The organism is Herbiconiux sp. VKM Ac-2851, from assembly GCF_013205105.1.
GTDB lineage: Bacteria > Actinomycetota > Actinomycetes > Actinomycetales > Microbacteriaceae > Herbiconiux > Herbiconiux flava.
Genome location: NZ_JABMLJ010000001.1, coordinates 790182 through 845718, shown reverse-complemented (window position 1 = coordinate 845718; position 55537 = coordinate 790182). Strand labels below are relative to the sequence as shown.

Genomic DNA, 55537 nt, shown 5'->3' with positions numbered 1-55537 from the left:
CGACGCCCTCGTGGGGCTGCTGCGCTCGGCGCTGGAGGACTAGACCCGGGCGGTCTTTCGCTCGCCCTGCCGCATGTGTACGGTGTTCACATGCGATTCCTGATGTTCGTGATGGGCGACGAGACGCCCGACGTCGAGCCTGACGAGAGCGACGTCGACGTCTGGGTCGACGAGCTCGAGAGCGCCGGGCAGCGGGTGCTGGGCGACATCCTCGACCCGGGCACCGCCCGCGGGGTGCGGGTGCGCGCGGGCGAGACGATCGTCACCGAGGGCCCGCTCGTCGGCGTCACCGACGCGATCTGGGGCTTCGACCTGCTCGAGGCCCGCGACCTCGACGAGGCGACGGCGCTGGCAGCCCGGCATCCGATGGCCAGGAACGGCCGCCTGGAACTGCGGCCGTTCCCCGAAGGCTGACGCGGGCGACCGGCCCGGTCGGCCCGGGCGGCGCTGCTACGCGCGACCGAGCACGTCGAGCATCCACGCGTACTCGTACGACACCTCGCGCCACCGCTCGTACCGGCCCGACACGCCGCCGTGCCCAGCCGACATCTCGGTCTTGAGCAGCACGGGCGCGCCGACGTCGCGGAGCCGCGCCGTCCACTTCGCCGGCTCGACGTAGAGCACGCGGGTGTCGTTCAGGCTGGTCACGGCCAGGATGCGCGGGTACTCCTGCTCGGTCACGTTCTCGTACGGCGAGTACGACTTCATGTACGCGTAGACCTCGGGGTCGTGCAGCGGGTCGCCCCACTCGTCCCACTCGATCACGGTCAGTGGCAGCGAGGGGTCGAGGATCGACGTCAGCGCGTCCACGAACGGCACCTGAGCGAGGATGCCCGCGAACAGCTGCGGCGCCAGGTTCGCCACCGCGCCCATCAGCAGGCCGCCGGCGCTGCCGCCCTGCGCCACGAGCGTCGACGGAGCGGTGAAGCCCAGCTCGATCATCCGCTCGGCCGCGCTGACGAAGTCGGTGAAGGTGTTCTTCTTCGTCAGCGTCTTGCCGTCTTCGTACCAGTGGCGGCCGAGCTCGCCGCCGCCGCGCACGTGCGCGATCGCGAAGGCGACGCCACGGTCGAGCAGCGAGAGTCGGGCGACCGAGAACGACGGGTCGATCGAGGACTCGTAGGAGCCGTAGCCGTAGAGCACCAGCGGCGCCGGAGAACCGGTGCCGAGTACGCCGCGCCGGGCCACCAGCGAGATCGGCACCCGGGTGCCGTCGGTGGCCGTCGCCCATTCGCGGCGCTGCTCGTACACGTCGGGGTCGTAGCCGCCGAGCACCGCCTGCTGCTTCAGCAGCGTCGACGTGCCGGTGGCGATGTCGTGGTCGAACACCGAGGAGGGCGTGACGAACGAGGTGTAGCCGAAGCGGATGGTCGGCTGCTCCCACTCGGGATTGCCCGAGGTGCCCACCGAGAACAGCGGCTCGTCGAACTCGAGCTCGGTGAAGTCGGCTCCCGCGAGGCTCGTCGTGCCGGCGTCGAGGGGCAGCAGCGCGATGCGGGTGAGGCCGTCGCGCCGGTAGTCGATCGTCAGGTGGCCGGCGAAGGCGTCGACGTCCTCCAGGCGCACGGCCTCGTCGTGGGCGATCACGGTCTCCCACGACGAGCGGTCGAGCGGATGCGCGGGGTCGACGGCCACGAGCTCGAAGTTCAGCGCCTGGTCGTTGTGCAGCACCAGCAGCCGGTCGCGGCCGCCGACCACCGCGTGCTCGACGGCGTACTCGACGCCCTCACGCCGCGGCCAGACGACCTGGAAGCCGGCCTCTGGGTGCTCGGTGTCGAGCAGCAGCACCTCGCTGGTGATCTTCGAGCCGACCGCGATCTCGAGGTAGCGGCGGCTGCGGGTGAGGCCCACGCCGACCCAGAAGCGCTCGTCGGGCTCGGTGAAGACGACCTGGTCATCGGTGCCGCTCGTGCCGACGACGTGCTGCCAGATGGTGTCGGGGCGCCAGGCGTCGTCGACCGTGGGGTAGTAGACGCTCGAGCCGTCGCCCGAGAAGACGGCGCCCGGGAAGGTGTCGGCGACCTCGTCGGGCAGGTCCTCGCCGAGTTCGAGGTCGCGGATGCGCAGCGTGTAGCGCTCGTCGCCGACGACGTCGACGGCGTAGGCGAGCATCCGCCCGTCGGGGGAGACGTCGAAGGAGCCGAGCGAGTAGAACTCGTGGCCGGCGGCCTGCTCGTTGTCGTCGAGCACGACCTGCTCGCCGTCGATCGGCACGCCCGGCTCGATCGACGGGGGAGTCCAGTCGTCGGGGCCGGCGATGGGCGCGCGGCAGTGCACGCCGTACTGCGAGCCCTCCGCCGTGCGGGTGTAGTACCAGTGGCCGCCGTCGCGCACGGGCACCGAGAGGTCGGTCTCCCGGGTGCGGCCCTTGATCTCGTCGAAGATCTCCTGGCGGAGCGGTGCGAGGTGCGCGGTCGCCTCGTCGGTGAACGCGTTCTCGGCCTCGAGGTAGGCGAGCACCTCGGGATCCTCCTTGTCGCGCAGCCACTCGTAGGGGTCGGAGACGGTGTCGCCGTGGTGCACACGATCGAACGGGACCTTGCGGGCGCGGGGAGGGAGCGATGCCATGCCTCCAGCGTAGATCGCCCGTGAACATGAACGGCGGGTGAACGAATAGGGTTGCAGGGTGGATCTCACCGTCGTCGTCGTGCTCGTCATCGCGCTGGCCCTGTTCTTCGATTTCACGAACGGCTTCCACGACACGGCGAACGCCATGGCGACGCCGATCGCGACCGGTGCCCTGAAGCCCAAGGTGGCCGTGGCACTGGCCGCCGTGCTGAATCTCGTGGGCGCCTTCCTCAGCACCGAGGTCGCCAAGACCATCTCGGGCGGCCTGATCAAGGAGGGCGACGGGGGCGTCCAGATCCTGCCGGAGATGATCTTCGCCGGCCTGATCGGCGCGATCGTCTGGAATCTGCTGACGTGGCTGTTCGGGCTTCCCTCCAGCTCGTCCCACGCCCTGTTCGGCGGCCTGATCGGCGCGGCCGTGGTGGGAGCCGGGTTCGGGGTCGTCGACTACGGCGTGCTCATCTCCAAGGTCATCCTGCCCGCGCTCGTCGCGCCTCTGGTCGCCGGGCTGGTCGCCTTCGTCGCCACCCGACTGGCGTACGCGATCACCCGGATGCCGAGCGACAGCACGCAGGCCGGCGTCCGCGGCCGGTTCCGCTACGGCCAGATCTTCTCCTCCTCGCTCGTGGCACTCGCGCACGGCACCAACGACGCGCAGAAGACGATGGGCGTCATCACGCTCACACTGATCGCGTCGGGGCTGCAGCCCACGGGCTCGGGGCCCGAGTTCTGGGTGATCATCACCTGCGCGCTCGCGATCGCGCTCGGCACCTACATGGGCGGCTGGCGCATCATCCGCACCCTCGGCGCCGGTCTCACCGAAGTGAAGCCCGCGCAGGGCTTCGCCGCCGAGACCAGCACGGCCGCCACCATCCTGGCGTCGAGCCATCTCGGCTTCGCGCTCAGCACCACCCAGGTCGCCTCGGGCTCGGTGATCGGCTCGGGCCTCGGGCGGAAGGGCGCGTCGGTGCGCTGGCGCACGGCGGGCCGGATCGGCCTCGGCTGGCTGATGACCCTGCCCGCTTCGGCCGTCGTCGGCGCCCTCGCCGCGCTCGTCGTGGGCATCGGGCCGGTGGGCCTCGTGATCGACCTGGTCGCGGGCGTCGCCGTCATCGTCACGATCTTCGTCCTCTCCCGGCGCAACAACGTCGACTCCAAGAACGCGCTGAGCGAGGTCGACGCCGCCACCATCGCGGTGCGCACGCCGAAAGCCACCCGCCGCAAGCGAAAGGCCGTGAAGTGATCGACTGGGGAGCGTTCCTGATCGTGGCGGTGGCCTCGCTGGTGTCGACCGCCGTGGTGGTGAGCCTGTACTCGTTCGGGCTGAGGTTCCAGAGCCTCACCCACCTCGACGCGGCCACGGGTGAGCCGGTGCGTCCCCGGTGGGCCCGGGCGCTGGCCTACTTGTGCTTCGGCCTGAGCGTCTGCGCGGTGCTCTTCGGCATCTATCTGATAGTGCCATTTCTGCACCGCTGAACCTACGATGTCGCCATGACCTCCGATCCGATCATCGCGCCCCTCACCCCCGTGGTCCCCGTGCTGCGCTCGGGCTTCGACGAGGGGGTCACCCGGTCGCTGCGCTGGCGCACCGCCCAGCTGACGGCCATGAAGCGGATGCTCGACGAGAACTCCGCCGCGTTCGAGGACGCCCTCTTCACCGACCTCGGCAAGAACCCCACCGAGGCGGCGCTGACCGAGCTGAACGTCGTGGTCGCCGAGATCCAGCACACGCTGAAGCACCTCCGCGGCTGGCTGCGCCCGCGCCGCGTGCCCGTGCCGCTCGCCCTGGCGCCTGCGAGCGCCTCCACGATGCTGGAGCCCCTCGGCGTCGTGCTCGTCATCTCACCCTGGAACTACCCGCTGCAGCTGCTGCTCGAGCCCGCCGTCGGAGCCCTCGCCGCCGGGAACGCGGTGCTGCTGAAGCCGAGCGAACTCGCTCCGGCCACCTCGGCACTGCTGGCCGAGCTGGTGCCGCGCTATCTCGACGAGCGGGCCGTCGCCGTCGTCGAGGGCGGGGTCGAGGTCACCACGCAGCTGCTCGCCGAGCGGTTCGACCACATCTTCTACACCGGCAACGCCGCGGTCGGCCGCATCGTGATGACGGCCGCCGCGAAGCACCTCACCCCGGTCACACTCGAGCTCGGCGGCAAGTCGCCCGTCTACGTCGACGACACCGTCGACCTGGCGGGCGCCGCCCGGCGGATCGCCTGGGGCAAGTTCCTGAACGCCGGCCAGACCTGCGTGGCCCCCGACTACCTGATGGCGACGCGGGAGGTGGCCGACGCACTCGTGCCGCACCTGGTCGAGGCGATCGCCGAGCTGTACGAGGGCGATCCGCGCTCGAGCTCGAGCTACGGCCGCATCGTGAACGACAAGCAGTACTCGCGGTTGAAGGGCCTGCTCGACGGCCCCACTGTGCTGAGCGGCGGGCGCACCGACGACCGCACCCGGTACATCGCCCCGACCCTGCTCGGCGACGTCGCCCGCGACGCGCCCGTGATGCAGCAGGAGATCTTCGGGCCCCTGCTGCCGATCGTCTCGGTGTCGGGGCTCGACGACGCGATCTCGTTCATCCGTGCCGGCGAGAAGCCTCTGGCGCTCTACGCCTTCACGAGCGACCCGGTCGCGCAGCGGCGCATCCTGACCGAGACCTCCTCGGGTGCCGTCGGCTTCGGCGTGCCCGTCGCGCACCTCACTGTGCCCGGACTGCCTTTCGGCGGCGTGGGCGAGAGCGGCATGGGCGCGTACCACGGGCGGCGCAGCATCGAGACGTTCAGCCACGAGAAGGCGGTGCTCAGGAAGAGCCTCGTGCCCGACACGATGAAGCTCGTCTACCCGCCGTACACCGAGCGTCGGGACGGCTTCGTGCGAGGGCTGCTGCGCCGGTTGAGCTGAGCGCCCGGGGAACGGAGCCCGGAGTAGAGTCGATGCCGTCCCGCCACGAACGGGACGACACGACACGAGCAATGGAGCCCCACCCGTGACCACCACCGTTCCCACCGGAACCGCTTCCCCGACCGCAGCCGACGAAGCGGTCGGCGCCACCCGCACCGAGACCGACAGCCTCGGCAGCGTCGAGATCCCCGCCGAGGCGTACTGGGGCGTGCACACCGCCCGGGCGCTGGAGAACTTCCCGATCAGCCGCCGGCCGATCTCCGTCTACCCCGACCTCGTCAACGCCCTGGCCATCGTGAAGCAGGCCGCCGCCCGTGCCAACGCCGAGATCGGCGTGCTCGACCAGGCCAAGGCCGACGCCATCGAGGCCGCCTGCGAGCGCATCCGCGCCGGGGAGTTCCACGACCAGTTCGTCGTGGGGGTGATCCAGGGCGGGGCCGGCACCTCGACGAACATGAACGCCAACGAGGTGATCGCCAACGTCGCGCTGGCGGCGGGCGGGCATCCGCTCGGCTCGTACGACATCCTGCACCCGCTCGACGACGTCAACCGCAGCCAGAGCACCAACGACGTCTACCCGACGGCGGTCAAGCTCGCGATGGTCTTCTCGCTGCAGCGGCTGATGGTCGAGCACGAGCAGCTGCGCGACGCGTTCGCCGCGAAGGGCGTCGAGTTCGGGCATGTGCTGAAGGTGGGCCGCACCCAGCTGCAGGACGCCGTGCCGATGACGCTCGGGCAGGAGTTCCACGGCTTCGCCACCACCCTCACCGAAGACCTCGAGCGACTGCGGCACACGATGCCGCTGCTCTGGGAGATCAACCTGGGAGCGACCGCGATCGGCACGGGAATCACGGCCGACCCGAACTACGCCGCCACCGTCTGCCGGCACCTCCGCGACCTCACGGGCTTCGAGCACGTCACCGCCGCCGACCTCGTCGAGGCGACGAGCGACGCCGGCGTCTTCATGACCCTCTCGGGCGTGCTGAAGCGCTCGGCCATCAAGCTCTCGAAGATCTGCAACGACCTGCGGCTGCTCTCCAGCGGCCCGCAGGCCGGTTTCGGCGAGATCAACCTGCCGGCGCGCCAGGCCGGCTCGAGCATCATGCCGGGCAAGGTCAACCCGGTCATCCCCGAGGTCGTGAACCAGGTCGCGTTCTCGGTCGCCGGTGCCGACGTCACGATCACCATGGCGGCCGAGGGCGGGCAGCTGCAGCTGAACGCCTTCGAGCCCGTGATCGCGCACTCGCTGCTGCAGAGCCTCGCCTGGATGACGCAGGGCTGGCGCACCCTCCGGGTGAACTGCATCGACGGCATCACGGCGAACCTCGACCGGCTCGACACGATGGTGTCGACCTCGGTGGGCGTGGTCACGGCGCTCACCCCCTACATCGGCTACACGGCGGCCTCGGCGCTCGCGAAGACCGCGCTGCTGACCCACCGCAACATCGCCGACCTCGTCGTCGAGGCCGGGCTGATGAGCCGCGAGCGGGTGATGAAGCTCATCTCGCCGGCGCGCCTGTCGGGCATCGAGGCGATCACGGCGGCGATCGACGTGGTCGAGATGGACGAGCTGGCAGATGCGCCAGGAGAAGGAGAGCGATGAGCACGGTGACGGATGCGCGGGCGGCAGGCCCGGGCGAGACGGGGGCCGGGGCATCCGCTCTGCGTCAGCTGATCGAGCAGCTCGGCGACCGCGTGATCGTCGACCCCGCGGCGCTCGACGCGCTGCGCACCGACCGCTCGGGCTGGTGGTCCGACGGTGGTGCCCTCGCTCTCGTGGAGGCCCGGAGCGTCGAGGACGTGCAGGCCGTGCTGCGGATCGCCAGCGCCCACCGGGTGTCCGTCGTGCCGCGCGGAGCGGGCACGGGCCTGGCCGGGGGCGCGACCGCGACACCCGGTGCGATCGTGCTGAGTGTGCGCGAGATGGACCGGATCCTGGAGATCGCGCTCGACGACGAGATCGCGGTCGTGGAGCCCGGCGTCATCAACGCCGCGCTCGGGGAGGCTCTCGAGCCGCACGGCTACGCGTTCTCGCCCGACCCGGCGTCCAAGGCCATCTCGACGATCGGCGGCAACATCGCCACGAACGCCGGCGGTCTGATGTGCGCCAAGTACGGCGTGACGCGCGAGGCCGTGCTCGGGCTCGACGTGGTGCTCCCCGACGGCAGCCTGCTCTCAACCGGGCGGCGCACCGTGAAAGGCGTCACGGGCTACGACCTCACCGCGCTGTTCACCGGTTCGGAGGGCACGCTCGGCGTGATCGTCGGAGCCACGGTGCGCATCCGGCCCATCCCGCCCGGCCAGCTCGTGACCATCGCGGCCTTCTTCTCCGACCTCACCGCCGCCGCGGCGGCCTGCGCGGCGGTCACCGCCTCGCGCGTGCGGCCCGCGGTGATGGAGCTGATGGATGCCCTGACCGTCGCCGCGGTCACCCGCTACCTCGGCACGACCGAGCGGGCACCCGGTGCGGCCTTCGTGCTCGTGCAGACCGACGGGGCGGGAGCCGCCGAGGAGGGCGACGCCATCGCCCGGGTGCTCCGGGAGGCCGGGGCGTTCAGCGTCGAGCAGTCCGCCGACCCGGTCGTCGCCGCCGAGCTGCTGGCGTTCCGGCGCAGCATGCACCCGGCGCTCGAGGTGCTCGGCGAGGTGCTGATCGAGGACATCTGCGTGCCGCGCTCGGCGCTGCCGGCGATGTTCGCCGAGATCGAGCGGATCGGCGCGGCATACGGGCTCGACATCCCCACCGTGGCGCACGCCGGCGACGGCAACCTGCACCCGAACTTCGTGGTGCCGCCGGCGCTCGTCGACGCGCCGGGCGGCGAGGTCGTCGAGGGAGCGCCCGACATCGTCTGGCAGGCCGCCGACGAGCTGTTCGAGTCGGCCCGCCGGCTCGGGGGCACCCTGACCGGCGAGCACGGTGTCGGTGTGCTCAAGCGGCGCTGGCTCGAGGGGGAGCTGGGGGAGAGCGGCCTCGAGCTGCAGCGTCGCCTCAAGGCCGTGTTCGACCCGCTGGGCATCATGAACCCGGGCAAGGTGTACTGAGCGGCAGGGTGTACTGAGCGGGCACGCCAGGGGAGCATCCGCCCGGGATGCGCAACGGGGTGCTGGGTGTCGCCGGTTCGCGCTACGCTGAGAATCCCCTACCGTGAGGAATGCTCGTGACACTCTTCGACCCCCGCCACCCGGCGTCGGCCGTGTCCGCCCCCGCGCTGGCTCAGGCCCCCGATGCCGGGCCGGCCGCCGCGCTGCCGCCGCTCCCGGCGCTCGGGGCGCCCGCCCGCCGGCAGACCGGCTCGACCGCCTCGCTCGTGCTGCTGATCGTCGGCATCATCGTGCTGGCGTTCGTCTTCCTCGCGGTGATCGGGTACCTCGTGCTGGGCCTCGGCCCCGTGGCCGTGGTCATCTGCGCGATCATCGCGCTCATCCCGCTGGCGGTCGTGATCACGGCGATCACCGTGATCGACCGCTGGGAGCCCGAGCCACGGCCCGCGCTCTGGTTCGCATTCCTCTGGGGCGCGGCCGCGTCGGTGGCGATCGCCCTGATCGTCGACCTAGGCGTGCAGGTGATCGTCGCCACGGCGAGTGACGGGCAGGCGACGACGAGCGATCTGTGGAGCTCGGTCATCCAGGCCCCGGTGGTCGAGGAGAGCGCCAAGGCGGCGGGCGTGCTGCTGCTCGTCATCATCTTCCGACGGCAGTTCGACGGCCCGGTCGACGGCCTCGTCTACGGGGCGACGGTGGCGGCCGGGTTCGCCTTCACCGAGAACATCCTCTACTTCGGCCAGTCGCTGATCGAGTCGGGCGGCGTGGGGCTCGGCTTCACGTTCGTGCTCCGGGGCATCATGTCGCCGTTCGCGCACGTCATGTTCACCGCCTGCACGGGCGTCGCCCTGGGCTTCGCCGTGCGGCAGAAGCACTGGTTCGCGGCGGTGGCCGTGTTCCTGCTGGGCCTCGTGCTCGCCATGGGTCTGCACGCGCTGTGGAACGGGTCGACCTTCCTGGTCGAGGGCCTCGACGGGTACTTCCTGCTCTACTTCGTGGTGCAGGTGCCGCTGTTCGTGCTCGCCATCGTCTTCGTCGTGCTGCTCCGTCGCTCGGAGCGCCGGCTCACCCACGCGCGGCTGAGCGAGTACGCGGCGGCGGGCTGGTTCAGCCCGACCGAGGTGGAGATGCTCTCGACCGGCGCGGGCCGGCGGGCGGCGCGCCGCTGGGCGCGCACGCTGCCGGGCAACGGCGAGCCCGCCATGCGGGCGTTCACCCGCGACGCCACGCGGCTCGCGTTCGTGCGGCAGCGCATGCTCGCGGGGCGCTCCACCGCCGCACCACGCCATGACGAGGCCGCGCTGCTCGAGTCGCTGCTCGCCGATCGTCTCGCCCTCGCCGGGGCGGCGGGCGGGCATCCGCTGACCTGAGCGAGCCGTGTGACGCCGGTCGCTTTTGCCATGCATCGGCAGGTGGGCTTGGATGGAGTCATGACTGATTCCACTGCTTCGAAGCCCGAGATCGACTTCCCCGAGGGCCCCGCGCCCACCACGCTCGTGATCGACGACATCGTCGAGGGCACCGGCAAGGAGGCGACCCCTGGCGCCACCGTCGAGGTGCACTACCTCGGCGTCGAGTACGAGACGGGTGACGAGTTCGACTCCTCCTGGGGCCGCGGCGAGACCATCAGCTTCCCGCTGAACGGCCTGATCGCCGGCTGGCAGGACGGCATCCCCGGCATGAAGGAGGGCGGCCGTCGCAAGCTGACCATCCCGCCGCACCTGGCCTACGGCCCGGCCGGCTCGGGGCACTTCCTCGCGGGCAAGACGCTGATCTTCGTGATTGATTTGATTTCGGTGCCGTAGGCACCTGTGCGCCGCCGCCCCTGCGGCGCACTTGGCGGGTGATATTCCCGCCACCACCTCGAGGCCGCTCCGGCTCGGGAGGAGTGCTGCTCCTTCCGGCCAGATGCGGCCTTCGACGTTCCCGCGACGAGTAGAATTGCTTGCCGGGTTTCGGGAGGTTCTGTGGTCAACGAGGAATTGGCGCGCGAGCGCGAGTACGTGTCAGGGCTGTACCAGCGGCTCGACGGTCTGCGCGCCGACGCCGAGCGCGAGCTGGCCGCCGTGCGCCGCGAGAGCGTCGGCGGCAACCACCAGAGCCGCTCGGAGCGCGACGCCTTCGCCCGCGCGTACGAGGATCGCATCGGGCAGCTCCGCGAGGTGGGCGAGCGCCTGGCCTTCGGCCGGCTGGAGCTGGCCGAGGCCGACGACAACGGCAGCACCCACCACTACATCGGCCGCATCGGCCTGCGTGACGAGAACCTCGAGCCGCTGCTGCTCGACTGGCGTGCGCCCCAGGCCCGGGCCTTCTACCAGGCCACCGCCGCCACCCCGCTCGGCGCCCGTGCCCGGCGCCACCTGACGACCCGGGGTCGCGAGGTCGTGCGCATCGAGGACGAGGTCTTCGACGCCGAGCTGCTCGACGAGGAGGGCACCGCCCTGCAGGGCGAGGGCGCCCTGCTCGCCGCCCTCTCGGCCCAGCGCACCGGCCGCATGCACGACATCGTCTCGACCATCCAGGCCGAGCAGGACAGGGTGATCCGCTCCGAACTGCAGGGCGTGCTCGTCGTGCAGGGCGGCCCCGGCACCGGCAAGACCGCGGTGGCGCTGCACCGCGCCGCCTACCTGCTCTACACGCACCGCGAACGGCTCGGCGCGAGCGGCGTGCTCGTCGTCGGCCCGAGCCGTGCCTTCCTGCAGTACATCAACGCCGTGCTGCCGAGCCTCGGCGAGACCGGCGTCGTGCTGGCGAGCCTCGGACAGCTCTACCCGGGCGTCGAGGCCACCGTCGACGACGAGCCGGCCGTCGCCGCCCTGAAGGGCTCCGCCGAGATGGCGGCCCTGATCCGCCGCGCCGTGCGCTCGCGCCAGCGGGTCCCCGAGGAGCCGCAGACGCTGACGATCAACGGCGAGACCCTGGTGCTCCAGCCCTCCGCCGTCGCCGACGCCATCGCGAAGGCCCGCGAGTCGGGCAAGCCCTACAACGAGGGCCGGGTCTCGTTCGTGAAGAACCTCCTGGGTCAGCTCACCAAGCAGCTCGCCGAGCAGCTGCGCCGTCGCGGTTCGACCGTCGACGACGCCGACCTGGCCTACCTGCGGGAGGACATCCGTACCGCCTACGACGTGCGGGTCGCGCTCAACACCGCGTGGATCCCGCTGACGCCCGAGAAGCTGCTCGACGACCTCTACGCCCGCCCGCAGTGGCTCGCGTCGCTCACCTCGCACTGGTCGAAGGCCAAGCGCGAGCTGCTGCGCCGGGAGCGCGGCTCGGCGCTGACGGTCTCCGACGTGCCGCTGCTCGACGAGGCGGCCGAGCTGCTCGGCGAGTACGACCCGGGTGACGCCGCCCAGAAGCGCGCGGAGAAGCAGCAGCGCAAGCGCGACCTCGAGAACGCCCGCACCGCGATCAGCAACATGGACGTCGACGGCCAGGTCTCGGCCGAGACCGTCGTGGCCGGCTTCGCCGAGCAGGACGCGGTGCTCACCACCGCCGAGCGCGCCGCCTCCGACCGCAGCTGGACCTACGGGCACATCGTGGTCGACGAGGCGCAGGAGCTGTCGCCGATGCAGTGGCGCGTGCTGCTGCGGAAGGCCCCGCTGCGCTCGCTCACCATCGTCGGCGACGTGGCCCAGGCCAGCTCGGCCGCCGCCTCGACCAGCTGGGAGTCGACGCTGTCGCCGCTCGTGGGCGAGAACTGGCGGCTCGAGGAGCTCACGGTCAACTACCGCACACCCTCCCAGATCGTCGACGCCGCCGAGCGGGTGGCCGTGGCGAACGGGCTGCGGGTCACCCGCTCGCGCTCGGTGCGCACCACCGAATGGCCGGTCGACGCGGTCGAGACGGCGGCGGATGCGGCGCTCGGCGAGGCGGTGCGCGACCGCGTCGCCGAGATGGTCGAGCAGGGCGGCACCACCGCGGTGATCGCCCCGGCCTCGCGGCTGGCTGCGCTTTCGTCGACGCTGTCCGATCGGTTCGGCGACGACGTGGGGGTCGGGGTGCGGGGGCTCTCCCGTCCGATCGCGCTGCTGTCGCCGGCCGAGGCGAAGGGCCTCGAGTTCGACTCCGTCGTGGTGGCGTCGCCCCAGGGTGTCGTCGCCGAGAGCACGCGCGGAGCATCCGCTCTGTACGTGGCCATGACGCGGTCGACGCAGCGGCTGAGCCTGGTGCTGGCGCCGGGGGAGCAGGCGCCGGCGGGGCTGTAGCGCGAAGCCGAGCCTGCAGCCACCGCGGCCCTCGGCTTCCGGCAGCTGCGGCTACGGCTTCGGGTCGTGCGCGTCGTACGCGCGGAAGCTGTGCACGAAGCGCAGGATGACGCCGGCCGCCACCACGATCGCGAGGCCGCCCACGAGCGGCGGCAGCCAGAGCGCCGCGACCACCGAGAGGGCGCCCACGTAGAGGTCGCCGATGCGCGGGCCGCCCGTGACCACCACGGTGAACACGCCCTGCAGGCGGCCCCGCATGTTGTCGGGCACGGCCGTCTGCAGCATGGTCGAGCGGAAGATCGCGCTGATCTCGTCGCTCACCCCGGCGCCCATCAGGGCGAGTGAGGCGAGCGCGAGGCCGGTCAGGTCGACCGCGTCCCAGCTCTGGCCGACCGCGCCGCCCGTGACCGACGCGACGAGCAGCACCACGCCGAAGAGCGCCGTGAAGACACCGTAGGACTGCACGGCGCGAGCGATCGCGCGGCCCTGCCAGCGCACCTGGCCGAGCCGGCCCGAGAACACGCTCGCGAGCAGCGAGCCGATCGCGAAGGCCGCCGTCAGCACGCCGACCGTGACGGGGCCGCCGCCGAGCACGAGCACGCCGACGGCCGGGAAGAGCACGCGCGGCTGGCCGAAGGTCATCGCCGCGATGTCGATCAGGAACGAGGCGCGGATGTTCGGCGCGCGCCTGAGGAAGGCGAAGCCGTGACGCAGCGACGCGAGCCCCGGCCGGTGCACCTCGCCCTCGGGCAGGATGCGCGGCAGGCTCGCGATGCCGAGGAACGCCGCGACGAAGAGCACGACTTCGACGGAGTAGGTCCAGCCGAAGCCGACCGACGCCACCAGCACACCGGCGAGGGCCGGACCGACGGTGACCATCACACCGGTGGTGATGCCGCTGAGGGCGGCTGCGGCGGGCAGCAGCTCCCGGGGCAGGATGCGCGGGAAGATCGCCGAACGCGTGGTCTGCACCACCGTCGCCGAGACGGCGTTCACGGTGGCCAGGGCGTAGAGGGCGCCGACGCTGTCGGCACCCGTCCAAGCGAGCACGGCGAGGAGCGCCGTCGATACCCAGGCGATCACCGCGGCGAGCAGGGCGACGCGGCGGCGGTCGAAGGCGTCGGCGAGCATCCCGCCGTACAGGCCCGCGACGATCATGGGCACGAGGGCGAAGAGGGCCACCCCGGCGACGGCGAGGGTCGAGGAGGTGAGCCGGTAGACGTCGAGGCCCACCGCCACGACCGTCATCTGGCTGCCGATGCCCGAGATCGCCTGGCCGGCCCAGAGGCGGGCGAAGGCGGGGCTCGCCCTGAGCGGCGTGATGTCGACGAACGCCGAACGGCGGCGGGCCGGCTGCGGGACGAGATCGTCTCCGGCCGGTCCGCCGCCGCTCGGGCGGGGGTCGCTCACTCCTGGGTGTTCTGCGCGGCGGCGGCCGCGTTCTTCTCCACGAGGTCGGCGTGGTGCTTCGCGGCCACGTCGGGGTGCGCGCGCAGGCGGCTCTTCAGGGCGTTCTCGCCGTAGGTGGTGAAGATCGGGTTGCGCGGGTCGACCGTGATGCCCTTGGCCTCGGCCTTCAGCTCCTCGGGCAGCGGTAGCACCGGGATGGTGGCGTCGAGCGCCGGGCTGTAGAAGAAGGGGATGGAGACGCGGTCGTCACCGATGCGCGGCGAGATCACACGGTGCACGGTGGCCTTGAGGTAGCCGTTGGTGGCGACCTCGAGCAGCTCGCCGATGTTCACCACGAAGGCGTCGTCGATCGGAGGAGCGTCGATCCACGCGCCGTCCTTCTCGACCTGCAGGCCGCCCTTGCCGGGCTCGACGAGCAGCAGCGTGAGCACGCCCGAGTCCTTGTGGGCGCCGACGCCCTGCTTGGGCTCGGGGTCGCTCTTGCCGGGGTAGCGCACGATCTTGATCAGGGTGGAGGGGCGCTCGGCGAAGGCGGCGTCGAAGACGTCCTCCTCGGCCCCGAGCGACACGGCCCAGGCGCGCAGCAGCGTGAGGCTCACGCGGTTGAGCTCCTCGTACCACTCGCCGACGACCTCCTGCAGCTCGGGCAGAGCCGCCGGCCACTGGTTGGGGCCGTCGAGGCGCATGTAGTCGGGGGTCTCGTCGGAGACCGGCACGGGCTCGCGCTCCACGCCGATGTCGATCTGCTCGCGCCAGTCGACCTTGCCCTGCGTGAGCTCGCCGCCCACGCGGGTGTAGCCGCGGAAGTGCGGGCTGTTCAGGTTCTCGATCGCGAGCTTGTCGGCCTCGGGGAGGGCGAAGAAGCGCCTGGCCGTCGCCATCACGCGCTCGATCAGCTCGTGCGGCACGCCGTGCCCGACGAGGTAGAAGAAGCCGTAGTCGTGCGTGGCCTCGCGGAGCTCGAGGCGGAAGGCCTCCGCGTCCGTGGCGTCGCCGTTCAGCCGGCTGAGGTCGAGCACCGGCAGGGTCGCGGTGCTGAGGGGGGCTGTGCCCAGGGTGTCTGTCATGTCGATCCGTCCGTTCCGTGTTCTGCAACGCACCTCTACTATCCTGTGTTCCCGACTCGGGGGCGAACTGGACAGCGAAGTGTTACGGGCGTGTTTCTGGTAAGCTCTTCAGGTTGCCGTGTGAACGGCCGCGGACAAAGAGAGCCACAGCATCAGGCTGACTGGCACCGCGCAACGAGAGAAAGGGGATCCCATCTATGGCACTCGAAGCAGACGTCAAGAAGGCGATCATCGACGAGTACGCTACCCACCCCGGTGACACCGGATCCCCTGAAGTGCAGGTCGCCATGCTGACCCGCCGCATCAAGGACCTCACGGAGCACCTCAAGGAGCACAAGCACGACCACCACTCGCGTCGTGGTCTGCTGCTGCTCGTGGGCCAGCGCCGTCGACTGCTCGGCTACCTGCAGGACATCGACATCGACCGCTACCGTTCGCTCATCGAGCGCCTCGGGCTGCGTCGATAGATTCCTGGGTTCGCCCTTCGGGCGAGACCACGTACCGCTCTGGACGGGCCGTCACCTTCGGGTGGCGGCCCGTTCTGCGTGCGGGAATACGATCCCTGCCCTCGTCGTTGAGACGGTTACATGCAAACGCATGAAGTTCTCGGAGGGATCCCCACATGTCGAACAACCCGGCCATGTCGAAGAAGCTCGTCGTCGTCAGCGCCGGCCTCAGCCAGCCCTCGAGCACCCGGCTGCTCGCCGACCGCCTGAGCGAGGCAGTCCTGGCCGAGCTCGACCTCCGCGGAGCATCCGTCGACCTCGAGGTGATCGAGCTGCGCGACCTCGCCCAGGACATCACGAACAACCTGCTCACCGGCTTCGCCAGCCCCCGGCTGCAGAGCGCCCTCGACGCCGTGAGCCGCGCCGACGGCCTGATCGCCGTGACCCCGATCTTCACCGCGAGCTACAGCGGCCTGTTCAAGTCGTTCTTCGACGTGATCGACAACGCCGCCCTCACCGGGCTGCCCGTGCTGATCGCCGCGACCGGTGGCACCTCGCGCCACTCGCTGGCGCTCGACCACGCCGTGCGGCCGCTGTTCTCCTACCTCCGCGCGATCGTGCTGCCCACCGCCGTCTTCGCCGCGAGCGAGGACTGGGGCGGGGGAGCCGACGTCACCGGAACCGCCTCGCTGCCCGACCGCATCCGCCGCGCCGGGCGCGAGCTCGCCGCCCAGGTCGCGGTCTCGACCCGCTCCGCGGAGGTCGTCGACCCCTTCGCCCTGGACGCCTCGTTCGACCCGTCGGGGATGTTCCCGGCGCGCTGACACGAGCCGCCCGGGGTGTTCCCGGCGCGCTGACGCAACCCCGGGGCGGGGCCCAGCCGTTCGTGCTTGGATGAGCAGATGGCCGCGAGCATCCGATCCATCCAGACGGCCGTGCCCCGAACCAAGCTCGCTCAGGAGCGGGTGCGCGACCTCTTCGCCGCGCAGCCCGGCCTGACGAGGCTCGGGCAGCGACTCGTCGCCACCTCCTTCGACTCGTCGGGCATCCGCACCCGGCACACCGTGCTGGACGAGCTCGCCGCCGACGGCCGGGCCCCCACCGAGCTCTTCGTCGATGCGGAGACCAAGGCCTTCTCGTCGCCGTCGACGGGGGAGCGCAACCGCATCTACGTCGAGCAGGCACCCGGGCTCGCGGTGACCGCGGCGAAGCGGGCCCTCGACGCGCTGGCTCCCGGCATCACCGCGGCCGACGTCACCCACGTCGTCACCGCCTCGTGCACCGGCTTCTTCGCACCCGGCCCCGACTGGGCGCTGCAGCGCGAACTGGGGCTCTCCGACTCGGTGCAGCGCCATCACGTGGGCTTCATGGGCTGCTACGCCGCCTTCCCCGCGCTGCGCATCGCGAAGGCGTTCTGCGAGGCCGACCCCGAAGCCGTCGTGCTCGTCGTCTGCGTCGAGCTCTGCACCCTGCACGTTCGGTCCTCGAACGAGCCCGACCAGATCGTGGCCTCCTCCGTGTTCGCCGACGGGGCGGCCGCGGCGGTCGTCACGGCCCGCGAGACGGGCGCCTCCGCCTACCCGACGCTCGCACTCGACGAGTTCGCCAGCGCCATCGTGCCCGACGGCGAGGCCGACATGGCCTGGACCATCGGCGACCACGGCTTCGAGATGGTGCTCTCCAGCTACGTGCCCAAGATCATCGAGCAGAACATCCGCACCGCCCTGTCGCCGCTGCTCGGGTCGGCAGGGGCGGAGGCCGCGATGCACTGGGCGATCCATCCCGGTGGGCGGAGCATCCTGGACCGGGTCGAGCAGACCCTCGGCCTCACGCCGACCCAGCTCGCGCCCTCCCGAGAGGTGCTGCGCGACTACGGCAACATGTCGAGCGCCACGGTGCTGTTCGTGCTGAAGAGCATCCTCGACCAGGCGCTCGTGACGGGCACGATGGATGCGCGCCCCGCCGCCTCGCGCCCGCTCGAGCGGGTGTGCGCGATGGCCTTCGGCCCGGGGCTCACCGTCGAGTCGGGCCTGTTCACCCTGAGGCCGGCGGGCTGATGGCCCGGCTCGAGCGCAAGCCCCCCGGCGCGCGGCCGCTCAGGAAGCGCGCCGTCGACGCGCGCGAGCTGATGGACCACGACGACGCCGACCCCGAACTGCTCGCCCGCACCTACCGGCAGTTCCGCACCATGAACCGGCTCGTCGCCGGCTGGCGCGGCACCTACACCGAACGCATCAAGCCGCTGCTCTCGGCCACCGAGCCCTCGACCCTGCTCGACGTCGGCTGCGGCGGCGGCGACATCGCCCGGGCCCTCGCGCGCTGGGCGAAGCGCGACGGGCTGCAGCTGACCGTGGTCGGCATCGATCCGGATGCGCGGGCGATCGCCGCGGCCCAGGACGCCCCCAACCCCGACGACGTGCGCTTCGCCCGCGCGAACAGCTCCCAGTTCGTCGACGTCGCCCAGCGCTGGGACTTCGTCATCTCGAACCACGTGCTGCACCACCTGACGCCCGTGGAGCTCGAGGACCTGCTGATCGACTGCGAACTGCTCACCCGCGGGCTCGCGATCCACAGCGACATCCGCCGCAGCCGGGGGGCGTATGCCGCCTACTGGCTTCTGACCGCGCTGCCGGTGCCGGTGTTCCGCAACTCGTTCCTCAGGGAGGACGGGCTCACCTCGATCCGCCGCAGCTACACCGAGGGCGAGCTCGCCGTGGTCGCCCGGCGCGGCTGGAGCGTGGAGTCGCAGTCGCCCTACCGCCTGCTGCTGAGCTACGCCGCGAAACCCGAGGCCGCCGGTACGGCAGAGTAGAGGCATGGAAGCCCGTCGCCGATTCAAGCCGCTCTGGCGCTGGGAGGCGCTGCTGTTCGCCGTCGTGCTCGTGGCGGCCATGGCCGCCAGCCTCGTCGCCCGGCCCTCGCTGCCGGTCGTCGGCCCCATCGCCTCGGTGCTGCTGCTCGCGATCGCCGTCGCGGCCGCGCTGGCGCTGATCGTGCCGCTGCTGCGCAAGAAGGGGCACGACAGCGAGAACTCGCGGCACGACCTGGGCGGCGTCGAGCTCGTGCCCTTCCCGGGGCTCGGGGAGGTGCCGGTGACGACCCGGGTCGTCGAGAGCGAGCGGCGGCAGACCGCGATCGAGGCGGCTCTGGCGAAGTCGCGCGCCGTGCAGGCCGTGCTGACGCCCGACGCGAGCCGGTGGCTCGGCCGCGAGCTGCGGGTCGCCGTCGATCTGGTCGACGACGCCGGGGCCGCGCACCGGGTGGGGTTCGTGCCGCGCGACGTCGACGCCCGGGTCGACGAGGCGCTCCGCACGGTCACGGCGGACTCCGGGCGGGCGGCGACCGTTCCCGTCACCGTCGTCGGCGCCGAGCGTCCGCGGCGCGTCGAGATCGTGCTCTAGCGCGTCACCGCTGCGATCCAGGCCCTGACTGATAGACTCTCAAGGTCGAGAGCAGGCCGATCTTCGTATGATCGAGCGGCTGGTCCTCGGTGGTGGCGTTCCGGAGTGCATCCGGAGTCCTTCTACTGGTGACCAGCTGTGCTGGTGAACAGCAGGTGCTGGTGAAAAGCATGGCTGCTCCGACGCGAGGAGTCGTGGCCCACACGGGGCTGCGACGCTAAACAAAGGAGAAAGACCTCTTGGAAGGTCCTGAGATCAAGTTCGCCGAAGCCGTCATCGACAACGGCAAGTACGGCAAGCGCACCGTCCGCTTCGAGACCGGCCGCCTCGCGCAGCAGGCCCAGGGAGCCGTCGCCGCCTACCTCGACGACGACACCATGCTGCTGAGCGCCACGAGCATCGGCAAGCACCCCAAAGACAACTTCGACTTCTTCCCGCTGACGATCGACGTCGAGGAGCGCAGCTACGCCGCCGGCAAGATCCCCGGCTCGTTCTTCCGTCGTGAGGGCCGCCCCTCCACCGAGGCGATCCTCGTCTGCCGTCTGATCGACCGGCCGCTGCGCCCGTCGTTCATCACCGGCCTCCGCAACGAGGTGCAGGTCGTCATCACCGTGCTGAGCATCGCCCCCGACGAGTTCTACGACTCGCTGGCCATCAACGCGGCCTCCGCGTCGAGCCAGATCTCGGGCGTGCCCTTCTCGGGCCCGATCGGCGGCATCCGCCTCGCGCTCATGCCGGGCTACGGCACCGAGCCCGACCAGTGGGTCGCGTTCCCCAAGTTCTCGCAGCTGCAGGATGCGGTGTTCGACCTGGTCGTCGCCGGCCGCGTGGTCGAGAACAAGGACGGCTCGTCCGACGTCGCCATCATGATGGTCGAGGCCGAGGCCACCGAGAACAGCTGGAACCTGATCAAGGGCGGCGCCACCAAGCCGAACGAGGCCGTCGTGGCCGAGGGCCTCGAGGCCGCCAAGCCCTTCATCAAGCAGCTCGTCGAGGCGCAGAAGTCGCTCGCCGACCAGGCCGCCAAGGAGATCAAGGAATACCCGATCTTCCTGCCGTACACCCAGCAGGCCTACGACGCGGTCGCCGAGCTCGCCTACGACGAGCTGGTGGGCATCTACCAGATCGCCGACAAGACCGAGCGCCAGAACGCCGACGACGCCCTCAAGGAGCGCGTCAAGGCCGCCATCCAGACCAAGGTCGAGGCCGGCGAGCTCGGTGGCGACGTGCCCCCGATGGTCTCCGCCGCGTACAAGTCCGTCACGAAGGTGGTCGTCCGCGGCCGCATCCTCCGCGACGGCGTGCGCATCGACGGGCGCGGCCTGGCCGACATCCGCCCGCTCGACGCCGAGGTCGCGGTCATCCCGCGCGTGCACGGCTCCGCCATCTTCCAGCGCGGCGAGACCCAGATCCTGGGTGTCACCACGCTGAACATGCTGAAGATGGAGCAGCAGATCGACTCGCTGTCGCCGATCACGCACAAGCGCTACCTGCACCACTACAACTTCCCGCCCTACTCGACCGGTGAGACCGGCCGCGTGGGTTCGCCGAAGCGTCGCGAGATCGGGCACGGCTTCCTGGCCGAGCGCGCCCTCGTGCCGGTGCTGCCGTCGCGCGAGGAGTTCCCCTACGCCATCCGTCAGGTGTCCGAGGCCCTCGGGTCCAACGGCTCCACCTCGATGGGCTCCGTCTGCGCGTCGACCCTGTCGCTGCTGAACGCCGGTGTGCCGCTGCGCGCACCCGTCGCCGGCATCGCGATGGGCCTCGTCTCCGACGAGGTCGACGGCGAGACCCGCTACGCGGCGCTCACCGACATCCTCGGCGCCGAAGACGCGCTCGGCGACATGGACTTCAAGGTCGCTGGCACCAGCGAGTTCGTCACCGCGATCCAGCTCGACACCAAGCTCGACGGCATCCCCACCGCCGTGCTCGACGGTGCGCTGAAGCAGGCGAAGGCCGCGCGCGACGCGATCCTCTCCGTGCTGAACGCCGCCATCGACGAGCCCGACGAGCTGGCTCCCACCGCGCCGCGCGTCATCTCGGTGCAGATCCCCGTCGACAAGATCGGCGAGCTGATCGGCCCGAAGGGCAAGACGATCAACGCGATCCAGGACGAGACCGGCGCCGACATCTCCATCGAGGAGGACGGCACCGTCTACATCGGCGCCGTCGACGGCCCCTCGGCCGAGGCCGCCCGCCAGCAGGTCAACGCCATCGCGAACCCGCAGAACCCCGAGGTCGGTGAGCAGTTCCTCGGCACCGTCGTGAAGCTCGCCACCTTCGGTGCGTTCGTCTCCCTGCTCCCGGGCAAGGACGGCCTGCTGCACATCTCCGAGGTGCGCAAGCTCGCCGGTGGCAAGCGCGTCGAGAACGTCGAGGACGTGCTCGGCGTCGGCCAGAAGATCCTGGTGCAGATCACGAAGATCGACGACCGCGGAAAGCTGTCGCTCGCTCCGGTGATCTCCGAGACCGCCGACGGCGAGCCCGTCGAGGTCCCCGCCGAGGCCTGATAGCAGCTGCAGCTACCACATGAATGCCCGTCCCGGTTCGCCGGGGCGGGCATCCGTCGTTCTCCCGGCGCACAGGGGGCCGTCGTTCGGGGTGCGCACGGGAAGGGCGGGATAGGGTGGCAAGGATGAACAGCGCCGTGAACCTCCCGCTCGACCTTCCGGAACTCTCGATCGGCACCGCCGCCGAAGGGCTGGTGCGGCGAACGATCCTCCCGAGCGGCGCGCGCATCCTCACCGAGCACATCCCGGGCTCGCGCTCCGCGACCATCGGGTACTGGGTCGCCGCCGGTTCGCGCGACGAGCTCGGCGCCGTCGGCACCACCCCGTCGCGCTACGGCTCCACCCACTTCCTCGAGCACCTGCTCTTCAAGGGCACGCCGACCCGCACGGCGCTCGACATCGCCATCGCGTTCGACTCCGTGGGCGGCGAGCACAACGCCGTCACCAGCAAGGAGTACACCTGCTACTACGCCAAGGTGCGCGACGCCGACCTGCCGATGGCCGTCGACGTGCTCTCCGACATGGTGACCTCCGCGCTGCTGGATCCGGTGGAGTTCGAGACCGAGCGCGGCGTCATCCTGGAAGAGCTCGCCATGGCGGAGGACGACCCCTCGGACGTCGCGGGGGAACGGCTGTTCGAGGCCGTGCTGGGCGAGCATCCGCTCGGCCGGCCCGTCGGCGGAACCCCCGAGGCCATCCGCGCGGTGACGCGCGAGGCCGTCTGGGAGCACTTCAAGGCCGCGTACCGCCCGAACGACCTCGTCGTCTCGGCCGCCGGAGCCGTGGACCACGATGAGCTCGTGGCCCGGGTCGTCGCCTCGCTCGCGCGCTCGGAATGGGACCTTGACAGCCCAGCCACCCCCCGTGCGCGCCGCTCGACGACGCCCGTCGCGCTCGACGTGGGCCATCCGCTCACTGTCGTCACCAAGCCCACCGAGCAGGCCAGCGTCATGGTCGGCCTGCCCGGACTCGTCGCAACCGACGACCGGCGCACCGTGATGGCCGTGCTCAACTCGGTCTTCGGCGGCGGCATGTCCTCCCGCCTGTTCCAGGAGGTGCGCGAGCGCCGGGGACTCGCGTACTCGGTCTACTCCTACGCACCGAGCTACTCCGACGCGGGCATCTTCCTGATGTACGCCGGATGCACGCCCGGCCGTGAGGGCGCGGTGACCGAGCTCATGCTGTCCGAGCTCCGCCGCCTGGCCGACGACGGCATCACCGCCGACGAGCTGCGCCGCGCCTCGGGCCAGCTCTCGGGCTCCGCCGCGCTCGCCCTCGAGGACAGCGACACCCGCATGTCCCGCCTCGGCCGCTCCGAGCTGACGATCGGCGAGTTCGTCGACCTCGACGAGAGCGTGCGCCGCCTGTCCGAGGTGACGGCCGACGACGTGCAGCAGCTCGCGGGCACCATCCTCGAGGGCTCGGTCAGCATCGCGGCGGTCGGCCCGATCACCGACGACGCGTTCGCGGCGACGGTGGGCGCCTGATGGGTCACACGCTCTACCTCGTGCGGCACGGCGAGCAGCTCGACGCCGAGCATGGCGTCGCCGACGGCCCGCTCTCGCCCCGCGGCCAGCGTCAGGCGCGGCTGATCGCCGACCGGCTCGGGGGAGTGCCCTTCGACTCCGTGCGGCACTCGCCCCTGCAGCGTGCCGAGCAGACCGCGCAGATCATGTCCGAGCACCTGCCCGCCCTCGACCCGCAGCCGAGCGCGCTGCTGTTCGACTGCGTGCCCACGGGCTACTCGCCGCAGATGCCGCACACCTTCGAGCCCTTCTTCAACTCCGTCACCGACGACGAGGTCGAGGCGGGCCGCGCCCAGATGGCGGATGCGGTGGCCGAGTTCTTCACCCCCTCCCGCGACTCCACCCACGACCTGCTGATCACGCACAACTTCGTGATCGCCTGGTTCGTGCGTGAGGCGATGGATGCTCCCGAATGGCGGTGGGCCGGCCTGAACGCGGCCCACGCCGGGCTCACCATCCTGCGCTGGAAGACCGGGCGACTGCCCGAGCTCGTCGCCTTCAACGACCTCGGTCACCTGCCGGTCGAGCTGCGCACCGGCATGAACGACCCGCAGCCGTACTGATGCGCATCCGCTCGGGAGACGTGTCGCAGCCGGCCGAGCAGCAGCTGCTGCGCGACTACTTCGGCTACCGCGCGGCCGCGTTCCCGCAGGCGGGCGGGTACACGGTCACCCTGCCCGACCCGTCGCAGTTCGACGGCGTGCGGGGGGTCTTCCTGGTCGTCGACGACGATTCCGGCGTTCCGGTGGGGTGCGGCGGCATCCGGATGCTCGCGCCCGACCCCGCCCGTGACGGCGGCGCCGTGCGCGCCGAGGTGAAGCACGTGTGGCTCGACCCGTCCACCCGGGGCCGCGGCTGGGCCGGGCGGCTGCTCGACGCCCTCGAGCAGAGCGCCGTCGCGCTCGGAGCCACCGAGCTCGTGCTCGACACGCACCACACGCTGGAGGCGGCGGCCCGGCTGTACGCCCGAACCGGCTTCGTGCCGACCGAGGCCTACAACGACAATCCCAATGCGACGAGGTGGTACCGCAAGCCGCTGGGCGTCCTCGGGCCGGGCGGCTCCCGGTAGGTTGGAGGGATGAGCGTGAAGGTGGCCGTCGTCGGCGCAACGGGGAAGCTGGGCCGGCTGGTCGCGGGGATCGTGTCCGAGCATCCGGAGTTCGAACTGGTGGCCTCGCTCGGCTCGTCGAGCGAGCTGTCGGAGATGCTGGCCGCCGACGTCGTGGTCGACGTCACCGTGCCCGGCGTGAGCCAGAAGGTCGTCGAGTACGCCCTGACGAACGGGCGGAACGTGCTCGTCGGAACCTCGGGCTGGTCGGCCGAACGGATCACCGGCCTGAAGCGCCTGCTGGGTGACGAGCCGTCGAACGGGGTCGTGGTCATCCCGAACTTCTCGCTGGGGTCGGTTCTCGCCACCTCGTTCGCCACCATGGCCGCACGCTTCTACGACTCGATCGAGATCGTCGAGGCGCACGCCGCCCGCAAGGTCGACTCGCCCTCGGGCACCGCCGTGCGCACGGCCGAGCTGATGGCCGCGGCGCGCGCGACGCGCGGGCCCGTCGCCGCGCCGCACACCGACCAGCGGGCGCGGGGGCAGCAGGTCGCGAGCATCCCCGTGCACAGCCTGCGGCTCGCGGGGGTCGTGGCCAAGCAGGACGTGATCTTCGGCGGAACCGGCGAGGTGCTGACGCTGACGCACGAGACGATCTCGCCGAGCTCGTACACGCAGGGCATCCTGGTGGCCCTGCGGGCGGCGGCGACGGCGCGCGGGGTGACGGTGGGGCTCGAGAGCCTGATCGACCTGGGGCTGCCGGGCGGGGCTGCGCCCGGTGCACCTGCCTCGCCGGCACCCCCAGCCGCTCCCGAGAACGTCTCGGGCCAGGCGGCCACCGCCACCACCGTGACCCCGTGAAAGGGCGCATCGCCGCGATCGTGATGGCGGTCGTGCTCGCGATCTACCTCGTGCTGGTCGGCCAGCGGGCCGTGATGTTCGTTCTCACCGGGGAGCCGATCGCCGTCGTCATCGGGGTGACCCTGATCGCCCTGCCGCTCGTGGGCGCCTGGGCACTCGCCCGCGAGCTCTGGTTCGGGGTGCGCACCGAGCAGCTCGTCGAGCGGATGGACCGCGAGGGCGAACTGCCCCCCGACGACCTCCCCAAGCGCACCAGCGGCCGGCCCGAGCGGGAGGCCGCCGACGCCGACTTCGCCCGCTGGAAGGACGCCGTCGAGCAGGACGAGACGAGCTGGCGCGCCTGGTTCCGGCTGGGCCTCGCCTACGACGCCTCGGGCGACCGCCGCCGCGCCCGCGCCGCCCTCCGCTCGGCGGTGCGCCTCGAGGGCGCCGAACGGCGGGCTGAGGCCGGCTGAAGCTCCGCGCCGCTGCGCCGTCGCATAGCGGTCAGATGTGGCTGAGGGCCGCCTCGATCGTGCCGTCGCGGAAGGTGAAGCCGTTGAACAGCAGCTTCTGCGCCGAGACGTCCTGGTCGGCGAGCAGCAGGTCGCGGCCCGCGTCGGCGAGGGCCGCCTTGAGCGCCCAGGCCGGGGCGGGCAGCCAGTAGGGGCGGTGCAGGTCCTCGGCGAGGGTGCGGACGACCTCGGAGGCCGGCGCCGGGCGCGGGCCCACGAGGTTGACCGGGCCGGAGAGGTCGGAGGTCAGGAGATACCGCAGGGCGGCGGCCTCGTCGTAGAGGCTGATCCACGGCCAGATCTGCTCGCCGCTGCCGACCGGGCCCGCGAGTCCGAGTTTCGCGAGCAGGGTCAACGGCTTGAGCGCGCCGCCGCCCTTGCCGACGACGAGGCCGGTTCGTGCCGTGACGAGCCGCGTGCGCGCGGCGGCCGGTGCGGCGGCGCGCTCCCACGCATCCGTCACCTTGGCCAGGAACCCGGTGCCGAGCGGTGACGCCTCGGTGAGCGTCTCGCCGGGTCGGTCGCCGTAGAAGCCGACGGCCGAGCCCGAGATGAACACCGACGGCGGGTTCTCGGCCCGGGCGATGGCGTCGGCGAGGGTGCTGGTCGCGAGCACGCGCGACTGCAGGATCTCGCGCTTGTAGGGCAGGGTCCAGGGCAGCTTCGAGATCGAGGCGCCGGAGAGGTTGACGATCGCGTCGGCGCCCTCGACGACGGCCGAGGGGATCCAGCGGGCCTCCGGGTCCCAGGAGCGCTCCGTGGGGGTGCGCGCGGGCCGGCGCACCAGGATGAGGACGGTGTGGCCCTCCGCGCGCAGCTGACGGGTGAGCTCGGTGCCGATGAAGCCGGAGCCCCCGGCGATCAGCACGGTCTGGGCGGCGCTCACGCGAGGCTCGCTTCGAGGGTGATCGGGATGCCCGTGAGCGCCTTCGAGACCGGGCAGCCCGTCTTGGCCTCCTCGGCGATGCGCTGGAAGTCGGCCTCGTCGATGCCGGGCACGACGGCGCTGACCAGGAGGTGGCTGCCGGTGATGCCGTGCGCGGGGTCGAAGGTGACCGCCGCGGTGGTCTGCAGCGACTCGGGCGCGTGCCCGCCGCGGGCGAGCGCGGCGGCGAAGGCCATCGAGAAGCACGAGGCGTGCGCGGCACCCAGCAGCTCCTCGGGCGTGGTGACGCTCTCGGCCCCCTCGGAGCGGGCCCGCCAGTTCACGGCGAGGCTGGCCGCACCCGAGCTGTCGAGCGTGGTCGTGCCCGATCCGCTCGCGAGATCACCCCGCCAGACCGTCGTCGACTCACTGGTCACAGCCATGGACAACCTCCCGTGTCGGTGCCGTCAGCCTACCGCGGGCCCCGCGGCGCCCCCAGGGTCCCGCGCCGTCCCGCGCGTGCCGGGCCTCGGGCTCACGCTCCGCCCGCGGCCTGCCGGGCCGGCCGCAGCCGCACGAGCACGAGGTACAGCTGGCAGCCGATGCAGTAGCCGACCGCGGCGTTCAGGAACGCGGCGACGAAGGCGATCGCAGCGGCCGCGGGCACCGCGTACGGCACTCCGACGGCGGCCAGCAGCACTCCGGCGAAGGTCACCGCGAAGCCGACGGCCTGGGCGAAGGTCGAGGGCTTCGGGTCCTCCAGCTCGGCGGGCGGTGCGAGGCGCGGCCGCACCAGCGCCCGGAACAGCAGCCCGTACGGGTGACGCTGCACGCCGGCCGCCGCGCCCCAGAGGAAGAGCAGGCTGACGGCCACGAGCAGCACGAAGGCCGGGTCCAGGATGCGCGACAGCGCGTCTCCCGTCGGCGGCGCACTGAGCCCCAGCAGCACGACGCCCGCGAGCAGCACGGCGGTGATCGCGGCGCCGAAGCGCGGGGAGCGGGGGTCGATCATACGAGTGCCTCCAGGCGTTCCTCGACGACCGAGCGGCGCACCGAGCCGCCGATGCGCGTGCGCACCACGCCGTGCCGGTCGAGGATGAGGGTGGTCGGAGTCTGCAGGATGGCGAAGCGGCGCACCAGGTCGGCCCGCTCGGTGACGTCGACGTCGAGGTAGGCGATGCCGTCGCCCCGCGCCGCAAGCTCGTGCAGCACGCGGCGGGTGGCCGGGCATCCGGAGCAGAAGGCCGTCGAGAACTGCACCAGGGTGCCACGGGTGCCGAGACGGGGGAGGGAGCCGGGCGCGGCGAGCAGGGCCAGGTCGACGGCGTCGGTAAAGGCGACGGCGTGCGCGGCTCCCTGGCGACGGCGCCAGAGCAGGCCGGCGAGCAGCGTCACGACGACGAGGCCGGAGAGCAGGAGGAGGGCGAACAGGGGATGCATGGTGCTCCGAGGCTAGGGCGACGGGGGGACGGGCATCCGGTTCATGACGAATGTGACGAGAGGGGCGGTTCGGGCGGCCTCTGGCCGGGGCGGGGGATCGTGCTAATCTGGGCGCGTGCTGTTCGGTCTGCTCCTTCTTAGCTGCCGCGACGAGTCCTAGTTCATCAGGCCTCCCTCGTCGCGGAGTTCGCCCATGGCTGACCAGATTCTGACGAAGGAACGCACGACATGAAGAACAATCAGGCCGCTTCGGCCATGCCGATCCACAAGTACCGGCCCTATCACGAGCAGTTCGCCGTCGAGCTGCCCGACCGCACCTGGCCCGCGAAGCACATCACCGTGGCGCCCCGCTGGTGCGCGGTCGACCTCCGTGACGGCAACCAGGCGCTGATCGATCCGATGAGCCCCGAGCGCAAGCGGATCATGTTCGACCTCTTGGTGCGCATGGGCTACAAGGAGATCGAGGTCGGCTTCCCGAGCGCCTCGCAGACCGACTTCGACTTCGTGCGCTCGCTGATCGAGGAGAACGCGATCCCCGACGACGTGACGATCCAGGTGCTGACCCAGGCGCGCGAGCACCTGATCCGTCGCACCTACGAGTCGATCGCGGGCGCCAAGCAGGCGATCGTGCACCTCTACAACTCCACCAGCGTGCTGCAGCGAGACGTGGTGTTCCGCACCGATCGCCAGGGCATCGTCGACATCGCCCTCGAGGGCGCACGCCTCTGCCGCTCCTTCGAGAGGCTGGTGCCCGAGACGCAGGTCTACTACGAGTACTCGCCCGAGAGCTACACCGGCACCGAGCTGGAGTTCGCCGTCGACATCTGCAACCAGGTGCTCGAGGTCTTCGAGCCGACACCCGATCGCAAGGTCATCCTGAACCTGCCCTCGACCGTCGAGATGGCGACCCCGAACGTCTACGCCGACTCGATCGAGTGGATGGGGCGGCACCTGAACCACCGCGAGAACGTCATCATCTCGCTGCACCCGCACAACGACCGCGGTACCGCCGTGGCCGCCGCGGAGCTCGGCTACCTGGCCGGCGCCGACCGCATCGAGGGCTGCCTGTTCGGCAACGGGGAACGAACCGGCAACGTCGACCTGGTCGCCCTCGGCATCAACCTGTTCACCCAGGGCATCGACCCGCAGATCGACTTCAGCGACCTCGACGAGGTGCGCCGCACGGCCGAGTACTGCAACCAACTGAAGGTGCACGAGCGGAGCCCCTGGGCGGGCGATCTGGTCTACACCGCGTTCAGCGGCTCGCACCAGGACGCGATCAAGAAGGGCTTCGAGGCCATGGCCGCCGACGCCGCCTCCCAGGGCAAGGAGGTCGACGACCTGGTCTGGGCCGTTCCCTACCTGCCCATCGACCCGAAAGACCTGGGGCGCTCCTACGAGGCGGTCATCCGCGTCAACTCCCAGTCGGGCAAGGGCGGCGTCGCCTACCTGCTGAAGACCGACCACGCGCTCGACCTGCCGCGGAAGCTGCAGATCGAGTTCTCGGGCGTCGTGCAGGCGAAGACCGACGCCGAGGGCGGCGAGGTCACGAGCGAGCAGATCTGGGCGGTCTTCCAGGACGAGTACCTGCCCTCCTCGGCCGCGGAAGAGAAGTGGGGTCGCTTCGAGCTGCACCGCACCCGCACCTCGAGCGACCTGGGCGGATCGGTGGCGCTCGACGTCACCCTGCGCATCGGCGAGGACGTGATCGAGACCTCGGCCTCGGGCAACGGCCCGATCGCCGCGTTCCTGAACGTGATGACCGAGCAGGGCGTCGACATCAAGCTCTACGACTACGTCGAGCACGCCCTCAGCGCCTCGGGCGACGCCCTGGCCGCGGCGTACGTCGAGCTGCAGGTCGACGGCAACCGCCTCTGGGGCGTGGGCATCGACGCCGACATCTCGACCGCGTCGTTGAAGGCCGTCGTGTCGGCGGTCAACCGGGCGATCCGGGTGCGGGATGCCGAGCGGGAGCTCGTCTCGGCGTAACTCTGCGGACATCCGCTGGTGGGGTGGCGCGCGAGCGGGGTCTCGGCGTCGCCTCACCGGTCGCGCCTGGCCGGGCATCCGGCCGGGCGCGGGATAATGGGCTGTGCCCGTTTACCGTGATGACGCCGTGGTGCTGCGCACCCACAAGCTGGGTGAGGCCGACCGCATCGTCACCCTGCTGACCCGGCATCACGGCAAGGTGCGGGCCGTCGCCCGCGGGGTGCGCCGCACCGCCTCGAAGTTCGGCGCCCGGCTCGAGCCGTTCATGGTCGCCGACGTGCAGTTCTACGAGGGCCGCACCCTCGACACCATCACCCAGGCCGTCACCATCGGCTCGTACGGCGCCGAGATCACGGCCGACTACGCCAGCTACACCGCGGCCAGCGCCATGGTCGAGACCGCCGACAAGCTCACGGAAGAGGAGCCCTCGCTGCAGCAGTACCTGCTGCTGGTGGGTGCCCTCCGCTCGCTCGCCCGCAATGAGCACGGGCCGAACGCCACCCTCGACTCGTACCTCCTGCGGGCGCTGTCCATGGCCGGCTGGGCACCGAGCTTCCACGACTGCGCCGTGACGGGGGAGCCGGGCCCGCACTCCGCCTTCGTGGTGCAGCTCGGCGGGGTGGTGGCCGAGTCGGTCGCCCCGCCCGGCACGCCGCGCCTGGACACCAGCACCCTCGAGCTGCTGACCGCCCTGCTCACGGGCGACTGGACGACCGCCGACGCCGCCGACGGCCCGGTGCGCTCACGCGCGAGCGGTATCGTTGCGGCGTACACCCAGTGGCACCTGGAACGCGGGCTCCGATCGCTCGAGCACGTCGAACGGGGGCCGGGGAAGCCGGAGAAGAAGGTGCAGCCGAGTTGAGTCCCGTTCCGTTCACGTCGCCGAAGGCCGAGCCGTTCCGCCCCCTCGACTGGACGGGCCTGTACCCGCCCGCCGTGCCCGCCGCCGCGGTGCCGAAGCACGTCGCCATCGTGATGGACGGCAACGGCCGCTGGGCCAACCAGCGCGGCCTCACCCGCATCGAGGGCCACCGCGCCGGCGAGGCGGCGCTGCTCGACGTGGTGGCGGGAGCCGTGCAGATCGGCGTGAAGCACGTCAGCGTCTACGCCTTCTCCACCGAGAACTGGAAGCGTTCGCCCGACGAGGTGCGCTTCCTGATGGGCTTCAACCGCGACGTGCTGCACCGCCGGCGCGACCAGCTGAACGAGTGGGGCGTGCGCATCCGCTGGGCCGGCCGCCGGCCTCGGCTGTGGGCGAGCGTGATCAAGGAGCTGCAGTTCGCCGAACGGCTCACCGCTCACAACAGCACCCTCACGCTGACGATGTGCGTCAACTACGGTGGCCGCAACGAGATCACGGATGCGGTGCGCGCGATCGCCGATGATGTCGCGGCCGGCCGCATCCGCCCCTCGGCCGTCTCGGAGAAGCTCATCCAGCGCCATCTCTACGTGCCCGAGCTGCCCGACGTCGACCTGTTTGTCCGCAGCTCGGGGGAGCAGCGCACCTCGAACTTCCTGCCCTGGCAGTCGGCGTACGCCGAGATGGTGTTCCTCGACCGGCTCTGGCCCGACTTCAGCCGGGTCGACCTGTGGCAGGCGATCGAGCACTATGCCGGACGCAACCGGCGGTTCGGCGGGGCGGTCGACGCGCCGGCCGCCGAGACGTCGTCGACCGAGGCGGAATGAGCGGGCATCCGTTCGCGTTGCCGATGAGGTGACTGATTCTTCAACGCCCGAGGCCATCAAGATCGACATCTGGAGCGACATCGCCTGCCCGTGGTGCTACATCGGCAAGCGCAAGCTCGAGTTCGGCATCGAGGAGTACGCCTCGACCGAGGGCTCCGTTCCCGTCGAGATCGAGTACCACTCGTTCGAGCTCTCGCCCGACACCCCCGTCGACTTCGACGGCGACGAGATCGAGTTCCTCTCGGGCCACAAGGGGATCCCGGCCGAGCAGGCGTCGCAGATGCTCGAGCGCGTGACCGGCATCGCCTCCTCCGTCGGGCTCGACTACGACTACGACGCCCTGAAGCACACCAACACCGTCAAGGCGCACGAGCTGATGCACTACGCCAAAGCGCACGGGCTGCAGCTCGAGATGAAGGAACGCCTGCTCAAGGCCTACTTCGTCGAGGGCCGGCACGTCGGCCGCATCGAGGACCTGGCCGACCTGGCCGCCGAACTCGGACTCGACCGCGCCGACGTCGTGCGCTCGCTCGAGTCGGGCGAGAACGTCGACGCCGTGCGGGCCGACCAGCGCCAGGCGCAGGAACTCGGCATCCAGGGCGTGCCGTTCTTCGTCTTCGAGGGCAAGTACGGGGTCTCGGGCGCTCAGGATCCGGCGACGTTCGCCCAGGTGCTGGCCCAGGTGGCCGGCGAGCGGGTCGAGGTCGGCTCATGACGGCGACGGATGCTCGTGCCGAGGCTCCGGCCGGGGCGACCGGTCCCGTTCCCGCCGTCGCACCCCCGCTGACCGTGCTGGGGGCTCCCGGGGCGAGCTGCGAGGGCGACTCCTGCTCGTTCTGAGCCGGACGCGGTGGTGGGCCCCGCCGGCGCGGCGGGCCCGGTCAGCGCGGCGGCAGCGGTTCGCTGATGTCGGCGACCGTCGCGCCGAGGGCCGCGGCCAGCGCATCCGCGTCGACGTAGGCGCTGTGGCCGTGCGCACCCGCACCCATCGCGATGCGGCGGCCGGCCAAGGACTCGTCGAGGTAGACGGGCCACGCGGTGCTGCTGCCGAGCGGGGTGATCGTGCCGCGCTCGTAGCCGGTGGCGGCCAGCGCGACGTCCTGGTGGGGCATCGAGAGCTTGTTGACTCCGACGAGGGTGCGCAGCTTCGGCCAGCTGATCTGGCGGTCGCCCGGGATGAGGGCGAAGAGGAAGTCGCCGTCGTGGCGTTTGACCACCAGGCTCTTGGCGATGTCGCCGGGCGCGAGCTCGAGCAGCCGCGCGGCCTCCTGCAGGGAGCCCGCTTCGGGGCGCTCGACGACCTCGACCTCGAGGCCGAGTCGGCGGGCGTGCTCGCGCACGCGCTCGGTGCCCGCGGGCCGGTCTGCAGCCGGGGTGTCCGTCTTGTCCGTGTTTCCGGTCTTGTCCGTCTTGTCCGTCACAGTCGGAAGAACCACCGAACCGTCCACAGGATTCCCGGCCGCGTCGCCGTGGCCGCCCACGTCTGGGAGAATTGACCCGATGTCCACTTCAACCCTCACCCCCGACCGGCTGGCCATCGGGCCCATCCAGCTCGACGTGCCGGTGGTGCTCGCGCCCATGGCCGGCATCACGAACACGGCGTTCCGCCGGCTCTGCCGCGAGTTCGGCGCCGGGCTCTACGTGAGCGAGATGATCACGAGCCGGGCACTCGTCGAGCGCAACGAGGCGACCTTCCGCCTCATCACCCACCACCCGAGCGAGACGCCCCGCTCGATCCAGCTCTACGGCGTCGACCCCGCCACCATGGCCGAGGCCGCCCGCATCCTGGTCGACGAAGACCGCACCGACCACATCGACATGAACTTCGGCTGCCCGGTGCCCAAGGTCACCAGGAAGGGCGGGGGAGCCGCGCTGCCCTGGAAGCTCGACCTCTTCCGCGAGATCGTCGAGTCGGTCGTCGAGGCCGCGGGCGACGTGCCCGTCACGGTCAAGATGCGCAAGGGCATCGACTCCGACCACCTGACCTACCTCGAGGCCGCGAAGGCGGCCGAGGGGGCGGGCGCCGCGGCAATCGCGCTGCACGCCCGCACGGCGAGCGACTTCTACAGCGGTCAGGCCGACTGGTCGGCCATCGCGACGCTGAAAGAGACCATCACCTCCATCCCGGTTCTCGGCAACGGAGACATCTGGTCGGGCGAAGACGCCATCCGCATGGTCGACGAGACCGGGTGCGACGGCGTGGTCGTCGGGCGCGGCTGCCTCGGCCGGCCGTGGCTGTTCGGCGACCTGGCCGCCGCGTTCCGCGTGCGCGCGGGCGAGCTCTCGGCCGAGGAGGCGGCGGCCCTGCGGGCGGCGCCGTCGCTCGGCGTGGTCGCGCAGACCCTCCGCCGGCACGCCGAGCTGCTGGTCGAGTTCTACGACGACGAGGGCCGCGCCTGCCGCGACATCCGCAAGCACGTCGCCTGGTACCTCAAGGGCTATCCGGCGGGGCACGAGGTGCGGGCCGCGCTCAGCACGGTGCAGAGCCTCGAGCAGATGGACGAGATCCTGGCCGAACTCGACTGGTCGATGCCCTACCCGGGCGCCGACGCCGAGGGCCCCCGCGGCCGCGCCGGCAGCCCGAAGCGCCCCTCGTTGCCCGACCGCTGGCTGGAGTCGCGCTCGCTCGAGACCGCGGGCCGCGCCGAGGTCGCCGCGGCCGAGAAGGAGAACAGCGGTGGCTGACGCCCTCGACCTGCAGACCTTCGCGCCCACGAAGGGCTACGCCGAGTCCGACGCCGAGCGCATGCTGCCCGAGGAGCACTACACCCGGCGCAGCGACTTCCAGCGCGACCGGGCCCGCATCCTGCACTCCTCATCGCTTCGCCGCCTGGCGGCCAAGACGCAGGTGCTGAGCCCCACTGTCGTCGCCGACTTCGCCCGCAACCGGCTCACCCACTCGCTCGAGGTGGCGCAGGTCGGGCGGGAGCTCGCCTCCAGCCTCGACCTCGACCCCGACGTCGTCGACTCGGCCTGCCTCGCGCACGACCTCGGGCATCCGCCGTTCGGTCACAACGGCGAGAAGGCCCTCAACCAGTGGGCGCAGTCGATCGGCGGCTTCGAGGGCAACGCCCAGAGCCTGCGCATCCTCACCCGCCTCGAGGCGAAGGTGTTCGACGACAGCGGGCACGGCTACGGCCTCAACCTCACGCGGGCGAGCCTCGACGCGAGCTGCAAGTACCCGTGGGCGGCGTCCGACCCCGTCGAAGACCCGAGCGGCCGGCTGAAGTACGGCGTCTACGACGACGACGCGCCGGTGTTCGACTGGTTCCGGGCCGGAGCGCCGGCCCGGAAGCTCTGCGTCGAGGCCCAGGTGATGGATCTCAGTGACGACATCGCCTACTCGGTGCACGACTTCGAAGACGCCGTGCTGAACGGCTACATCGACGTGCGGGTGCTCGGCCGGCGGGTCGACCACGCCGATCTGGTGCGGAGCATCCACGCCCGCGCCGGCGGAGGGTTCTCGCTCGACGAGTTGAGCGAGGCGTTCGAGCGCCTCGACTCGCTGCAGGTCTGGCTCTCGGAGTGGGACGACTCGCGCCGCGCCCACGCCAAGCTGAAGAACCTCACCAGCCAGCTGATCGGGCGCTTCGCCGGAGCGGCCACACGGGCCACCCGGGAGTCCTTCCCGACGCCGAGCATCACCCGCTACGGCGCCGACGTCATCGTGCCTGACTGGGTCGCCGCCGAGATCGCGACGCTCAAGGGCATCGTCTCGGTGTTCGTCATGTCGAACGACGCCAGGCAGCCGCTCTACCAGCAGCAGCGGGGGCTCCTGATGGAGCTGGCCGACCGGCTCTGGGAGAGCGACGGGGCGGCACTCGACCCCGCGTTCGCCGACGACTGGCGCACCGCCGCCGACGACCGGGCCGCCCGCAGGGTGGTCGTCGACCAGGTCGCCAGCCTCACCGACCAGACGGCCCTGTCGTGGTACGAGCGCCTCTGCGCACCGGCCGATGAGGGCAGCCTGGGAGAAGAGCTGCTCGCGGCCGAGGGGCCCAGGCGGGCTCTATCCTAGGAGGACCGGTGGGCGAGATGGCAGGGCGGGTGACATGGCAGGACTGATCCGTCGCAACGACATCGACGAGGTCCGGTCGCGCATCAACATCGCCGACGTGGTCGGCGACTTCGTCACGCTGAAGAGCGCGGGCGTCGGCTCGATGAAGGGGCTCTGCCCGTTCCACGACGAACGCTCGCCGAGCTTCCACGTGCGCCCCCAGGTGGGCTACTACCACTGCTTCGGCTGCGGCGAGGGCGGCGACGTCTTCACGTTCCTGCAGAAGATGGACCACGTCACCTTCTCCGAGGCCGTCGAGCGGCTCGCCGCCAAGATCGGCTTCCAGCTGCACTACGAAGACGGGGGAGCGGCGGCCGACCAGGGCAACCGGGCCCGCCTCCTCGCGGCGAACGAGGCGGCTCGGGAGTACTTCGCCGAGCAGCTCACCTCGCCCGGTGCCGAGGCCGGCCGCGCCTTCCTCGGCCAGCGCGGCTTCGACGCCGCGGCGGCCGCGCGCTTCGGCGTGGGCTACGCCCCGCAGGGCTGGGACAACCTCGGCAAGCACCTCCGTGGCCGCGGCTACACCGAGCAGGAACTCACGGCGGCGGGCCTTCTCAGCCAGGGCGACCGCGGCACCTACGACCGCTTCCGTGGGCGGCTGATCTGGCCGATCCGTGACCAGACGGGGCAGACCGTCGGCTTCGGCGCGCGCCGGCTGTTCGACGACGACAAGGGCCCGAAGTACCTCAACACCCCCGAGACGATCGTGTACCACAAGGCGCAGGTGCTCTACGGGCTCGACCTCGCCAAGCGCGACATCGCGCGCAGCCGCCAGGTCGTCGTGGTCGAGGGCTACACCGACGTCATGGCGGCCCACCTCGCGGGCGTCACCACCGCAGTGGCGACCTGCGGCACGTCGTTCGGCGTCGACCACATCAAGATCATGCGGCGGGTGCTCTCCGACGACTCCGCCGGCCTCGGCGAGGTCATCTTCACCTTCGACCCCGACGCCGCGGGCCAGAAGGCGGCCCTCCGCGCGTTCAGCGAGGAGCAGCGCTTCGCCGCGCAGACCTACGTCGCCGTCGCGCCCGACGGCCTCGACCCCTGCGACCTGCGTCTGGCCAAGGGCGACGACGCCGTGCGCCGCCTGATCAAGAGCAAGAAGCCGATGTTCGAGTTCGTGATCCGGCAGAAGCTCTCGGCCTACGACCTCGACACGGTCGAGGGTCGCGTGGCCGCGCTGCGGGATGCGGCACCGATCGTCGCCGACATCCGCGACTCGGCGCTCCGGCCGGCCTATACCCGGCAGCTCGCGAAGATGCTCGGCACCGACCTCGACGTGGTGCAGCAGGCGGTCGAGCGTTCGGTGCGCAGCGGCGGCTCGGGTGCGGGGCAGGGCCACGGACACGGGCAGGGCAACGGCGGCGATCGTGGCGGTGCGCCGGGTGGCGACCGCGGAGCGCTGCGGCCGGGCGGCGGTGTGCAGGACGGCCGAGGCGGTCAGGGTGGCCAGGCCGGTCAGGGTGGCCAGGCCGGTCATGGTGGTCAGGGAGCATCGGGCGGCCAGGGCGGGTACCGGCCCTCGCCGGCGGCCGACCCCCAGGTGGCGTCGGTGACGACCCTCGAGGCCGTGCCCGCCCAGGTGCCGGCGGTCTCCCTCACCGAGCTGCCCTCCACCACCACTGTTCGCCGGGAGCGGGATGCGCTGATGGCCATGCTGCAATCGCCCATCGTGATCGGTGCCGAGCTCCTCACCAGGTCGACCGGCTGCGGCTTCGCCAGCGCGCCGCTGGCCGCCGTGCGTGACGCGGTCGCGCGGAACGTCGAGCACTTCGACCAGCCCGACTTCGTGCAGACGGTGCAGGCCGACGTGCCGCCGGAGTACCGCACCCTGGTCGAGCAGCTGGCGGTCGCGCCCATTCCGGAGCGACCCGAGCGCGCGCCCGAGAACTACCTGCGCGGAGTCGTGCGCGCCCTCGTCGAGCGCGATCTCAGCCGCCGCAAGGACGAGCTCGTGCTGCGGCTTCAGCGCACCGACCGGGTGGCGGAGCCCGTGCTCTACCGCGAGATCCAGATCCAGTCGGCGCAGCTCGAGGCCGACCGGCGGGCCTTCGTCGGGGAGTAGCGCCCGATCGCACCGCGCCTGAGCGAGCGGTGGGCCCGGTCGCGCAATCTCCGAGCATCCGCCGTGCCGTCGGGGCCGGCGCGACTTCGCGCCTAGGCTCGAAGCCTGATGGTCGAACGAAACGTGCTCTCCGCCTCCGACGTGACGATCGAGTACCCCTCGCACAGCGTCAGTCCCGCCTTCACCGCCGTGAAGGGGTTCACGCTCACGGTGGCCCCCGGGGAGATCGTGGGGCTGGTGGGGTCGAGCGGCTCCGGCAAGTCGACGCTCGCGCACGTGGCGTCGGGGCAGGCCGCCCTGCGGGCCTCGAAGGAGTCGTCGCCGCGCATCATCGGCGGCAGTCTCGAGGTGCTCGGTTTCGAGATGCGCGGCATCCGCCGCGGCAAGCTCGGCAAGCTCACCCTCGGCGTCGGCTACGTGGCGCAGGACGCCGGGTCGAAGCTCACCTCGAACATGACCGTGGCCGAGCTCGTCGCCGAACCGCTGCTGCTCCGCGACAGACGCTACGACCGGCACGAGGCGGGCCTGAAGGCCGCCACGCTCGTCGACGCGCTGCTGCTGCCCGTGGGTTCGATGATGAAGCTGCCGCACGAGCTCTCCAGCGGGCAGCGGCAGCGGGTGGCGGTGGCGCGCGGACTGATCCTCGACCCGGTGCTGCTGATCGCCGACGAGCCGACCGCGGGCGTCGACGTCTCGGTGCGGAGCGCGGTGGTCGACGTGATCGCCGGCCTGCAGCGGGCCCGTGGTGCCAGCGCTCTGATCGTCAGCCATGATCTCGACACGCTGCGGCGGAGCGCCGACCGGGTCGCCGTCATTCATGAGGGCGTCGTGGTGGGCCTCGGGCCGATCGACGAGGTGCTGGCCGACCCGCGGCACCCGTACGTGGTCCGCCTCGCGGAGGAGCTGAACGGCGACGGGCTCGACGACGACGAGTTCGACGAGGACGACGACGATGACGAGTTCGACGAGGACGCCGACGAGGGCGACTACTCCCGCGCCGACGCCGACGCCGCCAATGACCCGGCCGGCCCGCTGAGCCCGAACGACGACGAGACCCGAGGAGCCCGATGACGCCCCGATCCCGATCCTTCGACGGACGCCACCGCGAGGTGCTCGCGGTCGCCGCCGACGCCCTGCCCGCCGGCGAGCGGCCCGAGCCCGGCCCGATCACAGTGCTGCCCGAGGCCGATCCCACCTTCGTCGAGGCCGTCGAAGCGGCCGGCGGCACCGTCGCCCCGCTCGGCGACGACACCCGGGGCATCGTCTGGCTCGCCCACGACCGCCCCGAGCAGTTCGACGAGATCATCTCGACCCACCCCGGCATCGGCTGGGTGCAGCTGCCCTGGGCGGGAGTCGACGCCTTCGCCGAGTCCATCCGCGACCACGACCGCCCCGGCCTCGTCTGGACGAGCGCCAAGGGCGCCTACGCCCAGCCCGTCGCAGAGCATGCGCTGACGCTCGCGCTGGCGCTCCTCCGCGAGCTGCCCACGCGCATCCGTGCCACCAGCTGGGGGCCGAAGATCGGATCCTCGCTCTACGGGCTGAACGTCGTCATCATCGGCGCCGGCGGCATCGCCCTCGAGCTGCTGCGGCTCCTCGAGCCGTTCGGTGTGACGGTCACCATCGTGCGCCGCTCGGCGGACCCGGTCGAGGGCGCCCACCGCACCGTGCCGGTCGAGCAGCTCGACGAGGTGCTGCCCGAGGCCGACCTGCTGGTCGTCGCCGCCGCGTTCACCGCCGGCACCGACAAGCTGATCGGCGCCCGCCAGCTCGAGCTCCTGCCCGAGACGGCCCACCTCGTCAACATCGCGCGCGGGGGGCTCGTCGACACCGAGGCGCTCGTCGCCGCCCTCGAGAGCGGTGGCATCGCGGGGGCCGCCCTCGACGTGACCGATCCCGAGCCGCTGCCCGACGGGCATCCGCTCTTCTCGCTCGACACCGCGATCGTCACCCCGCACTCGGCGGACACGCCCGAGATGATTGCGCCGCTGCTGGCCGCGCGCGTGCGTCACAACGTGCGCGCGTTCCTCGAGACCGGCGAGTTCGCGGGGCGCGTCGACCCCGCCGCGGGGTACTGACGCCGAGGTGTCAGGAGCGCCGCGAAAGTGGTGGTAATGTATTGAGTGCTGTTCCGGCAGCACCATTCCTCGATAGCTCAATTGGCAGAGCAGCCGGCTGTTAACCGGCAGGTTCTTGGTTCGAGTCCAAGTCGGGGAGCGAAGGCCTCGCGGCTCCACCCGCGAGGCTTTCCTTCTTTAAGCCGCGGTTCGGGCTGAACTCTTCACGCCGCGCTTCGTGCCGAATTCCGGGCCGAGGCGTCAGACTCCGCGTCGAGGCGTCGGGCTCCGCGTCGAGACCTCAGACGGCGGTGCGCTTCTCCGCCTGCGCCACCGGTGCCCGGCCCACCTCGATGCGCCGCACGGCGATCGGTACGCGAGGCCCCACCAGCAGCAGGTCGACCCCACCGCGGTGCAGCAGCGGCACCAGTTCCGTGTCGCCCCGCGCCACGATGTCGGCCGCAGCCGCCTCGAAGATCTCGGCCATCGTCTCGGTGGCGAAGAACGTGCGCCCTCCGTGGTGCACCACCCGCCCGTATTCGTGCTCAATCATCGTCGATCGTCCGTTCCCACAAGCCTCGTGCGTCTTTCGCACCCTACGCTCGCCCTCCTGGGGCGGCCAGGGCTTGCGCGCCGCTCACGGCCGGTTCCCGGATTGCTCCCACCCTCTGGCAGGATCGAGGGATGGCCGAGCAGCGCACCCCTGGGCCGCGCACCCCCGGGCAGCGCACCCCCGAGGAGCGAGCCGCCATCCGCTCCGGCCTCGCCGTCGGCCTCGCCACCGCCGTCTACGGCATCTCCTTCGGTGCCCTCGCCACGCTCTCGGGCCTCGACGTCTGGCAGACCTGCTTCCTCAGCCTCGTGATGTTCACCGGCGGCTCGCAGTTCGCCCTGATCGGCGTGCTCGCCTCGGGCGGACTGGCGGCCGGCCCCGCCGCGATCACGAGCGCCGCACTGCTCGGTACCCGGAACGTCTTCTACTCCATCCGGATGGCCCCCGTCGTCGGCCGCGGCTTCTGGCGCCGGGCGGCCGCCGCGCAGCTGACCATCGACGAGTCCGTCGCCGTCTCGACCGCTCAGACCACGCCGGCAGCGCAGCGCGCCGGCTTCTGGGTGACCGGCCTCGCCATCTACCTCGGCTGGAACCTCACCACCCTCGTCGGCGCCCTGATCGGCGACCTGCTCGGCGACGTCAGCGCCTACGGGCTCGACGCCGCCGCGGCAGCAGCCTTCCTGGGGCTGCTCTGGCCGCGACTGAAGGAGCGCCAGACGCACGCCGTCGCGGTGGCCGCCGCCGTGGTGGCCACGCTGCTCACGCCCGTGCTGGTGCCCGGCCTGCCCGTGCTCGTGGCGGCGGGAGTCGCCCTCGTGGTGGGCGGCTTCAACCTGTTCGCCGCGAAGCCGCCAGCCGGGCCGCCAGCCGGGCCGCCGGCCGGACCGCCGGCCCAGCCGAGCCCGCCGGCGGGAGGCGAAGCGTGACCGCCTGGCAGATCGTCCTCCTCGCCTCGATCGTCTGCGCCGCGCTCAAGGTCGCCGGCTACCTGATCCCGCCGAAGGCATTCGAGCACCCCACCGTCGCCCGCGTCGCGAACCTGATGACGGTGGCGCTGCTGGCGGCCCTGATCGGCGTGCAGACCTTCGGGGCCGGTCAGGCCGTGCAGCTCGACGCGCGGGTGCCGGCCGTGCTGGTGGCCGCCGTGCTCTATGCGCTGCGCGTGCCGTTCGTCGTGGTGGTGATCGCCGCGGCACTGGTCGCCGCGGGCATCCGGATGCTCACCTGAGCACCATCGCCGCGCAGACCTTCAGGAACCGGCACTTCAGGAACCGGCCCTTCAGGAACGGGCGAGGCGTGAACCCCTAGGCGTCGAGCTCGTCGACCCCGGGCAGCCAGGCCAGCCCCGGCACGCCCCAGCCCTTCTTGCGCTCGATCTTCCGCGCCACCTTGGCGTACACCGGGTCGATGCGGTCGACGTAGAGCAGCCCGTCGAGGTGGTCGAACTCGTGCTGGAAGATGCGCGCGAGCCACCCCTCGGCCTCGATCTCGTACGGTCGGCCGTCGAGGTCGGTGGCCCGGAGGATGGCCGCCGCGCCCCGCACCAGCGGGAACCGCTCGCCGGGGAACGACAGGCAGCCCTCCGACTCGGTGTCGGGGTCGGCCGGCTCGACCGAGGTGGGGGAGATGTAGAGCTCGGGGTTGATGGCGACGCCGCGGTACTCGCGGAGGGAGCCGGTGTCCTCGCCCTCGTCGTCGCCCGTGTCCTCGGTGTACGAGAAGACGAACAGCCGCAGCGGCACGCCGACCTGCGGGCCGGCGAGGCCCACTCCGGGCGCCGCGTCCATGGTCTCGAACATGTCGGCCACGAGGGCGCGGAGCTCGTCGTCGATGGCGACGACGGGGGAGGCGGGCGTGTGCAGCACCGGATCGCCGGAGATCCGAATCGGGAGAACAGCCATTCGCTAAGCCTAACCGCGGTACCCGCACGGTACTGTCGACGGGTGCCTCTCGACATGCTTCAGCTGACCGAGCCGATCGCTCTCGACCCGAAGCAGTTCATCGGCATCCCGATCGCCCTCGTGGGCGCGGTCTTCCTCAGCCTGGGCGCCCAGTTCCAGCACCGCGGGGTCGCGAAGGTCGAGGCGAACACCAATCAGGCCGAGAAGGGCCTGAACGCCCGCCAGATGATGGCGCTGCTCGGCCGCCCGTCGTGGGTGCTCGGCACCGTGATGCTCGGTCTCGCGATCGTGTTCCAGCTCACCAGCCTCGGCTTCTCGCCGATCATCGTGGTGCAGCCCCTCGGCGCGGTCGCCCTCGTGATCACGGCCGTGCTCAACTCGCGGGTCAGCAAGGTCAAGCTCAACCGCAGCTCGATCATCTCGATCGTGCTCTGCGTCGGCGGCGTCGGCCTGTTCGTGCTCGTCGCGGCCTTCACCGCGGTCGACAAGCCCGTCGGCACCCGCGAGCTGATCGTCATCCTGATCATCCTCGCCGTCGTGCTGGCCCTGTTCGCAGTGGGCTTCGCCTTCCTGCGCCGCCGCTTCAAGGCCATCGCCTACATCGTCGGCGCGGGCGTGCTCTACGGCTTCGTCGCCACCCTCGCGAAGGTCGTGATCAGCCGCATCTTCCAGGCCGACTTCGAGTGGCTCACCGTGCTGGCGCTGATCGGCCTGCTCGCCGCCGCGGCGCTCGGCGGCTACTTCGTGCAGAACGCCTACTCCTCCGGCCCGCCCGACCTCGTGATCGCCGGCCTCACCGTGATCGACCCGCTCGTCGCCGTCGGCATCGGCATCCTGGTGCTCGGCGAGGCCTCGCAGGCGCCCCTGTGGGCCATGTTCGCATTCATCGCCTGCGGTGCGATCGCGGTCGTCGGCGTCTTCGGGCTCGCGCGCTACCACCCCCAGGCGCAGCACTAGGGTAGTTTTCTCCTCAACCCGCGGTATCCGCCGACGTGCGGCCCGCCCCCATTCCAAGGAAGACGACGGTTTGACTGACTCCCGTGATCCGAACACCGCACCGGATGCCCGGCCGGCACCCGGAACGACGGACCGGCCGCTGCGCATCCTGATCGGCGCCGACACCTTCTCGCCCGACGTCAACGGCTCGGCCCGCTTCTCCGAGCACCTCGCCTCCGGTCTCGCCTCGCGCGGACACGACGTGCACGTCGTGGCCCCCTCCGCAGGCCGCAAGCACGGCACCTGGAAGGAGGTCTACGACGGCCAGGTGATCACCGCGCACCGCCTCTACAGCTGGCGCTGGTACCCGCACGACTGGCTGCGCTTCGCGATGCCGTGGCGAATCCGCCAGAACAGCGCGCGGATCATCGACGAGGTGCAGCCCGACGTGGTGCACTTCCAGTCGCACATCATCATCGGCCGGGGGCTCTCGACCGAGGCCGAGAAGCGTGGCATCCGCATCGTCGGCACGAACCACTTCATGCCCGAGAACATGCTGGCCTTCACCGGCATCCCGAAGTTCCTGCAGAACTGGGCGATCGGTCTCGCCTGGGCCGCGGCTCGCCGCTCCTTCGTGCGCGCCGACGCCGTCACCGCCCCCACCCGCCGCGCGGCCGACTACTTCGAGAAGGAGACCGGCCTGCACGACGTCTACGCCATCTCCTGCGGTGTCGACGCCTCCCTGTTCGTGCCCGACTTCGCGCCGCACACCGAGAACCGGGTGATCTTCGTCGGCCGGGTGACCGGTGAGAAGCACCTCGACGTGCTGCTGAAGGCCATCCAGCTGCTGCCCGACTCGCTCGACGTGAAGCTCGACATCGTCGGCGGCGGCGACCAGCTGAAGAACCTGCAGGCCATGGCCCAGCAGCTCGGCATCGGCGACCGGGTCACCTTCACCGGCTACGTCACCGAGGAGGAGAAGCAGCGCCTCTACACGCGCGCCACCGTCTTCGCCATGCCCTCGATCGCCGAGCTGCAGAGCATCGCCACCATGGAGGCGATGGCGAGCGGACTGCCCGTGGTCGCCGCCGACGCCATGGCGCTGCCGCACCTCGTGCACGACGGCGAGAACGGCTACCTCTTCGCCCCGGGCGACGCCCAGCAGCTCGCCGACCGGCTGGAGCGCGTGCTCACCCTGCCGCAGGAGGAGCTCGACCGCTTCAAGAACGAGTCGCTGCACATCGTGGAGGCCCACGACATCCAGCGCACGCTGACGACGTTCGAGCACATCTACCGCGGGGAGGCCGTGCCCGAGGCGCCGCACCCCGTGTCGAGCACGCCGCCAGCCTGAGCAGGGGCCGCCCGCGTGGGCGCGCCTGCGTCGAGCGCCTGAACGGGCCGCGGGTCAGGGTATCGTTGTCTCGATTCCGCGGCTGCCCGGCCGCGGTCTCGGGGCGGTAGCTCAGCTGGTCAGAGCAGCGGACTCATAATCCGTCGGTCACGGGTTCAAGTCCCGTCCGCCCTACCGACGCCCTGCGCCCCTGTGACCAATCCGGGGGACAGGTCGCTCCGAAGACCCGATGACGGGAGGGGCCCGTCACACGGGACGAGCGGAGGGGCGCATGCCTGATCGAGACCCGAAAAGGGACTTCCGTCGGCCTGAGCTGTCGACGCCGTGGCAGCGGCTGTCGGGGCACCGGGCGTTCGCGCCGGTCGTCGTCGTCGCAGCCCTGCTCCTCACCAGCTTGCTCGTCTATCTCGCCCTGCAGCGCTTCCTCTGAGCGCCGCCGTGCGCGATCCCGCGTGTGAGCCGCCTATGCAGGCCCTGAGTAAGGGGTGAAATTGTCGGCCCTGGCGCTTATCGTGATTGTCATGCGCGTGCCCACCCCGGCCCGACCCTGCATCGCCGCTGATCGAGGAGACCTCCGCCCGTGACATCCGAAGCCCTCACCTCCTCGCCTGTGGCCACCCCGGCCGGCGCGGGAGCCCCGCTCAGCCTCGACGAGTTCGGGCGGTACACGGGCGCCATCCTCGACAACCTCGAGCGGGTCATCGACGGCAAGACCGAGGCCGCCACGCTCGCTCTCATCGTCCTCATCGCCGAGGGCCACCTCCTCGTCGAAGACGTGCCGGGCGTCGGCAAGACCACCCTGGCGAAAGCACTCGCCACGAGCGTCGGATGCACGGTCAGCCGCATCCAGTTCACCCCCGACCTCCTGCCGTCCGACGTGACCGGCGTCTCCATCTACAACCAGGTCGACCACGCCTTCGAGTTCAAGCGCGGAGCCGTGTTCGCCAACATCGTCATCGCCGACGAGATCAACCGCGCCTCGCCCAAGACCCAGTCCGCCCTGCTGGAGTGCATGGAGGAGCAGCAGGTCTCGGTCGACGGCACCACGCATCCGCTCGAACCGCCGTTCATCGTGGTCGCCACGCAGAACCCCATCGAGATGGAGGGCACCTATGCCCTGCCCGAGGCGCAGCGCGACCGCTTCATGGCGCGCATCTCGATGGGCTACCCCGATGCCGCCGCCGAGCTGTCGATGCTGCACCACCGCGAGTCGCGGAGCCCGATGGAGAGCCTGCGGGCCGTGGTCGACAAGCACCGGCTCGCCGAGCTGATCGACACCGCCCGCGCCATCTACGTCAGCCGCGCCGTCGAGTCGTACGTGGTCTCGATCGTGCAGGCCACCCGCACCCACCCCGAGTTCCGGCTCGGCGCGAGCCCTCGCGGCACCCTGCACCTCGTGCGCGCGGCCAAGGTGCTCGCCGCCCTGCGCGGCCGCGAGTTCGTGGTGCCCGACGACATCAACGAGCTCGTCGTGCCGATCCTCGCGCACCGCATCGTCGCCACCCGTCGCGCGGCCAGCGACACCCGCGGGGGCGGCACCGAGGCGATCGCCACGGCGCTCCGGGGGAGCGTCGCGGCCACGCCGGTGCCGCTGAACCGCTCCCGCCCGTCGGCCTGACCGTGCCCGCTCCCCGACCCACCCGCTCCCTGCCGCGCCTCACCGTGCGCGGCTGGGGCTTCGTCGCAGCCGGCGTCGTCGTGCTCGTGCTCACGCAGCTGTTCCGCCGCCAGGAGCTCGCCTACCTCGCCTGCTTCCTGCTCGCCGTTCCGCTGCTGTCTCTCGCCTGGGTGGCGCTCCGCCGCATCGCGATCACCGTTCGACGGCGGTTCAGCCCCGAGTCGGGCACCGTCGGCCAGGCGGTCACCGTGTCGATGTTCCTGCAGAACTGGGGAAGCCTCCGCACGCCGGCGGCCGCCTGGCGGGAGCGCACGGCCCCGCCGCTCGAGGCCGCTCCTCCCGCGCTCTTCCCGCCGCTCGAGCGCTACTCGTCCTCGACGCTCGACGAGCCGCCGACGCAGCGCCTCGACTACCCGCTCGACACGGGGCGGCGGGGCGAGCATCCGATCGGCCCGCTCGAGCTCACGCTCACCGACCCCTTCGGCTGCGCCACGCGGCGGCTCGGCTTCGGCGGCACCGACACCGTTCTCATCACCCCGACGGTCTACGAGCTCGCCCGCGTCGACCTGCGCCTCTCGACCGGTGACGGCGCCGAGCAGGTCTCGCGCCGCCTCGTGGGAGCGGGGGAGCAGGACGTCATCGCCCGCAAATACCTCCCCGGCGACTCGATGCGCCGCGTGCACTGGCCGGCCACCGCCAAGCACGGCGAGCTGATGGTGCGGCAGGACGACCAGCGCAACGATCAGGATGCGGTCATCCTGCTCGACGCCCACTCCTTCCTGCCGGGCGACGGCTTCGAGTGGGCCGTCAGCACGATGGCGTCCATCGCCGTGCACCTGATGAACGAGGGCTTCGGTGTGCGGCTCGTCGGCCATGGCACGGGCGACGGCGCCGAGGTGCTGGTCGCACCGTTCGGAGCCGCCCGCGCGGTGCGCGAACTCGCCCGCACCGGCCCCGACGCCGTGCACGACCCGAGCGACTTCCGGGCGGCCGTCGACGAGGCGGCGCTCACCTCGCCCGACGCCCCGCCCGTGTTCGCGGTCGTGTCGAACGCGCCGGGGGCCGCCGACCGCATCCGGGGGCTGGCCGCCATGTCGTCGCACGCCGTCGTGTTCGTGGTGGGGGAGACGGATGCTCGGGCCTCCGCCCCTGGGACCGCCGCCCCCGTGTCCGCCGCCCCCGTGTCCGCCGAGCTCCGCTCGTCGGGCTGGACCGTGGTCGACTGCTCACCCGACGAGAGCCTGCCGGCCCTGTGGCGATCGCTCGGCGAGGCGCGGGGGCTCGCATGAGCACCGTGCTGCGTCCTCCCGTGTCGCCGGCGGCCCCCGAGGGGTCGCCGAGCGGACGTCAGCGCGCGACCGGAGCGGTGGGCGACGGCGGCCTGAACGGCCGGCCGACGAGCGGGCGCGGGCGCGCATCCGCTGCCCGCCGCCGGGAGCGCTCGGGTGCCTGGACGACGACGCTCGCCGTCGGCCTGACCATGGGCTTCGCGCTGTTCAGCCTGTCGCCCCTGCTGCAGGGCATCGGCTGGTGGTTCGCCACGATGGCGATGGTCGTCGTGCTGCTCGGCGTCTCGGCGCTGCTGCGGGCCCGCGGGCTGCCCGAGGTGGTGGTCATCGGGGTGGCCGTGCTGCTCTGGGTCGCGATCGTCGTGCTGCTGTACGCCCCCGGCACGACCTGGCTCGTGCTGCCGACCCTCGACACGGTCGCCGACATCTCCTCCGATCTCGCCGCTGCGCGGGAGTCGATCGCGGTGCAGGAGGTGCCCGCCGTCGCGGTGCCCGAGCTGACCCAGCTGCTGGTGATGTCGATCGGGCTGATCGCGCTGGTCAGCGACGAGCTGGCCACGGGGCTCCGGGTGCCGGCGCTCAGCGGCACGGGTCCGCTGGCCGTGCTCACGATCGCGCCTCTCGTGCGTCGCGACGACCCGCAAGTGCTCGTGTACGTGCTCACCGGGCTCGCCTTCCTGCTCGTGCTCTGGACGGGGGCGCGCATCGGGTCGGGCGGGCGGGCGGGGCCGACCACGCGCATCCGGCCCACCGCCGGGGGGAGGAACGCCGGCCTCGCCCTGGGGCTCGCCGCCGCGGCCGTCGCGGCGATGGTCGTGCTGCCCACCGTCACCCCCGGTCTCACCTCGCGCGACCTGGCCGAGCAGGGCGACGGAACGCCGTTCGCGTCGACCTACGCCACGGGCGTCGACCCGACGATCCAGCTCGGCCGCGACCTGCGCCGCAGCGACCCGGTGCTCTCGCTCACCTATTCCACCTCGTCGGAGGAGGGCCTCTATCTCAAGATGGTCAACCTGAGCGACTTCTCCGGCGGCACCTGGGAACCCGAGGCGCCCTATGACGGCGTCTCGTACGAGGGCCAGGAGTTCGGCACGCCGCCCGGGCTCGCACCCGAGGTGCCGGTCACCGACGTGACCACCACCGTGTCGATCGCAGGCCTCCGCAGCGACTGGCTGCCGCTGCCCTACCCGAGCCAGCAGGTCGACTCGCTGAGCGGCAATTGGTTGATCACGCCGAACACCTTCACGATCACCGACCTGCAGGGCGACACCCGGGGCATCAACTACCAGGCCACGAGCCTCGCGGTGGCGCCGACCGCCGAGCAGCTGGCCACCGCCGGAGCCACGGTGCCCGACAATTTGGCGGGCTATCTCGGCCTGCCCCCCGACCTGCCCCCGGTCATCGCCCAGGAGGCGTCGACCATCACCGCCGGGGCGGCCACGAACTACGACCGGGCCGTCGCGCTGCAGGAGTACTTCCGCTCGGGGCAGTTCCGCTACTCGCTCGCGGCTCCGGCCTCGAACGGCTACGACGGCAGCAACGCCGAGATGATCGCCGCCTTCCTCGACAAGAAGGAGGGCTACTGCGTGCACTTCTCGGCCGCCATGGCCGTGATGGCGCGCACCCTGGGCATCCCCTCGCGCATCGCCGTGGGCTATGCACCGGGCCAGACCGCTGACAGCACGGCCGACGGGCAGCCGGTCTACGAGGTCTACACCGACCAGCTGCACGCGTGGCCCGAGCTCTACTTCGAGGGCATCGGCTGGCTGCCCTTCGAGCCCACCCCCGGCCTCGACATCACCCCTCCCGACTACAGCCTGCCCGACTACGCGCAGCAGTCGGCGACCGACTCGTCGGCGCCTGCTCCGAGCTCGACCTCGACGGCGACCAACTCCGCGGGGCCTGATCGCGGCGACGTCGGGGCGGTGCAGTCGGCCGAGCAGCAGGTGCTCGCGCAGGTGCGCGGCTGGTCGATCTTCGCCGGGGTGCTCGCGGTCGTCGCGCTCATCGTGCTGGCGCCGTTCGCGGCCCGGCGGTTCGTGCGGCGCGGGCGCATCCGCCGGCTCGCCACCGACCCGCAGCCGGGCACCCTCGCCTGGCTCGAGCTGGAGGACACCCTCGACGACCACCGGCTGCAGCGCTCCCACGGCGACACGCTCTCCGACGTCGAGCGGCGGCTCGCGGCCGAGAACATGGTGCCGGTCGACGCCCTCGGCCGGCTGAGGATCGCTGCCGAGTTCGAGCAGTACGCCCCGCCCGGCAGCGCGAGCGACGAGACGCGGGCGCGCATCGGGCGCGACCTGCTCGCCGTGATCAGCGGTCTGGACGCGCAGGCGCAGCCGCGCGACCGTGCGTTCGCCCGCTACCTGCCCGTGTCACTCTGGCGCCGTCGCCGGTCGGCGGCCTCGACGGGGGCGCTCGTTCCGTAGCGGGATGACGAGCGCCGCCGGCCCGCCCGGGAGGGCCTCGAGGTCGTCGAGCCAGTCCAGGGCGGCGGTGGCGAGCCGCCGGCGCGCGAGGTCTCCGGGGGAGCGGCCCTCGGCGGCGTCGGACGCCTCGCGCCGCCACACCGCCCGGTAGCGCTCGAGCAGCTCGGGCACCGCCGGGTGACCGAGGCTCGTCGCGAGCAGCACCTTGAAGGTGGTGTCCCCCCAGGGGTCGGCCCCGTCGATCGACGCGTCGGCCAGCCAGGCCTCGGCGGCGGCGCTGCCCTCGTCGGTGAGGCCGTAGAGCGGCAGCCCGTCGTCGGTGGCTCCGGATGCCCGCACGAGCCCCGCGGTGACGAGCCGGTCGAGCGTGGAGTAGATCTGCCCGACGTTCACCCGGCCCACCCGCTCGGTGCGCTCCTCCAGCTCGCCGTGCAGCTGCAGGCCGTAGGCGTCGGTCGCCGTGAGCACGGCAAGGATGCCCGATCGGATCGACATGGCCCTCCTCCCGCTGCGCTCGGCTCGGCGCGCAGCTGCACGCGCACATCGCGCAATTGTTCACTCCGTAGACAATCGCGAGTCTAGGCTGTGAGCTTCACGAACAGCGGATGACACGGTTGTGATTCGGGGATCGGCACTGGCACAATGAGACTCACAACTGGATAGCACCGCCATTACTGCGTTCACAGGCCGTTGGGGAAGACGTCCCTCACGAACGGAGAAGAAAATGGCGGCGAACGGTGCTCGCGGAGTGGTGTACGTCCACTCCGCCCCCCGCGCGCTCTGCCCCCACATCGAGTGGGCCGCAGGTCGCGCTATCGGTCGTGCGGTGAACTTCGACTGGATCGAGCAGCCCGTGCTGCGCGGAACCCAGCGGGCCGACTTCTACTGGGAGGGTGTGCCCGGTACGGGCGCCGCCATCGCCTCGGCCCTGCGCGGCTGGGAGCACCTGCGCTACGAGGTCACCGAGGAGCCCAGCGAGGGCACCGACGGCGGCCGGTGGATGCACACGCCCGACCTCGGCGTCTTCTACGCGCAGGTCGACAGCGCGGGCAACACCGTCATCCCGGAGGACCGCATCCGGAGCGCCATGGAGTCGGCCGGCACCAACGCCCTCGAGCTGCACCGCGAGCTGCGGCTCGCCCTCGGCCAGGCGTGGGACGACGAGCTCGAGCCCTTCCGCTACGCCAGCGACATGTCGCCCGTGGTCTGGCTGCACCGCTCCTTCGGCTGACGCCCGCCCGTGAGGGGCGGGGCATCAGCTCACACGACTCAGGCCGTCTTGAAGGCGATGACGGCGTTGTGGCCGCCGAAGCCGAAGGAGTTGCTGATCGCCAGGAGGTCACCCTCGGGCAGGGTGCGCGGCTCGCGCACCACGTCGAGGGGGATGGCCGGGTCGGCTTCGGTGAGGTTGATCGTCGGGGGTGCGGTGCGCTCGTGCAGCGCCAGCACCGTGAAGATCGCCTCGATGCCGCCGGCGCCACCGAGCAGGTGACCCGTGGAGGCCTTCGTGGCCGACACCGGGATGCCCGCCAGACGCTCGCCGAACACGTGCTCCATCGCCTTGTACTCGGCGATGTCGCCGACCGGGGTCGAGGTGGCGTGGGCGTTGATGTGCGCCACGTCGTCGAGCGAGTAGCCCGCGTTCGAGATGGCCGCGATCATCGCGCGGGCCGCCGCCGAGCCCTCGGGGTCGGGAGCGGTGATGTGGTAGGCGTCGCTCGTGACCGCGCCGCCGAGCAGCTCGGCGTAGATGCGTGCGCCGCGGGCCAGCGCGTGCTCCTCGGTCTCGAGCACGAGGGCGGCGCCGCCCTCGCCGAGCACGAAGCCGTCCCGGGTGAGGTCGTAGGGACGCGAGGCCGTCGCGGGGTCGTCGTTGCGCTTGGACAGCGCCTGCATCGACGCGAACGAGGCGATCGGCAGCGGGTGGATGGCCGCCTCGGAACCGCCGGCGACGATGATGTCGGCGAGGCCCGCCTGCAGGTGGTCGTAGGCGTTCGCGATCGACTCGGTGCTCGATGCGCAGGCCGAGACGACGGTGCGCGCGCCGGCGCGGGCACCGAGCGACATCTCGATCGCGGCGGCCGGGCCGTTCGGCATGAGCATCGGAACGGTCATCGGGAGCACGCGGCGCGGCCCCTTCTCGCGCAGGGTGTCCCACGCGTCGAGCAGCGTCCACACGCCGCCGATGCCGGTGGCCCAGTCGACACCGAAGCGCTCGGGGACGACCTCGGGGGAGCCGGCGTCCGCCCAGGCCTCACGGGCTGCGATGAGGGCGAACTGGCTGCCCGGGTCGAGGCGCTTGGTCTCGATGCGCTCCAGCACCTCGGAGGCGGGGACGCGGGCCTGAGCGGCGAAGGTCACGGGCAGCTGGTTCTCGGCCACCCAGCTCTGCTCGAGGGTCGACGCGCCGGACTGGCCGGCGAGGAGGTTCTGCCACGACTCGCGGGCGGTTCCGCCGAGGGGCGAGGTCGTGCCGATTCCGGTGACGACGATCTTCTTCGTGCTCATGGTGAAACTTTCTGTGGGTGGTCAGTCCAGGATGGAGGGGCTCGCAGTTCGCCGGGGCCGGGGCGCCCGGGTCACCCGGTCACCGGCGCGCCGGAAAGGCGCGGTGCGGAAGCGCGGTGCGGTCGGCAGGATCGCGGTTGCGGCGATCCTGCCGACCAGCGCACGGGTGTCAGCCCTGGGCTGCGACGATGAAGCTGACGGCGTCGCCGACGGTCTTCAGGTTCTTGACCTCTTCGTCGGGGATCTTCACGTCGAACTTCTCTTCGGCGTTCACGACGATGGTCATCATCGAGATGGAGTCGATGTCGAGGTCGTCGGTGAAGGACTTGTCCAGCTCGACGGTGTCGGTGGCGATGCCGGTCTCGTCGTTGATCAGCTCGGCCAGGCCGGCCAGGACTTCTTCGGTGGACAATGCCATTGTTCTTCTCCTTGGGGGTGTGATTTTGACCGAGTCTCAGTGTAGTCGGGCGCCGGACTACGGCAGCACGACGACCTGAGCGCCGAACACGAGACCGGCGCCGAAGCCGATCTGCAGGGCCAGCCCGCCCGAGAGCCCGGGCTGCTCCTCGAGCAGCCGGTGCGTCGCGAGCGGGATGGACGCGGCCGAGGTGTTGCCGGTGGTGGCGATGTCACGGCCGATGGCGACCGTGTCGGGGAGCTTCAGCTGCTTGGCGAACTCGTCGATGATGCGCATGTTCGCCTGGTGCGGGATGAACGCGGCCAGGTCGTCGACGGTGATGCCGGCGGCCTCGATGGCCTGGTTGGCGACCTTGACCATTTCCCAGACGGCCCAGCGGAACACCGCCTGGCCGTTCTGGCGGAGCGTCGGCCACTCGGACTCCTGGTCCCGGAAGCCGATGTTCGTGCCCGTCATGTAGATCTCGTCGCGCTTCGTGGCATCCGAGCCCCAGATGGTCGGGCCGATGCCGACGGAGTCGCTCGGGCCGATGATCGCGGCGCCGGCACCGTCGCCCAGCAGGAACGAGATGGAGCGGTCGGTCGGGTCGACGAACTCGGAGAGCTTCTCGGCGCCGATCACGAGCACGTACTCGGCGAGGCCGGCGCGGATGAGGGAGTCGGCCTGGCCGATGCCGTAGGCGTACCCGGCGCAGGCCGCGCTGATGTCGTAGGCGGCGGCCAGCGGCGCGCCGATCCGCTCGGCCACCTGGGTCGCGAGCGACGGGGTGATGACCGGGTTGGAGATGGTCGAGACGAGGATCGCACCGATCTGGGAGGGGGCGATGCCCGCGCCCTCGATGGCCTCGAGCGAGGCGCTCTGCGCGAGGTCGACGGCGAGCACGTCGTGCGAGGCGCGCTTGCGCTCGATGATGCCGGTGCGCTGACGGATCCACTCGTCGGAGGAGTCGATCGGGCCGACCAGGTCGTCGTTCGGCACCGTGATGTCGCCGCGGGCGGCGCCGATCGCGTAGATGCGGGTGAACTGCGGTCCGGTGGACTGCTTCAGGGTGGGCGTGGTCATGCGGGTGCGCTCTGCCTTTCCGTCTGTGATGCGGTCGCTCAGGCGGCCTGGTCGATGAGCTCGATGGCCTGCGGCAGGTCGTCGGGGGTCTTCACGGCGACGGCGGGCACGCCCTTGAGCCCGCGCTTCGCCAGTCCGGTGAGGGCGCCGGCGGGGGAGACCTCGATCAGCCCCGTGACGCCGGCCGCGGCGAAGGACTCCATGCACAGGTCCCAGCGCACGGGCGAGGAGACCTGGCCGACGAGGAGCTCGACGAAGCGGGAGCCGCTGGTCACGGCCGAGCCGTCGTTGTTCGTCCAGATCGGCAGGGTCGGATCGGCCGGCGTGAGCGTCGCGGCGACGGCCGCGAGACGCTCGACGGCCGGAGCCATGAAGTGGGTGTGGAAGGCGCCGGCAACCTGCAGCGGGATGACGCGCACGCCGCGGGGGGCCCGCTCCGTCAGGGCGGCCAGGGCCTCGGGAGCGCCGGCGACGACGATCTGCCCGCCGCCGTTGTAGTTGGCCGGGATCACGCCGACCTCGTCGAAGAGCTCGAGCAGCACGGCCTGGTCGCCGCCCACGACGGCGCTCATGCCGGTGGTGGTGAGGGCGGCCGCGTCGGCCATCGCGCGGCCCCGCTCGCCCACGAAGCGCATGGCGTCGGTCTCGCTCAGGATGCCCGCCCCCGCCGCCGCCGTGATCTCGCCCACGGAGTGGCCGGCGATGCCGCCCACCTTCTCGCGGCGCCCGTCGGCGAACAGGGTGCGGAGCGTCAGCAGCCCGGCCGCGACGATCAGCGGCTGCGCCACCGCGGTGTCGCGGATGGTGTCGGCGTCGCTCGTGGTGCCGTGCGCGACGAGGTCGGACGACGCGGCGGCGCCCAGCTCGGCGAGCGTGTCGCGGAAGGTGGACTCGGCGATCCAGGGCTCGAGGAAGCCGGGGGTCTGGGACCCCTGGCCGGGGCACACGACGACGATCATTGCTTCAGTCTCCCAGGTGTTCGGTCGGAGGCCGTGTCGACGAGGGCCAACACTCGCCGAGATCCATTGTCGAAGGTATACAGAACCGGCGGCGCTCAGCGCCGATGGCCCGGCGAGTCGTGATCGTTCATCGATCCGAGGATGAGGGCCGACTGGAGGATCAGCGCCTCCCGCGCGCCCGTCGCGTCCCAGCCGATCACCTGCGTGACCCGCTTGAGGCGGTACCGCACAGTGTTGGGGTGAACGAAGAGCTCACGAGCGGTCGCCTCGAGCGAGCGGCCGTTGTCCAGATAGCACCAGAGGGTGGTCATGAGCTCGGGCGACTGGTCCTGCAAGGGCCGGTAGACGCGGTTGACGAGGGTCGACCGGGCCAATGGGTCGCCGGCCAGGGCGCGTTCGGGCAGCAGGTCGTCGGCGAGCATCGGCCGCGGGGCGTTCCGCCAGGCGCGGGCCACGGCGAAGCCGGCGAGGGCGGCCTTGGCGCTGCGCGAGGCGTCGACGACGCTCGGCACCTCGTGGCCGAGCACGAGGTAGCCCGGTCCGAAGCCCGGTTCGAGCTGCGTGGCGATGTCGAGGAAGGAGAGGATCGGTTCGGCCGGGGCGGTGTCGCTGGCGGGATCGCCGGCCTGCGCATCCGGAACCTGGTCGTAGGACGAGGCCGGCTGGGCACGCCCGATGACGAGCACGAGCCGCCCGCCCTGCACGCCGATCAGGAGGTCGGCGTTGAGGTGCCGGGCCGTGCGGCGCAGCTGGTCGACGTCGAGCTGGCGGGGCGTGGTTCCCACCAGCACGCTGACCTCGCCGTGGCCGTGCCAGCCGAGGGCCGCGATGCGGGAGGGCAACTCGTCGTCGTACTCGCCGCTCAGGATGCTGTCGAC

56 protein-coding genes and 2 tRNA genes (2 of these 58 only partly in view) are annotated in these 55537 nt (G+C 71.5%); 42 read left to right on the top strand and 16 right to left on the bottom strand.

Features of this window, described 5'->3' with window-relative positions:
- Together HQQ85_RS03920 and HQQ85_RS03915 are read left to right on the top strand one after the other, a co-directional pair.
- On the top strand, positions 1 to 43 hold the 3' portion of the coding sequence (locus HQQ85_RS03920; protein WP_173181173.1) for a DEAD/DEAH box helicase. The gene continues 2072 nt to the left of window position 1, outside the view; 43 of the gene's 2115 nt are visible here — the last part of the coding sequence; its start codon lies off the left edge, out of view; the stop codon is at positions 41 to 43.
- Positions 44 to 90: 47 nt separating this feature from the next.
- Entirely contained in the window at positions 91 to 414 is a 324-nt protein-coding gene (locus tag HQQ85_RS03915; protein WP_173181172.1) for a YciI family protein, read from the top strand.
- Between the two features lie 36 nt (positions 415 to 450).
- Here the strand turns inward: HQQ85_RS03915 and HQQ85_RS03910 are convergent, their stop codons facing one another.
- Positions 451 to 2568 carry a S9 family peptidase gene (locus HQQ85_RS03910; protein WP_173181171.1) on the bottom strand — a complete coding sequence of 706 codons (2118 nt, stop codon included), beginning with the start codon at positions 2566 to 2568 and terminating at the stop codon, positions 451 to 453.
- Positions 2569 to 2626: 58 nt separating this feature from the next.
- Here HQQ85_RS03910 and HQQ85_RS03905 point away from each other — a divergent pair, with 58 nt between their 5' ends.
- The 8 genes from HQQ85_RS03905 to HQQ85_RS03870 all read left to right on the top strand — a co-directional run bounded on the left by HQQ85_RS03905 (position 2627) and on the right by HQQ85_RS03870 (position 12710).
- Complete coding sequence (locus HQQ85_RS03905; RefSeq protein ID WP_173181170.1) at positions 2627 to 3811, top strand: inorganic phosphate transporter; 1185 nt, start codon at positions 2627 to 2629, stop codon at positions 3809 to 3811.
- Positions 3808 to 4044 (top strand): hypothetical protein, encoded by a 237-nt coding sequence (locus tag HQQ85_RS03900; RefSeq protein ID WP_173181169.1) that lies wholly within the window; start codon positions 3808 to 3810, stop codon positions 4042 to 4044. Before HQQ85_RS03905 ends, HQQ85_RS03900 begins: the two co-directional genes overlap by 4 nt.
- A 15-nt stretch (positions 4045 to 4059) precedes the next feature.
- Entirely contained in the window at positions 4060 to 5463 is a 1404-nt protein-coding gene (locus HQQ85_RS03895; protein ID WP_173181168.1) for an aldehyde dehydrogenase family protein, read from the top strand.
- An 85-nt stretch (positions 5464 to 5548) separates the two neighbouring features.
- Positions 5549 to 7066 (top strand): aspartate ammonia-lyase, encoded by a 1518-nt coding sequence (locus HQQ85_RS03890; protein ID WP_173181167.1) that lies wholly within the window; start codon positions 5549 to 5551, stop codon positions 7064 to 7066.
- Positions 7063 to 8505, top strand: a complete 1443-nt coding sequence (locus HQQ85_RS03885) for an FAD-binding oxidoreductase (protein ID WP_173181166.1) — start codon at positions 7063 to 7065, stop codon at positions 8503 to 8505. Before HQQ85_RS03890 ends, HQQ85_RS03885 begins: the two co-directional genes overlap by 4 nt.
- A 116-nt stretch (positions 8506 to 8621) precedes the next feature.
- The gene (locus HQQ85_RS03880) at positions 8622 to 9875 is read left to right on the top strand and encodes a PrsW family intramembrane metalloprotease (protein WP_371741750.1); all 1254 of its coding nucleotides are present in this window, start codon (positions 8622 to 8624) and stop codon (positions 9873 to 9875) included.
- A 60-nt stretch (positions 9876 to 9935) separates the two neighbouring features.
- A complete protein-coding gene (locus tag HQQ85_RS03875) occupies positions 9936 to 10310 on the top strand; it encodes an FKBP-type peptidyl-prolyl cis-trans isomerase (protein ID WP_173181164.1) in 375 nt (124 codons plus the stop codon).
- A gap of 162 nt (positions 10311 to 10472) precedes the next feature.
- Complete coding sequence (locus tag HQQ85_RS03870) at positions 10473 to 12710, top strand: UvrD-helicase domain-containing protein (RefSeq protein WP_173181163.1); 2238 nt, start codon at positions 10473 to 10475, stop codon at positions 12708 to 12710.
- 51 nt (positions 12711 to 12761) lie between these two features.
- Here the strand turns inward: HQQ85_RS03870 and HQQ85_RS03865 are convergent, their stop codons facing one another.
- Complete coding sequence (locus tag HQQ85_RS03865; protein ID WP_173181162.1) at positions 12762 to 14120, bottom strand: MFS transporter; 1359 nt, start codon at positions 14118 to 14120, stop codon at positions 12762 to 12764.
- A complete protein-coding gene (locus tag HQQ85_RS03860; protein ID WP_173181161.1) occupies positions 14117 to 15187 on the bottom strand; it encodes an isopenicillin N synthase family oxygenase in 1071 nt (356 codons plus the stop codon). Before HQQ85_RS03860 ends, HQQ85_RS03865 begins: the two co-directional genes overlap by 4 nt.
- 197 nt (positions 15188 to 15384) lie before the next feature.
- Here HQQ85_RS03860 and rpsO point away from each other — a divergent pair, with 197 nt between their 5' ends.
- The 11 genes from rpsO (at position 15385) to HQQ85_RS03805 (ending at position 25437) form a co-directional block, all read left to right on the top strand.
- Positions 15385 to 15654 (top strand): 30S ribosomal protein S15, encoded by a 270-nt coding sequence (gene rpsO, locus HQQ85_RS03855; RefSeq protein ID WP_173181160.1) that lies wholly within the window; start codon positions 15385 to 15387, stop codon positions 15652 to 15654.
- Between the two features lie 155 nt (positions 15655 to 15809).
- Positions 15810 to 16457, top strand: a complete 648-nt coding sequence (locus HQQ85_RS03850; protein ID WP_254069097.1) for an FMN reductase — start codon at positions 15810 to 15812, stop codon at positions 16455 to 16457.
- Between the two features lie 78 nt (positions 16458 to 16535).
- Positions 16536 to 17690, top strand: coding sequence for a type III polyketide synthase (locus tag HQQ85_RS03845; RefSeq protein WP_173181159.1), 1155 nt, complete (start codon positions 16536 to 16538; stop codon positions 17688 to 17690).
- Complete coding sequence (locus HQQ85_RS03840) at positions 17690 to 18445, top strand: methyltransferase domain-containing protein (protein ID WP_173181158.1); 756 nt, start codon at positions 17690 to 17692, stop codon at positions 18443 to 18445. Before HQQ85_RS03845 ends, HQQ85_RS03840 begins: the two co-directional genes overlap by 1 nt.
- Before the next feature lie 4 nt (positions 18446 to 18449).
- On the top strand, positions 18450 to 19034 hold the full coding sequence (locus HQQ85_RS03835) for a hypothetical protein (protein WP_173181157.1): 585 nt from the start codon (positions 18450 to 18452) through the stop codon (positions 19032 to 19034).
- Between the two features lie 239 nt (positions 19035 to 19273).
- Complete coding sequence (locus HQQ85_RS03830; protein ID WP_173181156.1) at positions 19274 to 21544, top strand: polyribonucleotide nucleotidyltransferase; 2271 nt, start codon at positions 19274 to 19276, stop codon at positions 21542 to 21544.
- A gap of 125 nt (positions 21545 to 21669) precedes the next feature.
- On the top strand, positions 21670 to 23031 hold the full coding sequence (locus HQQ85_RS03825) for a pitrilysin family protein (protein ID WP_173181155.1): 1362 nt from the start codon (positions 21670 to 21672) through the stop codon (positions 23029 to 23031).
- Positions 23031 to 23633 carry a histidine phosphatase family protein gene (locus HQQ85_RS03820; RefSeq protein ID WP_173181154.1) on the top strand — a complete coding sequence of 201 codons (603 nt, stop codon included), beginning with the start codon at positions 23031 to 23033 and terminating at the stop codon, positions 23631 to 23633. The genes HQQ85_RS03825 and HQQ85_RS03820 overlap by 1 nt, the downstream gene beginning before the upstream one ends.
- Positions 23633 to 24139, top strand: a complete 507-nt coding sequence (locus HQQ85_RS03815) for a GNAT family N-acetyltransferase (protein ID WP_173181153.1) — start codon at positions 23633 to 23635, stop codon at positions 24137 to 24139. Before HQQ85_RS03820 ends, HQQ85_RS03815 begins: the two co-directional genes overlap by 1 nt.
- 9 nt (positions 24140 to 24148) lie before the next feature.
- Positions 24149 to 24982 (top strand): 4-hydroxy-tetrahydrodipicolinate reductase, encoded by an 834-nt coding sequence (dapB, locus tag HQQ85_RS03810; protein ID WP_173181152.1) that lies wholly within the window; start codon positions 24149 to 24151, stop codon positions 24980 to 24982.
- Complete coding sequence (locus tag HQQ85_RS03805; RefSeq protein WP_371741748.1) at positions 24979 to 25437, top strand: hypothetical protein; 459 nt, start codon at positions 24979 to 24981, stop codon at positions 25435 to 25437. Before dapB ends, HQQ85_RS03805 begins: the two co-directional genes overlap by 4 nt.
- Positions 25438 to 25468: 31 nt before the next feature.
- On the opposite strand, the gene HQQ85_RS03800 is transcribed toward HQQ85_RS03805, so the two are convergent.
- From HQQ85_RS03800 to HQQ85_RS03785, 4 genes are all read right to left on the bottom strand, one after another.
- Complete coding sequence (locus HQQ85_RS03800) at positions 25469 to 26362, bottom strand: TIGR01777 family oxidoreductase (protein ID WP_173181151.1); 894 nt, start codon at positions 26360 to 26362, stop codon at positions 25469 to 25471.
- The gene (locus tag HQQ85_RS03795; RefSeq protein WP_173181150.1) at positions 26359 to 26784 is read right to left on the bottom strand and encodes an OsmC family peroxiredoxin; all 426 of its coding nucleotides are present in this window, start codon (positions 26782 to 26784) and stop codon (positions 26359 to 26361) included. Before HQQ85_RS03795 ends, HQQ85_RS03800 begins: the two co-directional genes overlap by 4 nt.
- Before the next feature lie 92 nt (positions 26785 to 26876).
- The gene (locus tag HQQ85_RS03790) at positions 26877 to 27353 is read right to left on the bottom strand and encodes a DUF4395 domain-containing protein (RefSeq protein ID WP_173181149.1); all 477 of its coding nucleotides are present in this window, start codon (positions 27351 to 27353) and stop codon (positions 26877 to 26879) included.
- Positions 27350 to 27781, bottom strand: a complete 432-nt coding sequence (locus HQQ85_RS03785) for a thioredoxin family protein (protein ID WP_173181148.1) — start codon at positions 27779 to 27781, stop codon at positions 27350 to 27352. Before HQQ85_RS03785 ends, HQQ85_RS03790 begins: the two co-directional genes overlap by 4 nt.
- Positions 27782 to 28009: 228 nt before the next feature.
- Here HQQ85_RS03785 and leuA point away from each other — a divergent pair, with 228 nt between their 5' ends.
- From leuA to HQQ85_RS21290, 5 genes are all read left to right on the top strand, one after another.
- Complete coding sequence (gene leuA, locus HQQ85_RS03780; RefSeq protein ID WP_173181147.1) at positions 28010 to 29770, top strand: 2-isopropylmalate synthase; 1761 nt, start codon at positions 28010 to 28012, stop codon at positions 29768 to 29770.
- A 103-nt stretch (positions 29771 to 29873) separates the two neighbouring features.
- Positions 29874 to 30632 (top strand): DNA repair protein RecO, encoded by a 759-nt coding sequence (gene recO, locus HQQ85_RS03775; protein WP_173181146.1) that lies wholly within the window; start codon positions 29874 to 29876, stop codon positions 30630 to 30632.
- Positions 30629 to 31456 carry an isoprenyl transferase gene (locus tag HQQ85_RS03770; protein ID WP_173181145.1) on the top strand — a complete coding sequence of 276 codons (828 nt, stop codon included), beginning with the start codon at positions 30629 to 30631 and terminating at the stop codon, positions 31454 to 31456. The genes recO and HQQ85_RS03770 overlap by 4 nt, the downstream gene beginning before the upstream one ends.
- A gap of 28 nt (positions 31457 to 31484) precedes the next feature.
- A complete protein-coding gene (locus tag HQQ85_RS03765) occupies positions 31485 to 32171 on the top strand; it encodes a DsbA family protein (RefSeq protein WP_371741747.1) in 687 nt (228 codons plus the stop codon).
- Positions 32168 to 32296 (top strand): hypothetical protein, encoded by a 129-nt coding sequence (locus HQQ85_RS21290; protein WP_256430627.1) that lies wholly within the window; start codon positions 32168 to 32170, stop codon positions 32294 to 32296. Before HQQ85_RS03765 ends, HQQ85_RS21290 begins: the two co-directional genes overlap by 4 nt.
- A 41-nt stretch (positions 32297 to 32337) precedes the next feature.
- On the opposite strand, the gene HQQ85_RS03760 is transcribed toward HQQ85_RS21290, so the two are convergent.
- Positions 32338 to 32796: a YbaK/EbsC family protein gene (locus HQQ85_RS03760; RefSeq protein ID WP_173181704.1), complete on the bottom strand. Its 459-nt coding sequence runs from the start codon at positions 32794 to 32796 to the stop codon at positions 32338 to 32340.
- Positions 32797 to 32956: 160 nt separating this feature from the next.
- Here HQQ85_RS03760 and dusB point away from each other — a divergent pair, with 160 nt between their 5' ends.
- The 6 genes from dusB to HQQ85_RS03730 all read left to right on the top strand — a co-directional run bounded on the left by dusB (position 32957) and on the right by HQQ85_RS03730 (position 39795).
- The gene (gene dusB, locus HQQ85_RS03755) at positions 32957 to 34141 is read left to right on the top strand and encodes a tRNA dihydrouridine synthase DusB (protein ID WP_173181143.1); all 1185 of its coding nucleotides are present in this window, start codon (positions 32957 to 32959) and stop codon (positions 34139 to 34141) included.
- Complete coding sequence (locus HQQ85_RS03750; protein WP_371741746.1) at positions 34134 to 35474, top strand: deoxyguanosinetriphosphate triphosphohydrolase; 1341 nt, start codon at positions 34134 to 34136, stop codon at positions 35472 to 35474. Before dusB ends, HQQ85_RS03750 begins: the two co-directional genes overlap by 8 nt.
- A gap of 34 nt (positions 35475 to 35508) precedes the next feature.
- A complete protein-coding gene (gene dnaG / locus HQQ85_RS03745; RefSeq protein WP_173181142.1) occupies positions 35509 to 37578 on the top strand; it encodes a DNA primase in 2070 nt (689 codons plus the stop codon).
- 108 nt (positions 37579 to 37686) lie between these two features.
- Positions 37687 to 38649: an ATP-binding cassette domain-containing protein gene (locus tag HQQ85_RS03740; protein WP_173181141.1), complete on the top strand. Its 963-nt coding sequence runs from the start codon at positions 37687 to 37689 to the stop codon at positions 38647 to 38649.
- Complete coding sequence (locus HQQ85_RS03735; RefSeq protein ID WP_173181140.1) at positions 38646 to 39656, top strand: D-isomer specific 2-hydroxyacid dehydrogenase family protein; 1011 nt, start codon at positions 38646 to 38648, stop codon at positions 39654 to 39656. Before HQQ85_RS03740 ends, HQQ85_RS03735 begins: the two co-directional genes overlap by 4 nt.
- Positions 39657 to 39722: 66 nt before the next feature.
- Positions 39723 to 39795, top strand: a tRNA-Asn gene (locus HQQ85_RS03730).
- A 141-nt stretch (positions 39796 to 39936) separates the two neighbouring features.
- Here HQQ85_RS03730 and HQQ85_RS03725 read toward each other — a convergent pair.
- Positions 39937 to 40188 carry a hypothetical protein gene (locus tag HQQ85_RS03725; RefSeq protein ID WP_173181139.1) on the bottom strand — a complete coding sequence of 84 codons (252 nt, stop codon included), beginning with the start codon at positions 40186 to 40188 and terminating at the stop codon, positions 39937 to 39939.
- Positions 40189 to 40319: 131 nt separating this feature from the next.
- Between HQQ85_RS03725 and HQQ85_RS03720 the strand changes: the two genes are divergently transcribed.
- Both HQQ85_RS03720 and HQQ85_RS03715 read left to right on the top strand, forming a co-directional pair.
- Positions 40320 to 41114: an AzlC family ABC transporter permease gene (locus HQQ85_RS03720; RefSeq protein ID WP_173181138.1), complete on the top strand. Its 795-nt coding sequence runs from the start codon at positions 40320 to 40322 to the stop codon at positions 41112 to 41114.
- Positions 41111 to 41416 (top strand): AzlD domain-containing protein, encoded by a 306-nt coding sequence (locus tag HQQ85_RS03715; protein ID WP_173181137.1) that lies wholly within the window; start codon positions 41111 to 41113, stop codon positions 41414 to 41416. The genes HQQ85_RS03720 and HQQ85_RS03715 overlap by 4 nt, the downstream gene beginning before the upstream one ends.
- Before the next feature lie 76 nt (positions 41417 to 41492).
- Here HQQ85_RS03715 and def read toward each other — a convergent pair whose 3' ends face one another.
- Positions 41493 to 42089 carry a peptide deformylase gene (gene def, locus HQQ85_RS03710; protein ID WP_173181136.1) on the bottom strand — a complete coding sequence of 199 codons (597 nt, stop codon included), beginning with the start codon at positions 42087 to 42089 and terminating at the stop codon, positions 41493 to 41495.
- 54 nt (positions 42090 to 42143) lie between these two features.
- On the opposite strand from def, the gene HQQ85_RS03705 reads away from it, so the two are divergent.
- From HQQ85_RS03705 to HQQ85_RS03675, 7 genes are all read left to right on the top strand, one after another.
- Positions 42144 to 43046, top strand: a complete 903-nt coding sequence (locus HQQ85_RS03705) for a DMT family transporter (RefSeq protein WP_173181135.1) — start codon at positions 42144 to 42146, stop codon at positions 43044 to 43046.
- Positions 43047 to 43116: 70 nt separating this feature from the next.
- Positions 43117 to 44376 (top strand): glycosyltransferase, encoded by a 1260-nt coding sequence (locus HQQ85_RS03700; RefSeq protein ID WP_216851415.1) that lies wholly within the window; start codon positions 43117 to 43119, stop codon positions 44374 to 44376.
- 100 nt (positions 44377 to 44476) lie between these two features.
- A tRNA-Ile gene (locus HQQ85_RS03695) sits at positions 44477 to 44550 on the top strand.
- A gap of 97 nt (positions 44551 to 44647) precedes the next feature.
- A complete protein-coding gene (locus HQQ85_RS03690) occupies positions 44648 to 44806 on the top strand; it encodes a hypothetical protein (RefSeq protein WP_173181134.1) in 159 nt (52 codons plus the stop codon).
- Positions 44807 to 44956: 150 nt separating this feature from the next.
- Positions 44957 to 45994, top strand: coding sequence for an AAA family ATPase (locus HQQ85_RS03685; protein ID WP_173181133.1), 1038 nt, complete (start codon positions 44957 to 44959; stop codon positions 45992 to 45994).
- A 2-nt stretch (positions 45995 to 45996) separates the two neighbouring features.
- Positions 45997 to 47283 carry a DUF58 domain-containing protein gene (locus tag HQQ85_RS21285; RefSeq protein WP_173181132.1) on the top strand — a complete coding sequence of 429 codons (1287 nt, stop codon included), beginning with the start codon at positions 45997 to 45999 and terminating at the stop codon, positions 47281 to 47283.
- Positions 47280 to 49712, top strand: coding sequence for a DUF3488 and transglutaminase-like domain-containing protein (locus HQQ85_RS03675; RefSeq protein WP_173181131.1), 2433 nt, complete (start codon positions 47280 to 47282; stop codon positions 49710 to 49712). The genes HQQ85_RS21285 and HQQ85_RS03675 overlap by 4 nt, the downstream gene beginning before the upstream one ends.
- Here the strand turns inward: HQQ85_RS03675 and HQQ85_RS03670 are convergent.
- On the bottom strand, positions 49659 to 50207 hold the full coding sequence (locus HQQ85_RS03670; RefSeq protein WP_173181130.1) for a PadR family transcriptional regulator: 549 nt from the start codon (positions 50205 to 50207) through the stop codon (positions 49659 to 49661). The genes HQQ85_RS03675 and HQQ85_RS03670 overlap by 54 nt on opposite strands.
- A gap of 229 nt (positions 50208 to 50436) precedes the next feature.
- Between HQQ85_RS03670 and HQQ85_RS03665 the strand changes: the two genes are divergently transcribed.
- Positions 50437 to 50943, top strand: coding sequence for a DUF3145 domain-containing protein (locus tag HQQ85_RS03665; RefSeq protein WP_173181129.1), 507 nt, complete (start codon positions 50437 to 50439; stop codon positions 50941 to 50943).
- 38 nt (positions 50944 to 50981) lie between these two features.
- Here the strand turns inward: HQQ85_RS03665 and HQQ85_RS03660 are convergent, their stop codons facing one another.
- The 5 genes from HQQ85_RS03660 to HQQ85_RS03640 all read right to left on the bottom strand — a co-directional run.
- Positions 50982 to 52220: a beta-ketoacyl synthase gene (locus HQQ85_RS03660; RefSeq protein ID WP_173181128.1), complete on the bottom strand. Its 1239-nt coding sequence runs from the start codon at positions 52218 to 52220 to the stop codon at positions 50982 to 50984.
- Between the two features lie 169 nt (positions 52221 to 52389).
- Positions 52390 to 52638: an acyl carrier protein gene (locus HQQ85_RS03655; protein ID WP_173181127.1), complete on the bottom strand. Its 249-nt coding sequence runs from the start codon at positions 52636 to 52638 to the stop codon at positions 52390 to 52392.
- A gap of 57 nt (positions 52639 to 52695) precedes the next feature.
- Positions 52696 to 53700, bottom strand: coding sequence for a beta-ketoacyl-ACP synthase III (locus HQQ85_RS03650; protein WP_173181126.1), 1005 nt, complete (start codon positions 53698 to 53700; stop codon positions 52696 to 52698).
- 38 nt (positions 53701 to 53738) lie between these two features.
- Complete coding sequence (locus HQQ85_RS03645; RefSeq protein WP_173181125.1) at positions 53739 to 54659, bottom strand: ACP S-malonyltransferase; 921 nt, start codon at positions 54657 to 54659, stop codon at positions 53739 to 53741.
- 95 nt (positions 54660 to 54754) lie between these two features.
- A protein-coding gene (locus HQQ85_RS03640; RefSeq protein WP_173181124.1) for a CdaR family transcriptional regulator crosses the window boundary here: on the bottom strand, positions 54755 to 55537 show its 3' portion. 447 nt of this gene lie beyond the right edge of the window; the window shows 783 of its 1230 coding nt (coding positions 448-1230); the start codon falls outside the window, past its right edge; its stop codon occupies positions 54755 to 54757.

Excerpts from the sequence above, each read along its gene's own strand:
- HQQ85_RS03915 (WP_173181172.1), top strand. The coding sequence starts at position 91 with ATGCGATTCCTGATGTTCGTGATGGGCGACGAGACGCCCGACGTCGAG.
- HQQ85_RS03910 (WP_173181171.1), bottom strand. The coding sequence starts at position 2,568 with ATGGCATCGCTCCCTCCCCGCGCCCGCAAGGTCCCGTTCGATCGTGTG.
- HQQ85_RS03895 (WP_173181168.1), top strand. The coding sequence starts at position 4,060 with ATGACCTCCGATCCGATCATCGCGCCCCTCACCCCCGTGGTCCCCGTG.
- HQQ85_RS03885 (WP_173181166.1), top strand. The coding sequence starts at position 7,063 with ATGAGCACGGTGACGGATGCGCGGGCGGCAGGCCCGGGCGAGACGGGG.
- HQQ85_RS03875 (WP_173181164.1), top strand. The coding sequence starts at position 9,936 with ATGACTGATTCCACTGCTTCGAAGCCCGAGATCGACTTCCCCGAGGGC.
- HQQ85_RS03860 (WP_173181161.1), bottom strand. The coding sequence starts at position 15,187 with ATGACAGACACCCTGGGCACAGCCCCCCTCAGCACCGCGACCCTGCCG.
- rpsO (WP_173181160.1), top strand. The coding sequence starts at position 15,385 with ATGGCACTCGAAGCAGACGTCAAGAAGGCGATCATCGACGAGTACGCT.
- HQQ85_RS03850 (WP_254069097.1), top strand. The coding sequence starts at position 15,810 with ATGTCGAACAACCCGGCCATGTCGAAGAAGCTCGTCGTCGTCAGCGCC.
- HQQ85_RS03845 (WP_173181159.1), top strand. The coding sequence starts at position 16,536 with ATGGCCGCGAGCATCCGATCCATCCAGACGGCCGTGCCCCGAACCAAG.
- HQQ85_RS03840 (WP_173181158.1), top strand. The coding sequence starts at position 17,690 with ATGGCCCGGCTCGAGCGCAAGCCCCCCGGCGCGCGGCCGCTCAGGAAG.
- HQQ85_RS03835 (WP_173181157.1), top strand. The coding sequence starts at position 18,450 with ATGGAAGCCCGTCGCCGATTCAAGCCGCTCTGGCGCTGGGAGGCGCTG.
- HQQ85_RS03825 (WP_173181155.1), top strand. The coding sequence starts at position 21,670 with ATGAACAGCGCCGTGAACCTCCCGCTCGACCTTCCGGAACTCTCGATC.
- HQQ85_RS03820 (WP_173181154.1), top strand. The coding sequence starts at position 23,031 with ATGGGTCACACGCTCTACCTCGTGCGGCACGGCGAGCAGCTCGACGCC.
- HQQ85_RS03815 (WP_173181153.1), top strand. The coding sequence starts at position 23,633 with ATGCGCATCCGCTCGGGAGACGTGTCGCAGCCGGCCGAGCAGCAGCTG.
- dapB (WP_173181152.1), top strand. The coding sequence starts at position 24,149 with ATGAGCGTGAAGGTGGCCGTCGTCGGCGCAACGGGGAAGCTGGGCCGG.
- HQQ85_RS03795 (WP_173181150.1), bottom strand. The coding sequence starts at position 26,784 with ATGGCTGTGACCAGTGAGTCGACGACGGTCTGGCGGGGTGATCTCGCG.
- HQQ85_RS03790 (WP_173181149.1), bottom strand. The coding sequence starts at position 27,353 with ATGATCGACCCCCGCTCCCCGCGCTTCGGCGCCGCGATCACCGCCGTG.
- HQQ85_RS03785 (WP_173181148.1), bottom strand. The coding sequence starts at position 27,781 with ATGCATCCCCTGTTCGCCCTCCTCCTGCTCTCCGGCCTCGTCGTCGTG.
- leuA (WP_173181147.1), top strand. The coding sequence starts at position 28,010 with ATGAAGAACAATCAGGCCGCTTCGGCCATGCCGATCCACAAGTACCGG.
- HQQ85_RS21290 (WP_256430627.1), top strand. The coding sequence starts at position 32,168 with ATGACGGCGACGGATGCTCGTGCCGAGGCTCCGGCCGGGGCGACCGGT.
- dusB (WP_173181143.1), top strand. The coding sequence starts at position 32,957 with ATGTCCACTTCAACCCTCACCCCCGACCGGCTGGCCATCGGGCCCATC.
- dnaG (WP_173181142.1), top strand. The coding sequence starts at position 35,509 with ATGGCAGGACTGATCCGTCGCAACGACATCGACGAGGTCCGGTCGCGC.
- HQQ85_RS03740 (WP_173181141.1), top strand. The coding sequence starts at position 37,687 with ATGGTCGAACGAAACGTGCTCTCCGCCTCCGACGTGACGATCGAGTAC.
- HQQ85_RS03735 (WP_173181140.1), top strand. The coding sequence starts at position 38,646 with ATGACGCCCCGATCCCGATCCTTCGACGGACGCCACCGCGAGGTGCTC.
- HQQ85_RS03725 (WP_173181139.1), bottom strand. The coding sequence starts at position 40,188 with ATGATTGAGCACGAATACGGGCGGGTGGTGCACCACGGAGGGCGCACG.
- HQQ85_RS03720 (WP_173181138.1), top strand. The coding sequence starts at position 40,320 with ATGGCCGAGCAGCGCACCCCTGGGCCGCGCACCCCCGGGCAGCGCACC.
- def (WP_173181136.1), bottom strand. The coding sequence starts at position 42,089 with ATGGCTGTTCTCCCGATTCGGATCTCCGGCGATCCGGTGCTGCACACG.
- HQQ85_RS03705 (WP_173181135.1), top strand. The coding sequence starts at position 42,144 with ATGCTTCAGCTGACCGAGCCGATCGCTCTCGACCCGAAGCAGTTCATC.
- HQQ85_RS03690 (WP_173181134.1), top strand. The coding sequence starts at position 44,648 with ATGCCTGATCGAGACCCGAAAAGGGACTTCCGTCGGCCTGAGCTGTCG.
- HQQ85_RS03675 (WP_173181131.1), top strand. The coding sequence starts at position 47,280 with ATGAGCACCGTGCTGCGTCCTCCCGTGTCGCCGGCGGCCCCCGAGGGG.
- HQQ85_RS03670 (WP_173181130.1), bottom strand. The coding sequence starts at position 50,207 with ATGTCGATCCGATCGGGCATCCTTGCCGTGCTCACGGCGACCGACGCC.
- HQQ85_RS03665 (WP_173181129.1), top strand. The coding sequence starts at position 50,437 with ATGGCGGCGAACGGTGCTCGCGGAGTGGTGTACGTCCACTCCGCCCCC.
- HQQ85_RS03660 (WP_173181128.1), bottom strand. The coding sequence starts at position 52,220 with ATGAGCACGAAGAAGATCGTCGTCACCGGAATCGGCACGACCTCGCCC.
- HQQ85_RS03655 (WP_173181127.1), bottom strand. The coding sequence starts at position 52,638 with ATGGCATTGTCCACCGAAGAAGTCCTGGCCGGCCTGGCCGAGCTGATC.
- HQQ85_RS03650 (WP_173181126.1), bottom strand. The coding sequence starts at position 53,700 with ATGACCACGCCCACCCTGAAGCAGTCCACCGGACCGCAGTTCACCCGC.
- HQQ85_RS03645 (WP_173181125.1), bottom strand. The coding sequence starts at position 54,659 with ATGATCGTCGTCGTGTGCCCCGGCCAGGGGTCCCAGACCCCCGGCTTC.